The organism is Acetivibrio cellulolyticus CD2, from assembly GCF_000179595.2.
Taxonomy (GTDB): Bacteria; Bacillota; Clostridia; order Acetivibrionales; family Acetivibrionaceae; genus Acetivibrio; species Acetivibrio cellulolyticus.
In genome coordinates this window covers 992609-1050279 of the sequence record NZ_JH556658.1, presented here as the reverse complement: position 1 = coordinate 1050279, position 57671 = coordinate 992609, and the positions used below count along the sequence as shown (strand labels likewise).

The following is a 57671-nucleotide window of genomic DNA, read 5'->3' as shown; positions in this document are numbered from 1 at the left end:
TGGTCAATTATCTGCTGAGAAGATTGGTGAATAAAACTAATTCAGAGTGGAGTAATTCTTAACCTATGTTGAAAAATGTTGAAAATCATAAAATTATCTTTTTTGCTGGATTTATTTGTCGTTCTATGTTAAAATTAAACAATATTATCAAATTACTTTAAGTGTTGACGTAATTTTGTTTTATCTATAGATTTATGCTTTTCTTTTATTAATTAATTATGATGCTGTATTATATAATTCCGTTAATATATTGATTACTTTATAAAATGTGAGGGATATATGGAAAACAATAAGTATGGCATTGACTCTAAAGAGAGCAGTGAAGTAAAGCCCAGTAAAAAAGGGATAAGAATACTGCCTTTGTTTTTTATGAGTGAAAAAATTTGCTGTATTAAATATGCACCGTTAATAATATCACTTATTTATTTGGCTTTCGGCTGTATGTGGATATTCTACTCAGATAATATTATAACCGGATATGCAGCAAATGACGTAAATACATTAAAGAATTTGCAGACATATAAAGGTTGGTTTTATGTATTATTTACTGCTGTTATGCTATATTTTATGATTAAAAGTCTTGTGAAAATTATTCAGATAAAAGAAGAGTCTAGAGAAAGAAGCTATAAAAAGCTGTTAGAGTCAGAAAATAAGCTAAAGAAAAGTATGAAGGAATTAAAGAAGTTTGCATATTATGATTTTTTAACAGGTCTTCCCAACAGAAGGTTTATGCTTGAAAAAATTGAAGATATACTAAAAACATCTAATAATATAAAGTTTTCGTTTCTATTTCTTGATCTGGATAATTTTAAAATGGTAAATGATATTATGGGGCATGATTATGGAGATCAGCTCTTAAAAAACATTGCCTCAGAGCTTAAAAACTGCATGGATGAAAGTGATATTGTCGGACGTCTTGGAGGCGATGAATTTCTAATACTCCTTAGTAATATATATTCTAAAGATACAATCGAAAATAAAGCAAAAAGTATTATGAATTTGTTTTCAAGGCAATGGAACATATGTGGAAAGGAGTTTTTTATAACTGCTAGTATTGGTATGGTCATATATCCTTTTGATGGTACGGATTTGCAAACATTATACAAGAATGCAGATACCGCAATGTATCAGGCCAAGGAGAAGGGTAAAAACTGCTTTTTGTTTTTTTGTCAGGATATGAATGATAAGGTCTCTGAAAAAATGGAAATGGAAAACAAGATAAGGAAAGCAATAAAGAATAGAGAGTTTGTGGTATACTACCAGCCTCAAATTGACATTGAAACAATGGAAATAAAGGGCGTTGAGGCGCTTGTGAGGTGGAACCATCCTACTGAGGGAATAATTCAGCCAGCAAAATTCATTCCAATAGCTGAAGCTTCAGGTCAAATTGTTGAAATCGATGAGTTTGTAATGCGGACAGCATGCAAGCAGTTAAAAGCTTGGATAGCTTCAGGTATTAAGACCATTACCATTTCTGTAAATCTGACAAGTAAAGACTTTTTGCATGAGAATTTTACAGTGGGATTAAATGAAATTATTAAAGATACAGGAATAGAGGCGAATTATCTTGAACTTGAAATAACCGAGAGCCTGGTTATGAAAGATCTGGATGTTGCTTTAGGTATATTGAAGAATTTAAAGGCAATTGGAGTGAAAATGTCCCTTGATGATTTTGGAACGGGATATTCTTCGCTAAATTATCTAAAAAAGCTGCCTATTGATACTATTAAAATTGATAAATCATTTATGAATGAAATTACCGAAGATTCAAAGGAAGAAGCAATAGCCGAGTCAATAATAGCTCTCGCACACAAGATGAATCTAACTGTTATAGCTGAGGGTATTGAAACAAAAAAACAGTTGGAGTTTATAAAGGAACATAAATGTGATAAAGCGCAAGGGTATTATTTCAGTAAGCCAATTCCCGTTGAAGAAATTGAAAAACTACTCTCATTTCCTTCCGTATATAAAAGTTAAATTGACACTAAAACAACAGGCACTGCCTCTAAATCAGCTCCATAATATCATGAATTTGCTAATTATAAAGCCATATCTATACACCTGTTTCACACCAATAAAAAAAATTTTAAAAAAATTATTATATTTCAGTACAAAAAATGAAATAATTTACGAACAATAAATAGAGGAAGATATTTTGCAAAATGAATAGACGATGAAAGTAAAATATTCTTTCCATTTTTGTGCTGATTTTTTTGTAATTTAAAAAGAAGGGCCACAATTATATTAGAAAATATATTTATTCTGAACCTTATTAATAAAAGGTTTGGAAGTAATAATTTAATTTTAAAGGAGGATTTATAATGTTTTGGGAAAAAGGTTTAAAAAAGGGGTTGTGTTTTATCCTGTCGAGCATCATGGTTTTTAGCATTCTGGCTACTGTTAATCTATCGGTATTTGCAGCTAGCGAGAAAGAATTCAAATCGCTTCCTTCTGAGTACAAAGTTACTAGTTCTAAGCAAGGTACTATTGAAAAGCTAAGTTACACTTGGGGTAGTGATACTAAAAACTTCTACGTCTATCTTCCTAACGGATATAACCAGTCGGATACTTCTAAAAAGTATAACGTTGTATATCTGATGCATGGTGGCGGCGAAGATGAGACATTATTATTCGGCGGACCAGGTCAGAACAAGGAATTAAAGGTAATAATCGATAATATGATTGCAAAGGGAGACATTGAACCAGCTATATTTGTTACACCTTCATTTTACAAGGGTAATAATGATGTGGCGACTTTCCATGAAGAATTGAGCAAAACAATTATTCCATTGGTTGAAACCAAATATAATACCTATTTAAAATCAAAAAGCACTGAGGATATGAAGGCTTCCAGAGATCACAGGGCATTTGGAGGATTTTCAATGGGTTCGGTATGTACCTGGTACACATATATTAACTGCCTTGAATATATCAAATATTATATGCCGTATAGCGGTGACTGTTGGGCAGTAACTGGGGGTGCCGGAACTACTGGAGCCTCACAAACAGCATCGTATCTGGCAAGCATTCCAAAGAAATATGGTTATAAAGCGCCACATGACTATAAGTTGTTCTGTGCTACAGGCAGTGAAGATATTGCATATCCCAATATGAAACCTCAGATGGATGAACTGAAAAAATTAACAGATACTTTCATATATTCAAACGATCCAATAGAAGGAAACTTCTATTTTATGGTGGCTAATGGTGGTACACATTGGTGGGGGTATGTTAATCAGTACATTTATAACATATTACCGGATTTATTTAAAGATACAACAACCGATACACCAATCAATACACCAACCAACACTTCAATTACATCTACTGCGACAAATGATCAGAGGTCTGCTTTTACAAAAATAGAAGTAGAGTCATATAACGATATTAATGCTGCAGAAATTGAAGAAATATCTACTGAAACCGGAAAAGGTTTAGGCTATATTTCCAATGGTGATTATTTAGTATATAAAAATGTTGACTTTGGTAGTGGAGCAACTTCATTCAAGGCACTTGTTGCAGATCAACTTACTACCAATATTGAATTAAGATTAAATAGTCCGTCTGGTACCCTTATAGGTACATTACCTGTAGCAGCTACAGGCGGTTGGAATACATATACAGAACAAACCTGTGATATAAGTGGAGTTACAGGGGTAAACGATTTGTATTTGGTGTTTACAGGTCCTGTAAATATTGATTGGTTTACATTTGCTGGAGGAAATAAACCAGTAACTTTAGGGGATTTAAACAGCGATGGAAACATCAATTCATTGGACTTGGCAGCTTTTAGATTACATTTGCTTGGTTTAACCTTACTTACAGGAACAAACCTTTCTAATGCTGATGTTGATGCAAATGGACAAGTAACCTCTATTGACTTTGCATATGAGAGACAATATTTATTAGGTATGATACCTTCTTTTCCTGGACAGGGTACAATACCAACAACAATACCTTCAACACCAACACCGTCAACGCCAACACCTTCAACACCAACGCCTGTTAAAACAACTCCACCAGCACCTCAAGGAACTTCCTTGTATCAATTAGCAGCAGCTAAGGGAATAACATTTGGTACATGTGTTAACAGTCAATGGTTCTATGGTCAAACAGGTTCAACTTATGAAAATATTCTCAAAAATGAATTTGGAATGGTTGTAGCTGAGAATGAAATGAAAGTTGATGCTATAGAGCCTTCACAAAATACTTTCAACTTTAGTAACGGCGATAAATTGGTTAACTTTGCTCAGAGTAACAATATGAAGGTTCGTGGGCATACTCTTCTATGGCATAATCAGCTTCCTAATTGGATGAGAAATTGGAGTGGAAGTCGTGATGGGCTGGTTTCAGCGATGAATAATCACATAACTAAGACTATGGATCATTTCAAAGGAAAAGTTGCAGAATGGGACGTTGTAAACGAAGCTTGTGACGATAGTGGTACTGGACTTAGAAAGAGTGTATGGACAAATATAATCGGAAATGATTTTATAGACATTGCATTCCAGACTGCAAGAAAAGCTGATCCTAATGCTCTTCTTTTCTACAATGATTATAATATAGAAGATATGAGCGCAAAGTCCAATACAGCATATAACATGATTAAAAGCATGAAGGATAGAGGAATTCCAATTGACGGAGTAGGCTTCCAATGCCACTTTATCAATGGAATGAGTTCTTCCCAGTTGTCAGCTATAGAACAGAATATCAAGAGATATGCAGCTATTGGAGTACAGGTATCAATTACAGAGCTTGATATTCGTATGAATGATTCAGAAAATCAAACTTCAGGGTTCAATACCCAGGCAAGCAATTACAAGTCATTAATGGAAATTGCTTTAAGAAACCCTAACGTTAAAACATTTGTGGTTTGGGGCTTTACCGATAAGTATTCATGGATTCCAGGGACTTTCCCGGGAACTGGAAGAGGTTTGATTTATGATAGTAATTTAAGTCCAAAACCAGCTTATACTTCATTAAAGGAAGCATTGATGAAATAATGATATTGTAAGCTATAATTAACTACTTGTATATTAAAAAGATCGCAAAAGAAGGAAAAAATCAGCTTCACTGAAAAGTTGAAGCTGATTTTTGTGTTCTATCGCTTATGATTTTTCGATCATCTCTGAAAGAAGATTAGGCTGGAAAAATGATATAAATTTTAAAGGAAGGTGATGAGTTATGATATTAATAAGTTGTGGTGGGAAGTAGATAATTATGGGATTATTTGATATAATTATATAAAACTAATGATGGAGATAAGTATGAATAAAAAGTTTTCATTTGTTTTAGTTACTATTATTGGAATACTGTATTTGATTTATACTCCGCTACAGAGCGGATTTGTAATGCATTTTGGGGAATTGGATTTTAGATTGGGACTTCTTGATATTTGTATTTCACTTACTAATAAACTTCATATTATTGGATTTGGAATTATGGCTATTTTTATGTTAAAGGCTTTAGATGGCAAGCCCAAAAAGTATTTGCTGACCTTTGTAAGTATAATTTCATTTTCAATTATTATCGAAATTACTCAAATATTTTTTACAGAAGGTCATTTTAGATTAAGGGACCTTATTTCCAATAGTGCAGGTATTTTGATTTCATTTGGTTTATACAGGCTGATTTATGAGAGATTCAAGAGTTTAAAAGGTATAAAACATGCTCTGATAAATTTAGTTCTTGTTATTTTTCAGATAGGGATTGCTTTGATTATTTATTATACTTTTAAGGAAATCAGTGTTTATATAGGAGGCGAAAACCTTAGAAAGTACTTATAATGTTTTTTTCAAATTTATAGTTTGGTGTTTATATCAAGCATAACACAATTTACCTTGAGTTTATTTGGGGAATGGAGGAGCGAATGAGTATGTTGCTTAAAGTGATTTTGATCTTGCTACTGGGTATTGCAGGGGTGTTTTGTTTGGGTGTCTTGTTAATACTAAATTTAGTAAAAATGAAGGCAAAACCTAAAATCGAGAGACTTGATTTATCTCCAATGCCTGAAGTGAGTGCTGATTTTTATAATGAATACAATCAAGTTCTGATATCAGAAGGGTTTGAGTTTGTAGGAGATTATTCATTAATTACGGATCCAGGAAAAGGCACTAAGATGAGAATATTTAGAAACCTGGAAGAAGGTATTGCGGTTAGCTTATATCAGCTTCAGAACGAGAATATGCGTAAGATGATGATTTCATTCGAAACGGAATTTGAAGATGGCTTTATTATGACAACAACTACATATAGGGAACCTTCAATATTTAAACATCAAAATAGAGCGGTTTACAGGCTGCCTGATTTAAATTGGACAGAGTTACTAAAATACCACAGGGAAAATCTGAACAATGAGAAGCAGAAAAGAAAAGTAGCATTGAGAAAGATGGGTGAGCGGGTAGAAGAAAGTACAATTCGATCATATCAGGAGGAATTGGAGGAACAAATAGGATACGGTATATTAAAATATGTAAAAAAGACAGATACTTATTACTTTACCCTCTATGGCGCTGTTAGAAGTATATTAAAAATCCTGGAGTTCTCCTTTTCAAAAGGTAATCAGACTAAAACTGGAAAGACTATGTTCGACACAAAATATAGGGTGAAAAACAAGAAGAAAGAACGGATCAAATCCTTTAATGTAATGGGATTTGTATTGCTGATTATGGGTTTATTTGCTTTCGGCAAAAGATATGAGAGTTCGGCAGCTTTTTATTTCAGGTTGATAACTGTCCTGCTTGGAAGTATAATTGTGGTTATAACCAGCATAATTCTGCGTAGTAAAGAATTTAAAGATGACTGGAAGTAGGTATTAGCTAATACCGGAACTATGGTTATATTTTGTTGAAGTATTATGTGAAGGGATATTTTATATGAAATCAGGAAAAGTTGTTTTAGCTGGAGTAATGTGTATTATTATGTTATTGTCATTTGGATTAATGGATGGACATGCTGCTGATGTGTATGGGCAAAATATTAAATGGAACCCAGGAATAGATGGAGGAATACCTCAAAAATCGATATCGGTTAATGTTAAAGATTTCGGTGCTAAGGGTGACGGTGTGACTGATGATTATGAGGCGTTTAACGAGGCTATAAAATCGGTAACTGCTGGAGAAGCGGTTTTTATACCTGAAGGAAATTACCTTATTAAGACAAAACTATCTTTTGACAAACCGGTTGTGTTGAGAGGTGAAGGGACTGAACGGACACATCTTCTTGTTGATCACAATTCCGATGCTTTTGAAATCATTACATACAAAAGAGGACAGTGGGTTAAAATTGAAGACGGTTTTACTAAGGGATCTACAAAGCTCACTGTTTCAAATCCGGAGCTTATAAAGCCCGGAATGTATATAGAAATACAGCAGGATAATGACCCGGAGGTTATGTACACAATTCCTGACTGGAATACCTCATGGGCATCTGGAGCTGTTGGTCAGATAGCGAAAATAGTTTCTGTTGAAGGAAGCACAGTTACAATAGATGAACCTTTGAGAATTGATTATAGAGCTGAGTTAAATCCGGTTGCCAGAACTCAGGGATTTGCTGAGTATGTGGGTTTTGAGGATTTTTCCGTAAAACGTATCGATACCAGTGACACTAATATGTTTTATTTTAAAAATGCAGCAAACTGTTGGATAAAAAATGTTCATAGTATGTTAGCACGAAAAGCCCATGTCAGTGTTACAACTGGATATCGTATTGAAGTCAGGGATAGTTTTTTTGAAGACGCCACCGACTGGGGCGGGGGAGGGCATGGATACGGAGTGGAGTTGGGATTCCATGTTACAGACTGTCTTGCGGAAAATAATATATTTAAGCATTTAAGACATTCAATGATGACACATATTGGGGCAAACGGAAACGTATTTGGATATAACTATTCAATCGAACCCTATCAGAATGAAGGCGGTACATGGACACCATGTGATATTTCAATTCATGGGCATTACGCTTATGCAAATTTATTTGAAGGAAATATTGTTCAGGAAGTTACGATTGGAGACTACTGGGGCCCAGCAGGACCGGGTAATACGTTTTTAAGAAATAGGATTGAAAAAGAAGGTATTACTGTGGAGGATTCGTCAAATTATCAGAACTTCATCGGAAATGAGCTGGTATCTGGGAATATTTTATGGGACACTGATTCACGCTATCCTCATAGAATAGATTCATCTACCTTTTTAAGACATGGCAATTATATGGAAGGCAACATAGAATGGGACTTAAATATTTCAGATAAAAGTTTCCCTAAGTCTTATTACATGAGTGATAAACCTAAGTTTTACAACTCTTTACATTGGCCATCAACAGGTTCAGATATTTTAGACGGTACAAATCCTGCAAGGGAAAGATATCTTGGGAATACAATACCTGACACTCAAATAACATATGGAGATGTGCACGGAGATGGAGCTGTAAACTCTATTGATTTTGGGGTTATGAGAATGTATCTTTTGGGTATGATAGATAAGTTTACATCCGAAAAATGTTTTGTTCAAGGCGATGTAAATGGAGATGGAAACGTCAATTCAATAGACTTTGGATTTATGAGAATGTTCCTTCTGGGTACGATTGATGAATTTCCTGCTAAAGAAAAATAGTAGTTCTATTATTGAATATGATGAAGATACCACCATAGCAATAAATGAAATGTAGTAGCCGCTGGTGTTAAAGAGGATATCCAATTGAATATTGAATGGAATAGTTTACAACAGACACCTAAATTTAAACCGCTAAAAGAAAGAAGTTTATATTGAAATAAAAGCTAAGGATAATATTTCTAATTAAATGGAAAAATGATATAATGGACAATATAAATTTTAAAGGAAGTGCTGTAATGGAAGATAAGATGTTTGAATTAATGACCAAGATGTATTCTGACATGACAACTAAATTTGATGCAATGGACAATAAAATAGATTCAATATCAACGGAAATTAAAGATATCAAAAGTGACATTAAAGGAATTAAAGGTGATATAGTAAGAATTGAAAATAAACTTGATAGCAATTCAAAAGCTCTATTTGATGGTTATAATCAGGTTTATGATAAAGTTGTAGTTGTAGAAAAAGCAGTAAATGACCTTTCATTAAAAGTAGAAAAGCAAGAAGTTGAGGTAAAAGTAATTAAAGGCAGTAAATAAGAAAAACGAATCTTATATCGTATCATATTCCTGCCCTGTAAGTAATTTTAAGAAACTTTCATAATTTTATTATTGACAGAAGTGTAAAAATTGTTTACCCTATTAAGTAACATAAACTAAAAGTTATGAAAAAGGATAGTATATATTGACTTGATTTCAGAGAGAAGATGGATGGTGCAAATCTTTATGACAGCAATATAGAAGGCGCTTTTGAACTGTGGATTGAAAGGATGTATTCCAAATAGATACCACCGGATATTCCCCCGTTATAAAGGAAACAGCATAAAGACTTTTCTCGTGCTGGTTGAGTGCAGATTCATCTGAATTTAGGTGGTACCACGGACTGTAAATATGAGTTCGCCCTAAGCAAAAAGCTTAGTGCGGACTTTTTATTTTCTATAAAAAAGGAGGTAAATTAATATGAAAACTGTGACTTTAGAAGAAATGGCGGCATATTGCAACCGATATGGATTTATATTTCAAGGAAGCGATATATATGGTGGCTTAGCAAACACTTGGGATTACGGTCCGCTAGGTACGAGGTTAAAAAACAATATAAAAGATGCTTGGAGATATTATTTTATTCAAATAAGAGATAACAGTTTTGAATTGGATTCAGACATTCTGATGAATCCTACTACCTGGGAGGCTAGTGGACATCTGGAAAGTTTCACTGATCCCCTGTTGGATTGTAAAGAATGTAAGACAAGACATCGTGCGGATATACTGATTAATGATTTTGATGAATCAGCAAATGCTGATGCAATGACTGAAGATGAGATGGTAAAATTCATAAAAGATAAAAAAGTACCATGCCCTAAATGTGGAAAATCTAATTTAACAGATATAAGAAAGTTTAATCTAATGTTTTCAACGCAATGCGGTAGTACACAGGAAACATCAAACACTATTTACCTTAGACCGGAAAATGCTCAGGGTGAATATGTTAATTTTTTAAATGTATTGCGTACAATGAGAACAAAGCTGCCCTTTAGCATTGGCCAGATAGGTAAGGCATTTCGTAACGAAATTACAAAAGGAAAATTTACATTTAGAACGATTGAATTTGAACAGATGGAATATCAAACATTTTGCAAGCAGGGTGATGATGAAGCCTTGTATGAGTATTTCAAGGATTATGGAATTAAATTCTTTGAATTCATTGGACTGTCTAAGGAGCATTTACAATTTCGAGATCATAAAAAACTTGCTCATTATGCAAAAGCAGCATGTGATATAGAATATTTGTTTCCATTTGGCTGGGGAGAAATTAATGGAACGCACAATAGGACTGATTTTGATTTGCAAAGACACCAGGAGTTTTCCGGAAAGAATATGGAGTATTTTGATACAGAGACAAATGAGAAGTATATTCCCTATGTAATTGAGTCAACCTATGGCCTGGATCGACTTGTGCTGGCCGTTTTGTTTGAGTCTCTTCTAGAAGAAGAGTTAGAAAACGGAGAAACAAGGCAGGTTTTGAAGATTAAGCCTTCGCTTGCGCCTATAAAGGTAAATGTACTGCCTCTTATCAAAAAACGTCATGCTGAAAAAGCACAGGAAATTTATAATGAATTGAAAAAGTATTTTATGGTTTCTTATGATGATGCTGGAAATATCGGAAAACGTTATCGCAGGGGAGATGCCATTGGAACACCGTATTCGGTTACGATAGATGATACAACACTAGATAACAACACAGTGACTGTACGCGAACGGAATACCATGCATCAGGTAACCATAACAGTTGACAAATTAAAGTGCTATTTACTTGAAAATATAGGCATAAGCCAATATGCTTGATATACTGTATAGGTAGGGGTTACAAAACATTGTAAGAGGCTAGGTGTTTTTTTGATAAACAATAAGAAAATGATTCAATGGATTGAGAGTGGAAAGCAATTTGGTAAAATTTTTTCATTTGAGAAGGATAAAAAAACTATATGGTCTTCTGTCGGCATTCAAAAATGGCAAAACGTGTATAAAGTTTATGTGGATGAAATTGAGGAAGAAAACATGAATGCTGAAAAATATCTAAGAGATGAAATTAAGAGATTTAATACGTTAGCGGACGCCTTACAATATATTGATGAGAATACTCAAATCAATCCTCTCGATTTAAAACCTTGTAAAGGACAAAAAGTATTTAATGCGGATTTTGAATAAATAAAATTACGCAATATATATAAGATTGGGAGGTAAGGTAAATGAAAGCTAATTTAGTTGACCAGATAAGACTGTTGAGAGATCAAGTTCCAGAGGCTTTTGGAAAACCTATTGAGGAAGTAAAAATTGTAGAAGCTGAAAAAACTTTAGGAGTTACCTTACCTGAAGAGTACAAGAGCTTTATAAAAGAGTTCGGATCAGGTGCAGTTGGTGAAGCTATTATTATTGGCCTTAGTGAAGCTAAGTTTGTAGAAACGCCATCATTTGTAGAAGAGAGTTTAAGATTCAGGGAAGAACTACCGGATGAGTATAAAAATATTGTAGTAATAGGTATTGATAATTCAGGGAATCCAGTAGGTTTTTTACCTGAAAGTCCAGTTGTATTTGTGTATGATTATGATTTTGGCGGAAGATATGATTTGGCAAAAGATTTCAACGAATACGTAGAAAAATCATTAAATAGAACATTAGACGTTGGGTTCTGAGTCAAAAAACTAATTTAAGAAGATTTTGATGGCAAAATGCTTCTTAAATTAAATGTGGAAAGGAGGGAATTAGAATGGATTTATAAATAGTAGTGACCCTTTCTAGTTAAAACGGACACTCCACAGTTAGAATATATTTGTTATTCTCAGTTTTTTAACTTTTATATAAAATTTCCGCATTTATTCCACGGTCCTCTTGACAACAAGCCTCTAACGGCATTGCGATGGAGTTTTAGAAGTCGACAGGGTAATTAGGTTTTATATTTATTTTTGATTAACAGGATATTTATTAAATAAATTCAAAATGTCTTTACCTTTATTAAATTGTATTAAATCATTACATTTATAGAGTAAAGCCACTGTTTTTTTACAAGCATTTTCCCAGTTTAATTTAACATTTTGGAATTGTTCTAGCGTATTGGCCTCAGTTATTCCTTTACCCAAAATAGACATTTCCTCAAAACTTTTCAAAGTTTGATAAGTCCCAAATTTACTATTATCACCTTTCCCTTGTTCGTCTGCGTAACTGCATAAAGCAAACATTTCTAAGCGAGAGGCATTATTTGGGTCTATGTCATTAATAGGAATTTTATAAATAGATGTTTTACCCCCATAGTTTGTTTCTATTTGAATAATTGGATTTTGCGAAGTTGAATTTTCAGCATATTTAGCTTTTATGCCCCAAAATATATTTGCGTTAGGGTCTTATATCATTGCCAATCCAATGATATAACTCTACGGAGCGTTTATTGGAAAGTTTGCGAACAAGAGGTACAATTATTTTGTGGAGGGGAAACCATGCAAAACGATAAAGTCGGTAACATTATCCGTAAAACACGTTTAGAACAAAAAATGACGCAAAAACAGCTTGCAGATAAATTAGATATCAGTGATAAAGCTATTTCAAAATGGGAACGTGGATCTGGCAATCCGGACATATCTTTAATTTTAAAGCTTTCAGATATTTTGGGCATTGATGTTCGGGAATTGTTAAAGGCTTATGAAAAACCATGAGCAATTCCTCAAAAACGAGCGCCGATTTAAGTATTATGTAATTCAAATTTAAATTATTTTAGATGGATGGTGAAAAATAAATGGAAAAACTCTCAAAAAAAGCGCTGAAAGAGCAGTATAAAAATAGAACAGTAATTGGTGGGGTGTACTGTATTAAGTGTAATAGTAATCTTTGGATTCGAGCAACAAAAAACATGCAAGGTTCGAAGAATCGTTTTGCATTCTCAGTGTTGAATAATTATTGTCCTGAAACGTGCATGATTGAATCATGGAATCAGTTTGGGGCATCTAATTTTACCTTTGAAATACTTGAGGAATTAGAAAAGAAGGAGACACAAACAGATCGTGAATTTTCAGATGACGTAAATACTTTGTTGGAAATATGGACTGAAAAGTTAAAAAGCTAACGGAAGGGAGAAAAACAAATTTGGGACCCAAAATTGAAATAAGTAGATTTCTTGATGATTCCGGAAAAATCAAGCAGTTATCTCAAAAGAAAACCTTCAGAGTTGCAACGCTCTGCTATTTGGCAGAAAAATTTGAAGCAAACCGCAATTATACTGAAAAAGAGGTAAATGCTATCTGTGAAGAATGGCATACTTTCAAAGATTATTTTATACTCAGGCGAGAACTTGTTGATAATGGATTATTATGCCGTGATGCAAAAGGTTCTTGTTATTGGAGGCCTATACCAAAATAGTACCAGGGGGCATATCACAAGCAAACCTGCTAAGTAAAAAATTTAAAGATGACTAGAAGTAGGTTGAATTAACATATACTCACAACTACAACCTAAAAATTCAATCATTAATATACAGAAATATGACCAAAGTAATGTTTTGCCAAAAAATGTTATTACTTTGGTCATATTTTAATTATCTCATCTAAGGTGTAGAATTGAATGGAGAACCTTGGAAATATTTTGATAAGTAGAAACTTACCGTTTTTACACCCATTCTATGGTAGTGTATTAAGCGAGAAGATTTTAATTTATAACTGTTTTTTGTAAACCTAATAGAATTTTAATATATAAATTAAGTCATACAAATTCGCTGATGCAAGCCGAATCAACACTAGTTCGGTTCCTCGGAGAAACCTTCCCAAATAATTAATTCTACTACCTTCAAAACAAAACGAAACTAATATTAAGCACTATATTTATGTAGAAATTTAGCAACTGTAAGATGATCTTTGTAATTAATATATCAAAAACAAATTCTCCAGGATTATTTTTTATTTTGGGTGTGTGAGTAAAATTCTAAAGAAGGGAGGGATTTAAAGAAAAAACCTGGATGAATTTGAAAATAAACAAAATAATTTAAGGGAGGGTTATTAATGAAAAATTACTTTCGTAAAGCAAAAAAATGTGTCTCATTTTTAGGCGTATCTTTAATGCTCTTTAGCTCTGCTACTTGTGTCAATAGTTTCGCAGCTGTTGGTGATCAACAAGAGATTGGATCAAACCTGGTTTATAGTGAAAAAGGACTGATTGGAGATATTAATGGAGATGGTAGTTTTAACTCAATCGATTTGGCTAATTTAAGGGGATATATGCTCGGATTGCCAATGTATTCACATATAAAAGATATGCTTTGGCAATGTGATGTTGATGGAGACGGATTTATTAATTCATTAGATTATGGATATATGAGAAAAGCACTTTTATATAACGAAAAGCTCCCGAAAGAGAAGTTATTTGCACCTCCAGTAGTTGCCAAATCAAAAACATCTATGCCTTCGGTTAAAGCAACTGAGGGTGTCATCATAACGGACTTTGCCACTGGGTATCATCATACACTGGCTCTAAAAAGTGATGGCACTGTAGTTTCTTGGGGATATGATAGCGTAGGTGAGTGTCAAGTCCCCGCCGGACTAAAAGATGTAATAGATATTTCAGCAGGTTATGCACATTCGTTAGCACTTAAGAAAGATGGTACAGTTGTTGCATGGGGAGACAATAAATTTAACGAGTGCAGTGTGCCGGCAGGGTTATCTAATGTCAAAGCAATCGCAGCAGGACACAATATTTCTGCTGCATTAAAAGAAGATGGTACAGTTGTTATGTGGGGAGAAGACGATTTCAATTTGCAAAATATCCCCTCTAATTTGAAGGATGTTAAATCTATTTCTGCCTGCATGTTAACAATAGTAGCTTTAAAAGAAGACGGAACAATAGTATCATGGGGAGAACAGTTTAATCTTAATGAATTGACGGGTGAAACAGAAATTGAGTATGGCAGCAGTTGGGTTCCTGCACCTGAAGGATTGACAAATGTAACTGAAATTGCGACAGGTAGCATTTGGGCTGCTGCACTTAAGGATGACGGCACGGTTGTATGTTGGGGTGATCAATGGTTCTGCAACAACTATTTAAAAGACTTATCTGGTATAAAGGCTATTTCTGGAGGATTGAATCATTTGAGTGCAATTAAGGAAGATGGTTCAGTTATAACTGTTGGTTTTAATACTAATAAACAATGCGCTGTCCCTGAAGGGTTACCAAAAGTAGCTGCCATTTTTGCAGGAGGTGACCGTACTCTAGCTGTAACAGAAGATGCACAGGTAATCGGATGGGGAGACAATAGTTTTTGGCAGAATCAGCTTTTCCCTGACCTGACAAATGTGAAGGAAGTATCATTAGGCGGTATTGCTGCTGCTCTTAAGAAAGACGGAAGTGTAGTCGCGTGGGGTAACAACCCTGGTGCACCAACAGAATATCTACCTGATGCTTTTGATTCAAATATTAAAAAGATTTCTTCTCAATATGCTAATTTAGCAGCTATAAAAGAAGATGGTTCTGTATTAGTGTGGGGAAGCAACTCCTATGGTCAGTGCGATATTCCTGAAAAAGCCATAAAAGCTACGGACATTGCTATGGGAAGAGAATTTGTACTTGCTATAGATGAGGATGGGACTGTTGTAGCATGGGGTAACAATGAATTTGGTCAATGTGATGTACCTGCTGGATTAAATAGTGTAAAAGCAGTTGCTGCCGGATATGACTTTTCTGTAGCACTAAAATCAGACGGTACTGTTGTTGCCTGGGGAAATGTGGCAGGTCATGAAATATCTGTACCTGAAGGGTTGTCAAATGTAGTTTCAATATCTGCTGGTTTTAATCATATCTTAGCATTGAAAGAAGACGGCACTGTTGTTGCATTTGGCACTAATATGTTTGGATCATGCGATGTTCCAGAAGGATTGACAGATGTGGTATCAGTTTCAGCAGGGTCAGACAATTCTATTGTTTTAAAAAGCGATGGCACTATTGTTGCATGGGGAGATGACTATGGCAATCAATGCACCAATTTACAAGGCTTAAAGGGAGTTAAGACACTATCGTCAAATGGAACATTTACAGGAGTAATAATGAATAACGGTACACTATATATTTATGGATCTACTAATTTAACCTACAGAAATATATGGGCTCAAACAGATACTAAACCTGAAAATTAAGAAGATCTAAATTTGTTTTACATTAAAAGGGGCTGATGCACTATTTACCTAGTGTACCGGCTCCTTTATGTATAATCCGTAAAAAAATTAAGGATAATGTTTCTAAATAAATGGAAAAATGATATAATAGGGGCATGATTTTTTAAAAGGAAGTGTTTTAAATGGAAGAAAAGATGTTTGAATTAATGACCAAAATGTATTCTGAATTTTCTGACAAATTTGATACGATCGACAAAAGATTTATTGAAGTAAGGAACGATATTGTTCGCCTTGAGAATAAGCTGGACAACAATTCAAAAGCTCTCTTTGACGGTTATAAACAAACATATGAGGAAGTCAAGGAAGTTAAAAATATGGTCACAGAACTTTCAGCTAAAGTTGAAAAACAAGAAGTTGAAATAAAAGTAATTAAAGGTGGTAAATGACCTAAACCAAGTTAATATCAACCAAGATCACACAACAACAGAATGCATATATAGCCATCCAAAACGGATGGCTACTATTTTTGAAGTGCATTTAGTAAACTGTGTAATATTGAGAAATATTTAAGAAATCAGGTGTTGTAAGATATGAAGATAAAAATTAACATCAAAAAAATATCAAAAAGAAATAATTTGATACAAAGTATAACATATGATTATCCTATCTGTCCTGATACAGTAGATGTATTGATAGAAGAGACGGTAAAGCTGTGCATAAAGGATTATGAGGAAAGACAGGAAAACTCCGAGATAATAAAGGTTTTGACCATGGATGACATAGAGGATAGTTCCTTGAGTGGAAAAGTATCCTTTGGGAGAAATTACGGGGATAATAAACCTGATTTAGAAAAGGCAGTTACCAACGCAAAACAGAGTTTTCAAGACGGGATAGTTGTAATATTTATAGATGGAGTTCAGATGAAGAACTTAGAGGATAATATAGTGCTTTGTGAGGATAGCGAAATAACTTTTGTTAAAATGACAATGCTAAGCGGTAGAATGTGGTGAGAAAACTTTCTGTTGTTCGCCATCCAAACTTGGATTCTACGCATGCTAAGCGGTAGAATGTGGTGAGAAAACCAAGGGGATAAGGAAAGTGAGGAAAAACATGAAATACGATTATAATACCAGAGGAAAGCTTGTTGATAGTTTTAACGCTTTGTGGGGTAAAAAGCTTACTGTACTCTCTAGTGATATTAAGGTTTTTGCGCAAGATTTAGAAAAGTATTTTCAGCACAGCAATGATAGTAAAGGTAAGGTTGAGGAAGCTTTAAGAGAATTTCAGAGAGGTGGATATGATAATCCCAGCCAGTACATGAAAAAGAATCACCAAGAACTTGTTGACCTGTATGTACCCAAAGAATTTCATGAAGATTTTTATTACATAATCGATAAGTTTAATCAGTTTCCCTATTCCAGAGGAATGGAAAGAAGAACAGTAAGGACTAAGAAATATGGGGTATTTGCTAATGATGTATTCAGACTTTTGTATGATTACAAGGTATTTGATTTCTATGGATGTTCAATGGAAGATTTTCTTCTGAATAAGCTTCCTGATGAGAAGTTGGATTATAAAAATAATCCCTTATATACATTTAATGCATTCCATATTGATGATATGATTGCAGCAAGAATAGATAATAAAGATGAAAAGGCTATAGGCGCAATTAGGGATATAATCTTGAGTGATAACAATACAGCAGTTGTAACTGTTGATATTATATGTGGAATTGTAAAAAGTTCTGATAAGGATTTGCATAAGCTTTTAGGTGATTTTTTGCTTGCAGCAAGGCTTCAGGAAGGTGTGAGGCAAGCTATATGTGAAAATGCGGACTGTGGAACTACTGAAGGGTTTCTGACCATATTTGACGTTATCGTTGATAATAATCTTGTTAGGTTTGCTGCTGTTAAGAGAGCACTTGCTACCTGGACAGGCTTATATGATACTCAGAATATGGATAGAATTACAGACAAGATTTTAAAGAATATGAAGCTTGCACTAAGAGACAGGCAAAAGGCTTATGAGTTTACCGAAAGCAATGATAGTATTGAGATTATAATTGGACTTTGGTCAATTGGATTTTATGATGTGGAAGCAGCAATTAGTGTTATGGAAGGCTATCTAGAGAATGGCACAAGAAATCAACTCCTTACTATGTCATATTACAATAGAGCTCTAGCGTATAAAGATTTTTCCGATAGATCTGCAATAAAGGTAGTAGAGAAGTATAGTGATGATTATGAAATGCTTGCAGCATTTATACCCACGTATCTTGACGGTGTTGAAGACTATGCTTATAAAGTAGTAAACAGGCAGAATAACATAGACAAGGACAATAAAACCTACTTAAAAGTTCCAGTTACGTATTTATATAAGGATGAAGATGAAGCCTACAGGCATTATGAAATCCTTAAGAACATATATGAGAGCATGCAAAAAAAGAAATTGGAGTTTTCACCTTGTATTTTTCCATGGTATAGCGTTTGTATTTCCCAAACACAACTGATTGTCAGGATGTGTTTAACTGCCTATTCACTTGAAGATAATTCTTTAATAGACTATATAGTCCAGCAAATACCCAATATAGAGGTTAATGGTAATTATTCTTCAAACAGGAGTTTATATGTTGAAATATTACTAAATTCACCAAAGACTGATATTCAAAGAGATATGCTTGTGAGATTTGTAGCAGATAAGGAATCTATGACTAGAAACAACGCTTATGAAATTATCAAGAATATCCCACTAGAGGACAGGCATTATATTATGCTGGAGGAGTATCTGAAATATAAGACAAGCGATATGAGGCAGAATGTTATTAATTTGTTGGTAAGACAAGAGGGTGATAAGCTGATTTCTTGTGCAACAAGGCTTGTTCAGTCCGGTAAGGAAGAAATGAGAATGGGAGGACTTACATTAATTAGTGAAGCAAAAAATAAAGAAAGTAAGAAAGAAAATAATAAAAGCTTTGTTGACCTGTTGATTAATGTCGCGTCAAAGATAGAGGACCCTTCTGAGAAGGAACAGATATTGATTGATGAAATTACAGGTAAAGGCTGTGGGGATAAGATATTAAATACTGAAGGATATGGTCTTTATAACCCACATGAGTCTTTTGATATTCCTGATATGAAAGCTAATAAAAATAAGATTGATGAATATTTTAATGTTCCTAAAAAGACCATTGATGACATTCTCAATAAACTTGTAAAATATTTAGATGATAACAGTTTGCTAGAGTATAAAACCGCTTACGGAGACGAACGTCTACTTGGAAATGGTTTAAGCATGACTAATTATGGTGATACACTTCCCTTGGAAGATAAATATCCATTTAAAGAATTGTGGAAAGTTTTTTTTGAGAAAGAAATATCCCATATTAAAATTTTGAATAATATTCGACTGGCCATATGCCATAATGATGAGAAAATAGAAAATCAGGATACTTATAGTAAATACGAAAAGATGATATTTGGAAATAGTATTCCGGATTATGAAATACCCAATAAAAAATATAGTGGGCAAAATAGATATGACAATTTCATTGATACAATATTAATGATTATGCTCAGTATTTATGATAATAATGAGCTTCGTCCGGTTGCAAAAGAGATAATCTTATATATAATTAAGGAATTTCCGGAAGACGCATTATGGTACAAAAAAGTCAGGGATGATAGATATTATTACATTTCTGATCCAGAAGATAAGGCATTTGTTTCATCATGGAAGATGAAGATGATAATAAATGCAATTAGAAAATGTGATAACGAGGAAGAGTTTAAGGAAAAGTTTTTCTTGTTCTATCTGCTGGATAATAAATTCAGGTTTAATGATAAAAACAAACACAATGAATCCTATTATTCAAGTTCTGTTAACAGTGGATTTCTGAGTATTACTGATTATATTAAAGCATATACTATGAAGCTAATTCCTATAGATATTGTATATAAGGCAGCTTTTGAAGATATAGGACTGAGCACTTCGTTGGAACATTTATCAATGTTATTTCAGGATAAGCTGACTTCCTATGCAAAGAATGTATTTCAGGAGTTTATAGTTAATGATGAATTAGACAAGGAGAGTCAGTTTTATATTGCAGGAGTTAAGGTTTATAACAATATAGTTAATAAGGTATTGGATGTTGAATTAAATAGAGGAGATTTGCCCACTGTATTTACAAACAGTATTGGTAAGATTAAGCGTATATATGGATTGGACAGGTTTGTTCAGATACTTAAGGCTCTCGGAAAAGATAAGCTTGACAGGAAATCTTATTATGGATCTTGTGGAACCGGGAAGGTAGAATGCCTGAGTCATCTGCTTCAGGTATGTTATCCCGGTGATGGCGATGATGCATATAAATTGGCAGCGAAGATCAAATCTTCAGGTATAAACGAACATAGATTAATTGAGACTGCTATGTATGCTCCCCAATGGATTGACATTATAGAAAAATATCTTGGATATGAAGGTTTAAAGAGTGGATGCTATTATTTTATGGCACACATGAATGAGCAATTTGATGATAGGAAAAAAGCTGTTATTGCTAAGTTTACCCCATTGTCCCAAGAGGAATTAAACAATGGTGCTTTTGATGTAAATTGGTTTGATGAAGCGTATAAGCTTTTAGGAGAGGATTTATTCAATAAGTTATATGATGGGGCAAAATATATATCCGATGGAAGTAAGCATTCAAGAGCAAGAAAATATGCTGATGCTGCATTAGGAAAAATAGAAGTACAGGATTTGGAAAAGCAGATAAATGACAAACGTAATAAGGATTTGCTTATGAGTTATGGAATTGTTCCAATTACTGATAAAAAAGATATGTTAAGTAGATATGAGTATATTCAGAATTTCTTAAAGGAGAGCAAACAGTTTGGAGGTCAGAGAAGAGCAAGTGAAGCATTAGCAGTAGATATGGCACTTAAGAATCTTGCAACAAAGTCAGGTTTTTCTGATGTTACAAGATTGACATTGGCAATGGAAACAGAACTTGTAAAGGCTTATAGTAAATTTTTTGATGGGTATGAAGTTGAAGGAGTAAATATAAAGCTTAGCATAAGTGAAACAGGTCAGACAGAAATTGTTTTATGCAAGAATGGAAAAGAACTTAAGTCAATTCCCAGTGCATTAAAGAAAAATGAATATGTTGTTAAGATAATGGAAGTGAATAAGAAGCTTAAAGAGCAGTATAGAAGGACAGTGAGGATGTTTGAGCAGGCAATGGAAGACAGGGAAGTATATAGCTTTGAAGAATTAAAGAATCTATGTGAGAATCCTGTGGCTGCTGCTGTTGTCAAAGCTTTGGTTTTTGTAACGGATAGTACTTTTGAAGATAAAATATTTGGATTTGTTAGCAATGGTGGTTTAGCTGATTATGAGGGTAAAGAAAAGACAATACCAGCAGAAACTATGCTTCGTGTTGCACATCCATATGATATGTATAAGGCAAAATGTTGGACTGAATATCAGAAATATATTTATTCAGGGGTTTCAGAAGGAAGAGGAATTAAGCAGCCTTTTAAGCAGGTATTCAGAGAGTTATATGTTAAGCTTGAAGAAGAAAAAGATAAACATTCTTCAAAAATGTTTGCCGGTAACCAGATTCAGCCTAACAAAACAGTTTCGTGTTTGAAAGGCAGGAGATGGATAGCCGATTATGAAGAGGGCCTTCAAAAGATATATTATAATGAAAATATAATTGCAAGAATATATGCACTTGCAGATTGGTTTTCCCCTAGTGAAGCAGAAGCTCCGACCCTTGAATGGGTAGAATTCTCCGATAGAAAAACTTTTAAAACTATTGAAATAGAAAATGTTCCAGACATTATATATTCAGAAGTTATGAGGGATGTTGATCTTGCAGTTAGTGTAGCACATGCCGGGGGTGTTGATCCGGAGACAAGTCATTCTACAGTCCAGATGAGAAAGGTAATAGTAGAATTTAATCTACCTTTGTTTAGAATCGACAATGTTTCTTTTGAAGGTAATCACGCCATTGTAAAAGGTATTAATGGTACTTACAGCATACATCTAGGAAGTGGAGTTATTCATAAACTTGGAGGCCATCAGATTAATGTACTTCCGGTACATTCACAGAGTAGGGGCAAGTTATTCCTGCCATTTATTGATGATGACCCTAAGACAGCAGAGATTATGTCCAAGATTGTACTCTTTGCAAATGATAATAAGATAAAGGATCCTTACATATTGAACCAATTGGTTAAATAGGTGTGCTACTATCCGAATTTCTTATGCCGTGATACACTAAAAAATATGGCACTGGAAACAGTGCCTATATATAAACTGGCACTTTAAACCATCATAAACACACAATAGGAAAATACAAATCGCACTCGCAATATTGCTTGTTACATCGGGCATAATTGATATATTGAAACCAAAAATTCTCCGTTAACCGAAACTCTATCGTTGGCATCCAACTGTTGTGAATGAAGTCTACAAGCTCCTTAAGATTCTTAGATGAAATCTCTTCAGGACGATGCAACCCTATATAAGTAAAAACCCCATATTTATGAGTAGGTATATGTTTTACATTCATCCCGGATGGAATAATACTCGAGGCATCCACTTGTATCGCCGGTTGATAAAAAGTATGCGAATAATCGTTGCTTGAAACTGACATGTATCCATAATATATATCTTTTTCAACAGGATTCAGTACGCTCAATCGACGTTGGTAGAAAAACTCGACGCCTAATTTGTTGGCTGTCTGGTTTAGCATATTGTCTTCGAAATCCAATCCATATGTAATTCCTGTAATCGAAAAAGCAGGTAGCACTGTTACAGACTTCAAAAAAACTAACCCACTGCCAGCATGCTGCATAAAGTCTGCATTGAAGCGGTCGAGTATATTTAGGGCAACAGGATTTCTGCGCCATTTTGCCGGAGTGGTATTAAACTCCTCCTTAAAGACTCTGTTAAAGGTTCGTTCAGAGCCAAAACCGTATTTGTCCGCTATAAAATCAACTGTATTTAGCTGACTTAAAAGATCGGACAGGGAAGTCGCGATACGACGTCTTCTGACATATTCCATAAGACCGGTTCCTGTAGCACCTTTCCAAATGCGCAGCAAGTGGAATTTAGATACGTTAACGTTATCCGATATGGCATCAAGAGTCAACTCGTCACAGAGATGGCATTCAATATATTCTGTAGTATCATTAAGGATTTTTAAAAGATAATGTTCCATATTAAGCCTCTTCAGCAATTTTTGTCCTGTTTGGTAAAACCTAACCTTGTATAATGATTATAACATAGGGTGTTATATTGTATAGGACAAAAATTGCGGTAAAAGGAAGGAGAGCAGTTTATGGATGAAAAGGAACAAGCAGAGCTTAAACTTCGCTATCAGCAAGCGATTGATCAGTTCATAGAAAAGATTAAGGATGATATAAATGTAATTGCTGTCATAGTAGGTGGCAGCGTTGCTTATGATGTCATCTGGGAGAAAAGTGATGTTGATATGACGGTGGTTGTCCGGGATCAAAAACTTTCGAGCGATAACCTTAGTATAACTGAAGAGGGTATTACCTTTAATTTGTATTTGGTACAGAGAAGTTACTTCAAGAGAGGTATGGAAGGTTCTATCGGCGGCTCTTTTTTGCAATCTTTTATGGCAAAAGGCGAAATTGTGTATACAACGGATGAGAGCCTGTATGAGTTTTTTGAAGACATAAAGCAAATCGGGGAAGATGATAGGGCTATATCAGCGTTGCATATTGCTTGCGAGTTGATTTCTAATATGCATAAAGTTGAGAAATGGATGGTTGCAAGGAAGGATTTGATGTATGCTCAGTATTTCTTTTTGAAAGCAGCAGAACAAGTTGCACACATGGAGTTATGCATCAGGGGAATTCCGACTTCCCGAACTGCCATTCAAAAAGCAATTGATTTAAATCCAGAGATCATGAAAATTATTTACCAGGAACCAATGACACATCTAATGACAGAAGCAGAATTGATCAAGGGCTTACAGAAGGTTGACTCATATTTGGAAGATAAAATAGACCTTATAAAGAAGCCGGTTATTGAATACCTCTCAGATCAGGAAATAAAAACAGTGTCAATGATTGCAAAGCGGCTTGGTACAGAAAGTCATTATATTATTAATGTATTGGATTATTTGGCTGAAAAAGAGGTAATCGATAAGGTGACCCAGCTTATAAAGTTAACGCCGAAAAGTCGTTCATCTATTGAAGAAATAGGGTTTTTGAGTATCTAACTCAACTTTTTGGGCAGCATTTATGTAATCTTTGCTGCTAACGTTACTTAATAAAAAAGAAAGGAAGTATGCAAAATGTCAATTCGTACAACTATAGAAGTATCAGGTGCAAAACAAAATAACCTTAAAAATATTTCGGTCGAAATTCCAAGAGACAAGCTGACTGTCATAACCGGAGTTTCAGGTTCGGGTAAGTCTTCTCTGGCATTTGATGTTATTTATGGCGAAGGTCAGCGGCGTTTTTTAGATTCAATCTCAAACTTTGCAAAGAGTAGGATTAGCCAACTCAAAAAAGCCAAGGTGGATTATGTACGCGGACTATCGCCGGTTATTGCTATAGAGCAGAAAAAGAGCAATAATAATCCTCGTTCAACAGTTGGAACTGTCACAGATATCAACGATTACATGCGCCTTTTATTTTCAACGGCAGGTATCGGGCAATGTCCGGAATGCGGGCATAAGTTGAAACAATTGTCGGCTGCACAAATAGCAGAGCATATCATGACTCTTCCTGAGGGAACAAAGATTGAACTTAGAGCCCCAGTATATAAAATATTTGGAGAGGACTATGATTTTACCTTTCACCAATTGCGTGAAAAAGGTTTCAAGAATCTGTTTGTAGACGGTGAAGCATTTTCTTTGGCGCAAAAGCGGGAATTAGATGAGAGCAGGGAATATCATATTGAACTGGTCATTGATCAATTCACTCTAAAAAATGATTCCTATATACAATTAACCAAGTCCATCGAAGCTGCAATGCTGACTTTGGATGAAGACATCATGATCAAAGTGGAAGTATTAGGAGGTGTCGACGAAAAATTTTATGATGGGTTTGCATGCCCTTCTCATCATTATTCATTATGTGAAATGCAGCCTTTTCATTTTTCGTTTAATACACCAGCCAGTAGCTGTCGAACCTGTATGGGTGTAGGTATGTCTTATGTGGTGGAGCCAAGGTTTTTGATTGTGGCACCTGAAAAGAGTATCAACAAAGGCGCATTTAAGAATACAATATATAATCCTTCAGGTAAGGACAGTTACAGAACGGTAATAATGTATAGCTTATCTCAAAAGTATAACTTTAGCCTTGATACACCATTTAATGAGTTGCCTAAGGAAATCGTTGAAATCCTGCTTTACGGAACGAAAGGTGAGGTGGTTGAGATGCTGCAGCCGCCGTTCTCTCAAAAGCGTAATTGGACAGTTGGGCGAAATAGGCCATTTCAAGGCTTTGTACATGAATTTGAAAACTGGTACAAGCAATATATCCGTAAAACAGCAACATCAGAAGCTTTTGAACCTACATTTATAAAGGAGTGCATGATAGAGAAAATCTGCCCTGAATGCCATGGTGCAAGACTTAAACCTCAACGACTTCAAATTACGGTAGGTGGCAAAAATTTTGACGAACTGAGCAGGATGCAGCTTCCGGAATTATTTGAATTTTTGGAAGAACTTCGTTTTGATGCTGATATTGAAGAGGTGGCAAGTACTATCGTCCGTGAGATTAATACTCGCTTGGAGCTTTTGATTGACATCGGTTTGCATTACATAAACTTAGGCCGGAGAAGTGATAGCATTTCCGGTGGTGAAATGCAGAGAATCAAGATGTCAACACAGATTAGCAGCGAATTAATGGGCATGCTCTACGTAATGGATGAACCAAGCATAGGCCTTCATCCAAGAGATTCAAACCGTGTCATAGAAACGATGAAAAAGTTACGTGATAACGGTAATACGGTTATCGTAGTCGAACATGATATTGAGACAATAATGAATGCTGACCATGTGGTTGAAGTTGGGCCAGGTCCAGGAGTACATGGCGGTCAAATTGTTGCACAGGGACAAATTGAGGATATTATGAACTCACCGGATTCTGTTACAGGAAAATTCCTGTCCGGCAAAGCAAAAATTCCGGTACCAAAGAAACGACGCCAGCTTGGGGATTTATTCCTATCCATTCAGGGTGCAAGAGAGAATAACCTTAAAAATGTAGATCTCGATATACCCCTTGGAGTTTTTGTCTGCGTTACTGGTGTTTCCGGTTCGGGAAAGAGTTCCATGATAAATGAAATTCTTTATAAACAATTAAAAATAGATAAAACCGGTGCAAGAATCGTATCCGGCGAGCATGATTTCATGTTTGGCGCGGAATTACTCAATAATGTCATCAATATCGACCAGACGCCTATCGGAAGGAACAGTAAGTCCAATCCGGCAACTTACATTGGTATATACGACAAGATCCGCGAAGTTTTTGCGATGGAGCCGGAGGCGGTAGCCCATGGATACAAGGAGATTGACTTTAGCCTTACCCATGCTAATGGTACACGCTGTGAGCACTGTGCCGGTGATGGTATTATTGTTACAAGCCTTCAGTTTATGGCGGATATCGAAACAATCTGTCCGGTTTGTAAGGGTATGCGTTTTTCTGAAGAGGGACTAGAAATTAAGTATAAGGGCAAGAATATTGCTGAAGTCCTGGAGATGACAGTTGAAGAAGCGCTTGTGTTTTTTAAGGAAAACCGTTATTTAAAACATAAACTGGGCATTATGAATGAACTTGGGCTTGGTTATATGCGTCTTGGACAAAGTTCAACGACTCTGTCAGGCGGGGAAGCGCAAAGGGTAAAGCTGGCTTATGAATTGGCCAAGATCAAGAGGGGTGCGCATAATTTATATATATTGGATGAACCTACAACAGGACTTCATTTATCAGATATTCAAAAGCTGTTGGACTGCCTTGGAAGATTGGTCGATATGGGCCATTCCGTATTTGTAATTGAGCATCACATAGACGTTATAAAATCAGCCGATTACATCATAGATATGGGCCCTGAAGGCGGTAACGGCGGGGGCTATGTTGTTGCTGAAGGAACGCCGGAACAGGTTGCCATGGTAAAAGCGTCACATACGGGAAGATATTTAAAGGAAGTTCTTTAGTAAAGAAAACTGGAAGATTAAAATAAAATTTAAGGAAAAACAAAGACAACAGTAGATTGATTTGAACCTTTATTTTTCTGTATTTACAAGAGGGTTTTTATAATTTGGATTTTTTAGTTTAATTAAACCCTCTTTAAATTCTTTATAACTTTTTTCATCCGTATTCCTTTCTTCAAATGCTAGGTCATAATCCATAAAACCATAATCCTGATACAACTAAAGCAGACGCATTTGCTAAATCTTCTTGAGTTAATCTAAGTTTGGTAAAATTTGCGTGGATTTCAATATTGTCTGAATTGTTTTGCTTTTGTTTGTAATCAGATAAGCTTATTAATGTAAAAAGACGAAAAAATAAACTTTTAGTGCAGGTCTTCGTATTATGAAGAAGTGAGATGTATTTTCAGGATGATTTATTTTATGCTATTATTATTTGGGGGAGGAAGATCAAATGTATGTAATAACTTATTCACTTAGAGGTAATCAGGTTGATTCAGATGAATACTATAATAATGTTGCCATATTTGCAGATCAGGTATTATCTAGGGCAGAGGACTTTTTTGCTCATTCAATAGATCCGATAGTTGAATTTTATAGTAAGGAAGAGGAATTTGCAAAAGAATATGCTATTTTGGATTTGCTAATACTGGGTGTATTGTGGAAAGTCTACAGCGGTGATGCCATGGGGCTTGACGAAATACCTGGGGATATGCTTAGGCTGCTTTCAAATGTGCGCAATAATAATGACAAGCTAAAGCCGGGAATTGACTTTTTGAGGGGGATAATGTCTACAGTTTTTTTGTCTCCTGATCTCTACGATAATATAGCTTCAATTGAACCATGTATGGGAAACTTTGATAAACTGGTTTCGTGGCTTAAGGCTACAGGCGAGTTTAATCAAGAGGTAAAAAGGCTGGAAGGCCTGAAGGAATATATAAAAACCCTCGAGGCAAAGGATGCGGTTGATTTGATTGCATCTGCGATTACATTTGCGCTGTGGTTTGAGAACAGTAGTGAAGAGAATATCGGGGAGTACACGGAAAATGTTGAAAGATATTTGAACGAATTGCGGCCAAAGCGTTATTGGCATGAGGATGTAATTTTTTGTGGCAGAAGACGAGTTGAGTACCATCTGAATATGGTAGGTGCGGAGATTATGAATAGAGCTTTTAAGGGGGCTTTTATAAAAGTAGGTAAAAAGCTTCTTTTGCTGCCTGCATGCATGAGATTACATCCGGCTTCAAAATGTAAGGCGAAAGAGACGGAAGCTGGTATCATGTGTGCGAGGTGTTCTGCTGATTGTCAGGTTAATCAACTGACCAAGTTAGGCAGTGAGTGTAATTTTGGTGTTGTTATTGTTCCTCACGAATCTTCCATTTCTGCGGCTGTGCCAGGTGAAAGCGTATTTGGCAGTGATACTGGAGTTATTGGAGTTGCATGTGTGCTGAATCTTATATCAGGTGGCTTGAAGCTCAAGGAGATGGGTGTTCCGGCTCAATGTGTGTTGCTTGATTATTGCGGCTGTAAGAATCACTGGCATGATGAAGGGATGCCGACTTGTATTAATGTTGGGAAGTTGAAGGAGATTTTAGATATATAAGTTTTGAAAAAATAGGCCGTTTTTTATTTGAATTCATCAAAGGGAATTGTAACACCAAATAGGAGATGCTGGGAAGTATGGAAACGAAAATCTTCACCTCTGGAACATAATGCAGGACATAATGGAACACGTTATTCTCCTTATACATCTTGGACTACTAACCCTAATGTAGCTGAAAATTTTGCACTTTCGCCAATTAAAATTGGTAAAGGTGGTGTGGTTCTTAAAGTTGAAGTTCCTCGGTCTAGAATTATACAAAGCCCAAATACAAAAGAAGTTCTATTGTTTAAAAATGGGGAAATAGTTTCGGAGTCAGAAGTTTTTTTAAAGGGAAAAATACTTGTAAATGAATCAAATATAACGAAGATACTACCATTACAATAAGTGTAAACTAAAACGATTTATAGAGGTGTTATTATGAGTGTGAAATTTCCTGCAATTTCGAATTCGCAATTTGCCCTAGTATTTTGTGAATCAGATACTGGTATTGTTTTATACAAAGATTTACAGAGATTTATTGGACAAGGTGATTATTATTATGTTTTTGATTCTCTTAAAGAAGCAGAAAATTTTGCGTTAGAAATTACAAATGAAAATCCCAATATTGATGGTGTAATCTATAATCATGAAAATTCTAGAGTAAAAACAATAAGTAATGAAAGTTATATTCCTCAAATAAGAAAGTAGATCTGTACGTATAATGGATCCAGTACCTTCAAGAGGTAATTCTCCTGCTTATCCTAATGGGTATATAAAATATGAAAATAGTGGACAACAAGGAGTTGACCCAATTACAGGGAAAACACTTCCTAATAGTCAGTCACATTTTCCATTAAACTAGAGATGAGGGATATATATGGAAAAAACATTTGAAAATGGATTAGTTTCACAAATAATTAGTTTTGAACTTATTGATGATTATTGGCAACTAAAAACTGATGAATATGTAGCCAATATATATAATCCTCTCAAAATAACTGATATGAGTGGTAAAAATCTCGAGCTTAATCACTGTGTTATGGCAGAGATAAAAAATTGCATGATAACTAGTGTTAATTATCAGGCAGGAACTTCAATAGATTATGTTTTGGACGTAGGCAAAAAACTAATTGTATCTTTGAAAGATAATGACTATACTGGACCAGAAGCATTGACAATATACTTTAAGACTGGTGAAATAATAACGGTTGAATAAGTAAAAAAACTATATTATAGAGTATTAGATAACTTTAGATACAAAGCCAAGCAGTTTTTATCCTTATGCCTTAATAGCAAAATAACTAAGCAGAATGAAATGTGCTTACTTAAAGGAGTTCAATCCAATACATATAGTGTATAACAGTCGGGATATATCAACAATCCCGGCTGTTTCCCTATTACCCGAAAATAAATATTCATTCCATCCAAACTCGATTGCAATAGAAAAGCCGGGAGTATCAATGCTCCCGGCAGGTCAAACTCTACAAAATCAGTTGAAAGAAGATATCATACCTAGTAAGTATTGTCTTATCAATGCAAAGTCGATAGCGTTTGCATTGCCGTCCATATTAACGTCGGCATTTAACAAATTATCTCCTGTAAGTGGAGTTGTGCCTAGTAAATGCAGCTTCAATAGTGCAAAATCTATTGAGTTAACATTTCCATCATCATTTAAATCGCCTAAAATTCTTGGTTTTGTTGTAGGGGCAGGGGTAGACGTTGGTATTATATCTGAATTAAATTTCCACGAACTAAAATTAAATAAATAATCACTTGCACCTGTAAATTTAAGAAATAAGTCATGAACACCAGTTGCACCACTGACTGAACATGATTTCGTTGCCCAAGTTTGCCAACCACCTGTTCCTTCTATATTACAAGTTCCAACTAATTTACCGGTTGAGCTGTCAAGCCTGATTTCAATATTTCCGCCGGCTGTATTGCTTGCCACTCTGGCATCAAAACTTGTTGCATTACTGGTACCAAAATCAACTCCTTTGATTTGGATCCAGTCGCCATTCTGTATAAAGGAAACATTACGATCGCCTTCACTACATACTTCAGTTTCAGTGCCGGATTCCTTGCTCATGTTTACAGCAGTGTTTTTGACATAAGGATTGACATATTTAAGTTGTTTCAAACTATCTGAGGTTGGAACTACCTGCTTAATAGTTCCGTCAGAGTTGTAAAACATCTGATCAATAGCTACATTTCTTTGATATGCAGGTTCTACTCCACGTTGTTTAGCTACATTTCTGTTGTGATAGATAGTATACCAATTACCCATAAATTCTATAGTGACATGATGGTTATTATTGCTATAATTGTCAGGTGGCTGTGGTAATAAAACTCCCGTATATGTAAAACCTGTGGTAGGTTTGTCACTCATCATATACTCAATCTTGGATGCACCTTGTGAAAAATCGCTGGCATATGAAAAATAATATTTTCCTTTGTACTTATGCATCCATGAAGCTTCAAAAAAGCGAGGAGCACTCATTGTTGTAGCAGAACCCACTGTGCTTATCATATCATTACCCAGTTTGATAACCCTGATATTGTTTTGTCCGTTTCCTCCAAAATACATGTATGCTTGTCCGTCATCATCAACAAAAACACCAGGGTCAAACAACCACATATTAGTTGCGGGTTGCACTCCAGGGGTATTTCCAGTTATCAAAGCACTTGGAAGAGGATCTTTGAAGGGTCCGGTAGGACTGTCACTCACTGCTACTCCAATCCCGTTTCCTCCATTGCCATAATACAGATAAAATTTATTGTTGCGGTATACAATTGAAGGAGCCCATGAAACTCCTGCCCAACTGGAATCTTTTTTGGCATTAAAAACTTCTCCATGGTCTGTCCAGTTTTTTAAATCATCCGTGGATATACAGGTTATATCGGGGATATTGTAAGTTTTCTGACCGTCTGTAGCATCTGCGTCGTGTGAACAGTAAACATAAAGCCTACCGTTATATACTACTGCAGCTGGGTCTGCAGTATAACGTTGAGAAAAAATTGGATAATCTGCCAATCCTCTTTCGGGAATGAGGAAAATCATAATACTAATAGTAAAGACTATCACCCATACCCTGCTAAATTTTTTAAACACATAAACCACTCCCTTTAATTTATTTTAATTTTTTTACTAGAAAACTGACCAAATCAGCTGCGTGTGTTGTTTGAATCTTCAAGCCCTATTGTAATGACTTTTTTTTAAGTATATACTATTTATATTACTATTTCGTAATACACGCATTTTTTTAGTTGGGAATCTATAAAAAATTCTATTTATTCTATGAATGTACATTTCTTTTTAGCATCGAAAAATCTACCGACGAGGTCTTAACTGTAAGGTTACGACTTTTTTAAGATATAATAAAAATCCCCGCTTAAAATAAGTATTTACTTCGAATATGTAATATAGAATGTATCTGTTACTCTTAAAATTAAGAGTTACAGACCTATATAAAATTATTATTTAGTTTGAGGAGGAAAATGTATGAGTGTATCAAAAACAAAAAAGGTCTTATCTGTTGTTTTATGTGCAGCTATGCTTTTTTGCACGTTAATGCAGGCTGGAACTGCAGAGGCTGCGATGGCTACAGGTAAGGAAAAATGGGTTGGAAACATATGGGCCGATGGAAATGCACCTACTCGTTTTGCAGACTATTGGAATCAGTTGACACCTGAAAATTCCACAAAATGGGGACCTAGCGAGCCCCAACAGGGCGTGTACAATTTCAGTGCAGCTAAATCAATGTATAATTACTGTAAAACAAATAAAATTCCTTTTAAATTCCATACTCTAGTATGGGGATCACAGTATCCAAGTTGGTTAAGCAATATTTCCGGCACTGCTAGAAAAGCAGCAGTTGAAAACTGGATAAAAGCTGCTGCACAAAATTTCCCTGATGCAGAGTATGTTGATGTTGTAAACGAAGCTATGCCAGGACATGCTCCTTTCCCATTTAAAAATGATATTGGTGGTGACAATGGCCTGTATGGTACTGGCTGGGACTGGATAGTGTGGTCATTTGAGATGGCGCGCAAGTATTTTCCGAATTCCAAGCTGTTGATCAATGACTATAATGTTCTGAATGAATGGTCTTGTCTTGATAACTATATCAAAGTAGTTAATATACTAAAAGATAGAAAATTGATTGATGGTGTTGGATGTCAATCCCATGGACTTGAAAAAACAAGTGCTGCAAATCTAAAGTCAAGACTGGATAGACTTGCAGCAACAGGAGTACCGATATATATTTCCGAATTGGATTTAGATATTGCAGATGATAATACACAGAAAAGCAAGATGCAGGAGCTATTTCCTGTAATGTATGAACATTCAGCAGTAAAAGGTATTACGCTATGGGGGTATGTACAAGGTCGTACTTGGATTCCTAATTCTCATCTGTTGCTCAGCAACGGTTCTGAAAGGCCTGCACTTACATGGTTAAAACAATATATGGCTAGTGTTAACCCGGGAACACCTACTCCTACTACAACAGCTGTTTCTACTGCCACGCCTATATCTACTGCCACACCTGTTCCTACTGCTACACCTGGTCCGAGATCTGCTTTTACACAGATAGAAGCAGAAGAGTATAACAATGTTAATTCTTCAACTATTGAAAAAGTAGGGACAGCAAACGGTGGAAGCGGTTTGGGATATATTAATAATGGCGATTATACAGTATATAGCAAGGTAGACTTCGGAAGCGGGGCAACATCATTCAAAGCGCTTGTTGCAGATGCGGGTACTGCTAATATTGAATTGAGGTTAAATAGTCCAACAGGCACCATTATAGGTACTTTATCGGTAGCGGAAACAGGCGGCTGGAATACATATAAGGAGCAAACGTGCAGTATTAGCAAAACTTCGGGAGTCAATGACTTGTATCTTGTATTTTCAGGTGGAGTAAATATTGACTGGTTCACGTTTGGTGCGGGAAGTGAGCCGGGAACTAAAGGTGATTTGAATGGTGATCTAAAAGCCAATTCGATAGACTTTGGATTATTGAGACTGCATTTGCTTGGAGGGACTCAGCTTACAGGAAATAATCTTTTAAATGCGGATGTTAATGGAGACGGACAGGTGAACTCTATCGACCTTGCATTGATGAGACAGTATTTACTTGGTATTATATCTTCCTTCAATTAATTTAAATATACATTTGAACATGACCTAAACCAGTGGTTTAGGTCATGTTTCAAATCTGGGTGACGCAATATAAACTCTATTGACTTTGCATTAATGAGGCAATATTTCTGGGTAAGATATATTCATTTACATAAAAGTTTATTATCAAAAATGCAATATAATAAATTTACACTAACAGTCTTTTAAGGGAGGTCAAAACATGACAAAAAAAGTTTTATCAGCTTTATCCATTGGTCTGGCCTTGATAACATCCTTTGTTTTTACAGCAAGCACTTCGACTGCGGCCATACAACCAACTATACCGCCATCAGGATACGACCAAGTCAGAAACAATATTTCACATGGTCAGGTCTTAAATATCTCTTATTATTCCAATGCAACAAAGAGCCAGCGACCAGCAAGAGTATATCTGCCTTCAGGGTATTCAAGCAGCAATAAATACAGCGTAATGTATTTATTGCACGGAATTGGAGGAAGTGAGAATGACTGGACTTTAGGTGGAGGCAGTGCTAATGTTATAGCCGATAATCTCATAGCTGATGGGAAAATCAAACCCTCAATAATAGTAATGCCCCAATGTAACGCTGAGTTGCCTGGAGATGCTACGAACTATGGTTATGAACGTTTTACAGATGATTTGATTTACAGCCTTGTACCTTACATCGAATCAAAATATTCTGTTGATACTGATCCGCTCCATAGGTCAATATCTGGACTCTCAATGGGCGGGGGGCAATCTTTTAATATCGGGTTACCACATGTGGATATGTTCCCTTATGTTGGAGCCTATTCCGCAGCACCCAACACCTATTCGAGTGACAAACTGTTTCCGGATGGCGGGACTAAAGCGAAGCAAAATCTGAAACTTTTGTTTATTTGCTGCGGAACCAGTGACGGCCTTATTAGTTTTGGGCGAAATGTACACACCTTTTGCGATTCTAAAAGTATTCCCAACACCTATTGGGAACTTGAGGGAAGACCTCACGACTGGAGTGTTTGGAAACCGGGTCTGTGGAATTATCTCCAAATGCTAGAGGACGTTGGGTATACATCTCAGACCACATCAACTCCACCCCCAGAAGCAAGTCCAAGGCCTGCTTTTACAAAGATCGAAGCAGAAGACTTCAACAACCTATCGGGAATAGAGACCGAAAGCTGTACCGAAGGTGGTCTGAGTGTAGGGTATATTGAGAACGGTGATTATGTTGTGTACAACAAAATTGATTTCGGTAATGGAGCAGAAAGTTTTCAGGCTAGAGTAGCAAGCAGCGCCAGTGGAGGAAATATAGAGATCAGGCTTGATAGTATTACCGGTCCTTTAGTAGGGACTTGCCCGGTTAAGGGAACTGGCGGTTGGCAGGACTGGGTTGATGCAACATGTGATGTCAGCGGTGCAGAAGGTATTCACGATCTTTACTTAAAATTTACGGGCGGAAGCGGTTACCTGTTTAATATCAACTGGTGGAAGTTCAGTGGTGCGCAGCCATCTCCTACTCCTACTTCTTCCGTAATTAAAGGCGATTTAAATGGTGATGGAAATATTAATTCAATAGACTTTGCATTATTTAGACAGCATTTACTCGGTACGACTCTACTTACAGAAAAGTACATTTCCAATGCTGATGTTAATGCAGACGAACAGGTAAATTCTATTGACTTTGCGTTGATGAGACAATATTTACTGGGCATTATAAAGGTTTTCTCGTGAACAAAATCTGATAACAACACCTACGCATAAAAGTAACCCACTTTAGTATAAAACCTCGTGAACTTAGCTTTCACGAGGTTTTTTTGAGGAATTTGCCAGGTTAGGATCCCAAAAAGAGTCATTATACTACTTCCATTACTATTTTACTGCTTGTATAGGTGGTTTAATAAAAATGTGGAAATGAAGTACTTGACATGATAGAATATGGCTAAGATGGTTGATATAAGATAAAAATAAAATACTATATAAAATAAAAATAATATTTAAGGGGATGATTGTATGAAGAGAAAGTTTTTGGCGATGCTACTTGTTTTGACATGTATTTTTTCGTGTTGTAGAGTTGCATATGGTATTGCCCCCCCACCTAGAATCGAAGGTTATATCAGTTTGCCGGAAGGAAAAGTGGCACCACCTGGTGGAATTAAGCTGAAGGTAATTGCAGAAAATTCACAATCAGCCGAAACACGTGAAATTACAATAAATGAAGGAAAAAGAGTTGCATATTATGGCTTTACAGTATATTCTATGGCTGGCGGGCTAGAGATTAGGTGTGAATTGATAACACCTGTTGAAGGCTATTATGATGTCAGTTACTACACAGGAAGTAGTCAGAAACCCTTTAAAAGTGATGCTGTTAAGCTCACAGATATAGGTAGTAGAAACGATATTAATATTACTTTAGTAGAAAGCAAAAAGGTAACAGGTGAAATAATACTTCCTGATGAAGTGTCTTTACAAAGAGATTCTTCTGTTACTGTAAGCTTTGTTGCACAAAGTGAACCTGATCTTGTAGTTGATTCAGATCAAATACCAGATATATATTTTTCGAAGGATGTAAATGCGGTTATAAAAAAAGGGGAAAAAAGCGGAGCATTTGAAGTTGATCTTCCTGTTTATTCCGGTGGTTATTACTCTAATTACAAATTAATCGACTATATTTCCGGAATTAGGCCCGATTCGAACAAATTTGAAGATGGTAATAAACTGCTGGAAGATTCGAATATTAGTATGGTTCTTGGTAAAGGTAATGTAATAAGCGGTGTAGTAAGGCTCCCGGAAGGTGAAGTTGCTGGAGAAGGAGGTTTTCCTGTAAAAATTGCCGCGTTATACTTTAAGTCACCTATAACTGATAATGAATCAACCAATATTCCAAGTTATACTGACAGGGAGGTAATAATACCTGAAGGTGAAAACTCCATTGGTTATGAAATCACTGTTTACCCGGAATACTCAGAATATTATATACGGTATAGTTTAAATACAAATAGTTATGTAAATACAGGATATTATAGTCCAACAGGCACTGTAGCCAAACTTGACAAGGATAATTGCGCAGTCAATGTAACTGAAAATATTAAGGATATAGATCTTTCCGTCATGAGTGGAGTGAAGCTCTCCGGAAAGCTTATGTGTCCTGGGGGAGAAGAAGCAACTGAAGATTTAACCGGCATATTGACGTTATACAATAATTATTATTTTGCAGATTATAAATATGTTATTGAAAAAGGTAGCAATTTTACAACATTTGAGTTAAATATTCCAGCGGATTTGGAAGATTTTATTTTAAGATATGAAACAGCTGCTCCTAAATATGCCAGTATGGGTTTTTACAATGATGATGGGACTACAATCGATAATACAAAAGCCCAATTGCTTAATGCAAAAGACAGTTCAATTGAAAATATTCAATTCTATCTTTGGGAGAATAAAAAAATAAGCGGCGAAATAAGGCTTCCTGAGGATATGGAGAGTATTGGTACACCCCAAAAATATGAGATTGAAGCATTGGTTAAAGCTAAATATAAACCCTATAATATAGTTGCAAATGCAATTTGTACTATTGAACCTTTCGGACGAATTGCTTCGTTTGAACTATATGTGCCTGAGGGATATGCTGAAGTAATTCTATCCTGTTCACTTATCAATGATCTTCCATTAGTATTGGATAGCTATCTTGGTGAAAATGGAATGGTACTTGATAGTGAGAATGCAAAAGTTATTAATCCTGGTCAACCGGGTTCTTCTGATCTCGAGTTGGTGCCAATTAAGGGAGAAAGGATCTCAGGAGTAATAACAGTGGATGAAGAGTATCAATATGTGAAATATAGCGGAATAATTAATCTTGCATATGTTTTTGATGTAGCAGGATATTATTCATATGGTGATGTTAGAGTTAAATGGGAAGATGATACATCTGATTCTCAAAAATTCTTTATAAATATACCCCCAAGATATATGGGAGAAAAATTCAAAATTATGTTATATCCATATAATTATTATTCAGACCCGTTTTGCCTGGGAGAGAATGGTGTAATAACGCTAGATCCGGATAAGGCAAAAGTATTTACATATGATGGAGTAGACATCGAAAATCTGGAAATATCATTTGGAAAATCGCCTTCTGCATTGTATGGAGATGTTGATAATGATGGCAATATTAATTCTATAGACTTGGCAAAGTTAAGAGGTTATCTATTGGGAATGATTGGTCAGGATGAAATTAATCTCAAGAATTCCGATGTATTTGTGGACGGAAATGTAAATTCATTTGATTTAGCAATGTTAAGAAAGTATTTGCTGAGAATAATTTACAAACTGCCAGCAGTTTTATAGGGTGATTGGCAAATAAAAACTTCGTTTCAAAGAAGCTGAATCTTGAAAAAGAGCTGTTGAACTAAAATTAGTTTGACAGCTCTTTAAAGTTCTCAAAAATTTAACGAAATTTATAATGTTCTAATGCCTTTTGCCTGCCAGTCACAACTGCGACTTTATACACTTCCAAATAGATTTGTATTATTTTATTAATGATTTTTGCCGAAAAATTTATAAACAGGGCTTTTATTTTTGGTTCAATCATGCAAAATCAAGTGCATTCATAATCAACAGTGGTACTTGCTAAATTTTTATGCCTAATTGATTTAAAATACATGTGATTTCTTAATAAAAACAAAAGGAAGGAAAACCTTAAATGCATGATTCTATGGATTATAATAATTTAATAACAGATGAAGATGATGTTATCTTTATAGAAGATGATGTTATAAGTATTGAAGACGATGAATATCAGCCTAAAGACGATGCAGAAAACGCATGGAAGGTTTTAGTGGTTGATGATGATAAATCGGTACATGATATTACAAAAAGAGTACTCGATGGTTTTGTCTTGGATGGAAAGAGCTTGAGAATTTATAACGCATATAATGCTGACGAAACTAAAAAGATATTAAATGAACACCCGGACATAGCATTGATTTTATTAGATGTTGTTATGGAGGAATATGATACCGGGCTTCAGTTGGTTAAGTATGTAAGGGATGAACTAAAAAACAAAATGGTCAGGATAATTTTAAGGACAGGACAACCTGGCTATTCGCCCGAAAAAGAAGTTGTAATTAATTATCATATTAACGATTATAAATTAAAAACAGATTTAACCAGCGAAAAGATGATTGTTTCTGTTGTAACAGCATTGAGGTCATATAAAGATTTGGTTTCACTCGATTTAGATAGAATGGGTCTTAGAAAGATTATACAATCCACACCTAATTTATATAAAAACAAATCTTTCAGGTATTTTATAAATGGAATTTTAGAACAATTAACATCAATACTTCATCTTGATATGGATGCTATATATTGTAGAAGTTCCGGACTGGCTTTATCTGTAAACCAAAATAGATTTATAATTGAAGCTGCTACCGGCGATTATAAGGAGTATATAAATAAAGATATAAACGAAGTGTTAGCGGATAATATTTTAGAATTATGCAAAGCTGCGATAACATTAAAGAAAACTATATTTACAGAAGATGGTTTTGCATCATATTTTAATAGTTCATGGGGGACAGAAAACGTAATTTATATTAAATCCAATACAATTTTAAAAGAATGGGATATTGATCTTATTAATATTGCATGTTCGAATATCTCAATAGCATTTGACAATATGTACTTGAGTATGGAGATGGATGTGTCACATAAAGAAATTATTTATACTATCGGAGAAATTGCTGAATTTAGATCTAATGAGACAGGCTTTCATATTAAGAGAGTTGCTGAATATGCATATTTGTTGGCTTTGGAAATAGGCATATCTGAACCTGAAGCTGAATGTTTAAAGATTGCTTCAACTATGCATGATGTAGGAAAGTTAGGCATACCAGATGCCATATTAAATAAGCCTGCAAAGCTTACGCCGGAGGAATTTGAAATAATAAAGAGTCATTCCAGTATAGGATATGAAATGCTTAAGAGGTCAAACGTCAAGCTAATGAAGGATGCTGCAATTATAGCATATCAGCATCATGAGAAATACAATGGAAAAGGATACCCTCAGGGATTGAAAGGCGAAGATATTGATTTATATGCAAGGATTGTATGTATAGTTGATGTAATAGATGCATTGTTAAGTAAAAGGGTATATAAAAATTCATGGAGTGTGGAAGAAGTTATTAAATACCTGCAAGATGAAAAAGGCGAACATTTTGACCCCGTTTTGGTGGAAATTGCATTAAAGAACTTTGATAAGATGTTGAAAATTCAGTCTGAATTCAAAGATGAATAAAGAGGGAGTGGGCATATATAATGAAATTAAATATTGTTCTTATCTTGATGCTTTGTTTGGCTTTAGTTTCATGCGCTGGTCCAAAAGCTGCTGAATCAAAAGAAGTTTCCAATACTCCTAAAACTTCAAAAAAGTTAATTGTCGGTTATGCGCAAATAGGTGCAGAATCTGAGTGGAGATTAGCCAATACTCGTTCAATTCAAGAAGCAGCGAAAGCAGAAAACATCGAACTTTTATTTACAGATTGCATGCAAAAACAGGAAAACCAGATCGTGGCAATCAAATCTTTTATTGCTCAAAAAGTTGATTATATCGCTTTTTCACCCGTTATAGAATCAGGTTGGAATGATGTATTAACAGCGGCCCAAAAAGCAAATATTCCGGTAATAATTGTTGACAGGAAAGCAAATGTTGATGAAAATCTTTATAAAACCTTTATAGGCTCAGATTTTTATGAAGAAGGAAGAAAAGCTGCAATTGAAATGGCTGAGTTGTTAAATAAAAAAGGTAATATATGTGAAATACAGGGTACACTTGGTTCAGATGCGGCTACAAAAAGAAAAATGGGGTTTGAAGATGAACTGAAAAAAAATTATCCGAATATGAAAATAGTTCGCTCGGAAGTCGGTGATTTTTACCGTGAAAAAGGTAATGAAATTATGAAATCTTTTTTGAAAGCAGAGGCTAAAAATATAGATGGTTTATTCGCTCATAATGATGAAATGGCACTTGGGGCAATTGAAGAAATTGAAGCATATGGAATTAAACCTGGGGTAGATATAAAAGTTATATCTGTAGATGCCGTGTCAAAGGAGATTCTTGAAACAATAAAAACCGGTAAAATCAATGCAAGTGCGGAGTGTAATCCTTATCTAGGGCCATTATTATTTGAAACAATAAGAAAGATTGAAAGAGGAGAAAAGGTCCAAAAAAATATATATTCAGATGAAAGTATTGTAACAACAAAAAATGTTGATGAATATCTTCGAAAAATAAGCTACTGATTTAGGGATAATGAAAAATAACTTTCTGTTTTCTTAACGTGACAATACCATTTAATCTAATTTTTCATTATCCAAAGCAGGAACTTATATTTTAGTCATTCCTTAATATACTGTGTAATTTTTCAGATTAATGTGTGGGAGGAGAAATCTTTGATAAAGAGTATTCTAGGCCAACTAAAAATTAAGTGGAAAAGTTTAAAGGTTACAATAAAAACTAAAATAATTGTAACATTCATGATTTCAATACTTTTATTTGGAACCTTTAATATATGGGTTATTTTAGCAACTTCGAATACTGTGGAAAGACAAAATCAAATATTATATAATTTGACAACTGCAAATAATGTTGTTGTGCTAACAACAAGTGAACTCGATCAGGAAATCAGAGAAATATGTTTTGGAAGAAAAACATTTGGTCAGGTAAAACCATATGAGATAATGGATAAACTTAATAACTATCTTATAGATGTTTCAAATTGCGTGCAATCTGACGATAGTATTGTAAAAATCGAAATCGCAAAGAACCTTAGCACTTCAATTGCAGATACTATTAAAAAGCTTGAAAATCAAATTACTTCACAAGAATCATTTTCGAATAAGACAGAAACTTTAAATGACTTTACAATAGCAACGTCAGCCCTTTGCGATAATATGCAGAAAATAATTTTTTTTGAACTTCAAAAAAGCGAAAAAATATCAGATAAGATTCAGCATGATTTTAAACATTTAATGATTGTTGATTTTGTATTAATTTTTTGTGTGCTTATTCTTCTGATATTTATAGGTTTAGTCCTATCAAACAATATATCAAGTCCAATCAGAAAACTATGTGATGTTACATCAAGTGTTGCCGAAGGTAATTTTGATGTAGACAAAATACGTATTTCCTCGAATGATGAAGTTAATGAGTTAGCGAATTCATTTAATATTATGATAGACAATTTAAAAGATAGAACGGCAAGATTAATGGAAACGCAAACACAACTTATTGAATCTGAAAAAATGGTGCTTTTAGGAAAGCTGGTAGCAGGAATAGCTCATGAAATAAATACCCCCATTGGTGTTAGTGTAATGTCTGCATCATTTATTGATGAAAAGTCAAAGGAGTTGTATAAAAAATGTACTTCAAATCAAATAAAACGCTCAGAATTGACAAGTATTTTAGAAAATATTAATGAAACAAATAATATTTTGAGTTTGAATTTACAAAGAGCGTCTGACCTTATTAAAAGCTTCAAACAAGTTGCTGTTGATCAGAGCAATGAGGAAAAAAGAAATTTTAATATCTTTGAATATCTTAATCAAAATATATTGAGTTTGACTCCGGAATTAAAAAAGAGAAAAATTAAAATAGCCATTGATGGAGATGAAAGCTTAGAGATTTGTGGTTATCCGGGTGAGTTTTCACAAGTATTTACAAACCTTGTTATGAATTCACTTAACCATGGATATGATTTAAATGATGAAGGTCTAATCTCTATAAATTTTTTTGTGGAGAACAAAATGTTCTATTTAATATATAAAGATGATGGAAAGGGCATAAAACCTGAGGTGCTGGAAAATATTTTTGAACCTTTTTTTACGACAAGAAGAAATTCTGGAGGAACAGGTTTAGGTCTTAGTGTAGTAAGAAATATTGTTAACATGAAATTTAATGGTAAAATTACGTGTGAGAGTGAATTTGGTAAATATACAATTTTTAAGATTATAATTCCATTGTAGATGAGATTGTCTCGAAGTCACAGGACAGAATATCTTTATAGGGGGAGAAAGTAATAAAATTAGGTGAATCATCAAATGAAATAGGCAAAATCGTTCATTTACCGACGAATTTTGTTATTTCTTGAATTGTTACAAATATGATTGAATTGTTGAAAATAAATTTTTGTGGAATCAATTGCCGGAATTAATAGTTCTGGCTTTTTTGCTGTTATGCATATCAAAAACATTACCAATTGTCAATTGACAAGTATCTTAATTTGTTGTATAGTTAATTACATAAGTAATGAACACAGTAACAAATGGAGGTGATAGGTTTGAACTTGGATTTTAACAGTGAGATTCCGATATATCTTCAATTGGCCCAGGCAGTTGAGGATAACATTATAAAAGGTGTATTTCAAGAGGAATCGCAGATACCATCTACTACAGAAGTATCTATTAACTATAAAATTAATCCTGCTACGGTAGCAAAGGGATTTAATATACTTGTAGATGGTGAAATAATTTATAAAAAGCGAGGAATAGGCATGTTTGTGTGTAAAGGAGCTAAGGAAAAGCTTTTGGAGAAACGCAGGAAAAACTTTTATGATAACTACGTGGAAAGCCTTATAGCAGAAGCAAAAAAGCTTGATATAGGAATAGATGAAATAAATAAAATGTTGGAGAGGAGTAAACAATAATGGGTGCAATTAAGGTAAAAAATATTACAAAGTATTATGGAAGGGTTTGCGCTTTAGACAATATATCAATCAAAATAGAACCTGATAAAATATATGGTTTGCTTGGCAGAAACGGTGCAGGAAAAAGCACTCTTCTAAACCTTATGACAAACCGCCTGTTTCCTACTGAAGGAGAAATAACTGTTGACGGGAAAAGTGTAGTAGAGAATGATAAAGCCATAGAGCAAATATATTATATGACGGAGCAAGACCTTTATCCCGGAAATATGAAGGTGAAAGACATTTTCTACTGGACAAAAGAGTTTTATCCGACTTTTGATATAGAGTATGCAACAGTTCTATGTAAAAAGTTTGAACTTGCTCCGGATAAAAAATTGAGGGAGCTCTCAACCGGCTATAAATCTATAGCTAAGTTGATTACTGCTATGGCATCAAACTCAAGGATTATAATATTTGATGAACCGGTTTTAGGACTTGATGCAAATCATAGAGATTTATTCTACAAAGAATTGCTGTCAAATTACATGGAAGACCCAAAAACAATCATACTCTCTACTCACATTATTGAGGAAATTTCGAATATATTGGAGAGGGTAATAATTATAAACGACAGAAAAATTGCAATTGATGACAGTACTGAAAACTTGCTGAAATCTGCCTATTGCGTGTCTGGAGCCTCAGCGGAAATTGATAAATACATTGCAGAGAAAAACTGTATAAATATTGATAACATGGCTTCATTTAAATCAGCAACTATACTTGGAAAAATGACGGACAACGATAAGGAAAATGTCAAAAAATTAAATCTTGAGATTACTAAAGTGGAATTACAGAAACTGTTTATACATTTAACAGGTGCAGGGGGGAAAAAGTAATGAAAGAATTAAAAGTTGCCAAATACCAAATATTTAATACAATAAATTCAATTATGATATTCTATGCAATATTCATAACTGTAATAGTATTTTTAGGAGTATTAACCAGAACTATTGAGGGAAGTTCAAGTTCCGGCCTTGAAGTTTCAACAATAATATTTTTGCTGGTCGCCGGGCTCAATTCTTTTAAAAGTAATTTTAAATTAATGCAGGCAAACAACGTTTCAAGAAAAGTTTTTGTTAAGGGTTTGTTAATTGGAGTTTTCCCGATTACTTTGGCCATGTCACTCATAGATTTGATAATAAATAGGGTATATAATATCTTTATAAATTGTCCAACTATTTTTGATATGATATATGGAAACTTTAGAGGATTGAGAGAAGGTTGGATGCAATCAAATAATATCCAAACTTTGTTCGGAACAGTTATTTGGCAGTTTGCAGTTTACAGTGCAGTGTTCATATTTGGAATTTTAGTATCGCTGTGTTACTACAGAAGCAATAAAAAGTTAAAGGTTTTAATCTCAATAGTACCAGCAATGCTTGTAGTATTCTCAGCTAATATTAATCAGATACTGTTAGCTGCACTTAATATCAACATTGGTGAGATCTTCGCAAGTGCTCTTGGTTTGCAAAGTCAAAATCCATATTTAGCTGTATTTAGTTTTGCAGTTTTAGGCATATTATTTTCCATAGCTATTTACTTACTTACAAGAAAAGCAATAATAAAGGAGTAAAATGAAAGGTGTAAAAGCTTCCTGGGAATTTTCCAGGAAGCTTTATCAATATTATTTTTCAGAATTAAGATTCAATGCAGTGGTTTAATACTCTAATCATTTATAAAAATTATATTCCAAATTTTGAAATAACATAAGAAGCAAAATATTTTACAGGATATGAACAAGTATCGTAGTACTTTGGTGCTACAGATTCATAGACAACATATGCGTAAGTCGAACCCATTACAACACCTTCTGACAATGGGGGAAGGATTGTAGTGCTCTTCAGTGTTTTTGTCTTTGAAGTCTGATTCCAAGTGTATGAATACAACTTAGAATCATTATTTCTTCCATATGATGATGAAATCATCATTCTATTTCCTCTAACTGAAATTCCCTGTGTTTTCAGAGGAACTGAAATCTCAAACTGATATGGCAGTGTTGGAGTACTTGTTGTCTTATCATTTACAGCATAGCAACGTGCAAACGATTTTGAAGAGTCATTTTCAGAAAATTGCGCGATCCAAAGATAATTGTTCACAGCATCATAACACATAGTTGAGGCAGTATAGCTCAAATTTGCCACTCTATTATATGAAACACTTAAAACTTTGCCTTTACAATCTGCAAGTTTAGAATATTTAAAACATCCAACAGAATTTCCATTTGAAACCCAGACGTTACCACTTCTGTCACAGTCATAAGCAATACCGCCTACATGTTCAGTACCAGGTAATTTGATTGTTCCATAATAAGATTTATCACTTTCTTTAAATACATATATAACTGAATTATGTGGAACGTCATCTCCACAATACGCAGAAATCAAAAGGTAATCACCTGCAAAAGTAATACCTTGTGGAATCATTTTAGAACATCCGCCAGATGCAGATGAGTTACGTACCAGATTGTAGATGTTATATGTAGCTGATGTTGATGGATATGATGCTGCAGAGACAAAAAAACTTAAATTACACATTACCACAAATAAAAATACAATAGCTAATGCTCTTTTTGTTACATTTTTCATACAAAGACTCTCCTCGTTTTTTATTACATAAAATATGTTTGTACTATAAAAGCCAAAATGACATTTTAAAGTATTCGCTTAAAAAATAATATCACATAAAATGCAAAAAGTCTGCAAAAATGAGATAGAAATTTGTTTACATAAAAATAGTGATGCCTTAAATATAAAAAAGGCATCCAATTTTGGAGACCAGATGTTGCGATTTAGAATAAACTAAATTTCTGTATACCGTTTGAGTTTTATAGTGGAAAAATCTTAGGTTTACTGTAAAAAATATAGATTGTGACAGTTAAGACTTGGATTTTCATAAGAATCACCTTTTGTTAGTTATATAAATCACCTGGAGTATTCAAGATGCGGAAAAACAGCTTACAAAAAAAGGTGATATCGAATTTTGTGATTTATCCGATAAAGTTGGTATAAATGAATATAAAAATTAAGGGGTTGAGATTTTGAGGAAAAAAGTTATAATTGTTGGGGCTGGCCCTGGTGGACTAACTGCAGGAATGTTACTTTCAAATAATGGGTTTGATGTTCAAATATTTGAGAAGAATAGCTATATTGGTGGAAGAAACGGCAGTATAAAAATGGGGGATTATACCTTTGATATTGGACCGACTTTTTTAATGCTTCCAGAAGTTTTACGGGATGTATTTCGTTTTACCGGAAGAAAACTTGAAGATTATGTTGAGATAAAAGAGATTGATCCTTTTTACAGATTGAGGTTTAAAGGAAAAGTTGATTTTTATCCTACCAAGGATAGAGATTCGATGAGAGAACAGATTGAAAAACTGTTTCCAGGGGATGCAAAGGGGTATGACTCTTTCATTGAAAAGGAAAAGTACAAGTTTGACAGACTTTTTAATTGCTTGAAGATTCCATATGACAGTATACTTCATCTGGCAAGACCTACTTTTATAAAAGCCATACCAAAGTTTGACCTGGGCAACACTTTATATGGAAAACTTTCAAGCTATTTTAAACATAAGGATTTAAGAATTGCCCTGACATTTCAGTCTAAATACCTTGGAATGTCACCGTGGGAATGTCCTGCTGCTTTTACCATTCTTTCATATATCGAACACAGCCGTGGGATATTTCATACTATCGGTGGTTTGAACAAAATTTCCGAAGCCATGGGGCATATTGTTCAGGAAGATGGCGGAAGTATTCATTTATCAACTCCTGTCAAGGAAGTAATAGTGGAAAACGGAACGGCTAAAGGTGTGATCCTTGAAAACGGCGAAAAGGTTATGTCGGACTATGTAATTATAAATGCAGACTTTGCCCACGCAATGACAAGTATTGTTAAAGGAGAGCACCGAAAAAAGTATACAGATCAAGATTTAGCGTCTCGCGATTATTCCTGTTCTACCTTCATGCTTTATCTTGGAGTCAATAAAAAATATGATATACCACATCATAATATTATATTTGCAGATGATTATGAAATTAATGTAAAAGAAATTGCAAATAAAAAGATTATTTCCGTTGATCATTCATTGTACATTCAAAATGCGTCAGCTATTGATCCTACGCTTGCACCGGAAGGGAAATCGGCAATATATGTTTTGGTACCTGTGCCAAACAACTCCAGCAAAATAGATTGGGAAGCGGAAAAGGACAAATTTAGGAGAATGGTACTTGATAAAATTAAGGAGAAGACTGAACTTAAAGATATCGAAGAGCACATAGAGGTAGAAAAGATCATCACTCCATTGGATTGGGAGAAGGATTACGGAGTTTATAGGGGTGCTACCTTTAATTTGAGCCATAAGTTAAGTCAGATGCTTTGTTTCAGACCTCATAATAAATTTGAGGAATTTAAAAACTGCTACCTGGTTGGAGGGGGTACACATCCTGGAAGTGGACTACCAACTATTTATGAATCCGGTCGTATATCAGCTAATATGATAATCCAAGATGGAAAGCTTGGTTTGGGTTACAATTATAAAGACATATTTGAAGAAAAGTATGGTAAGAGTTGACTAAAATAGTATAACTGTAGGTCGCAATATTCCGGATAGGATTTTTGCGACCTACAAGATAAAGGTGAACATATGTGCTTTGATAAATCTTTTAATACGCAGCCAAGTTATTTGTTAGCATTTTCAATATAATACATCTTTAAATCTCCGTCCTTATTTCTAGCTATTTTATATGACCATAAATAATCCTTAGCTTTAAAGGCACCACCATTCGTTGAAATACCAATGTTTTCACTTACAGTAACTTTAATCTGATTATTTTCATCATATATGATCTCTTCGATTTTGAACGTATTAAGCTTTTCCTTTATGCCCTTCTTATTTAATTCAGGAATGAGGGCCTTTTGTGATTCATACAAACTGCTGTTTGGTATAAGAACATCTTTTAATACATCAAAATTATTACTATTTACTGCTTCGACAAACTTATTTTCATATTTAGTTATCAAGTTCGTGACCTCTTCTTGGTTAATTCCATCGTCAACCAAAATACTGTCTGTGTTCTTGTCAAAGCTGTTCCACAAAACGCTATTTGTATCTATAAAGCTCATAATCTTACTATAAGGAATTTTATATATATCATTATAAGAATAATTGAAATTTGGAAATGCAAGCTCCAAATAGTCCTTATTTAATTTAAAACTAGAGGTTTTATCAAAGTCCTCAAACGAAAACCTACCTTCTTCAAAACCTGTCCTCTTTGACAAATAACCAGAAACGAATTCTTCAAAGCCGGAGTCCTTTTTCAATAAATCATCTAAAGTAAATATATACCCTGTCTTTAAATTTATATGTATATACTCAGTTGCACCATAACCATGTGCGCCGCCGCTATATATATATGTATCTTTTCCAATAACAAGGATATTATTATTCAGAATTGATGTGTCATCTGTTATTGACACATCTGTGGTTTCCCAATATGTTTCTCCGTCAAACTCACCAGTGTTTACCAAATTTTCTGTGGGGAACATTTCTTTCAGCTTGGAATTTATTTTTTCCTCCACCTTTTTGTCACTAATTCCTTCTATAACAGGGTTACTACTTAAATATGACCAATCATTTACACCATAAGTTCTTACTTTGTAATGAAGTTTTATTCCATTTCCAAGATTCAAAATTGATTCCGGACGAGTCCAAATTGCACTTCCGTCCTTTTTAAAATAACCTGCAACTTTATTTGTAGATACTTTTAAAATATCCCCATTGATCCAGGCATTGCCCATTCCTTCAAAAGTAGGCAATGTGTTAATTTTGCTCATATTACTATCTATAAAGTATGTTTTATCCATTTCTGAAACGCATATAATATTTTCATTCAGTTTCTCAACATCAAAAATAGGGGAGGGAAAACTTTTTCCGGTTTTTGCATCTATAATACTCTTTTCTATTCTACCACTTGTAAACAATCCATTGCCTAAATTGGTATAATAATCGTATCCATCGCATTCAAAAACTACATTGCCTTTTTTATTTATGATTATGCCTTTTTCAGAATATTGGCCGGTTTCAACTGTCGCATAAGCAAAGCCATCAATAAAGCTATCTGCAGATGTAAATTGGGGTTTAATTACTATTTCACCGGAAGTGTTTTTATACCCATATAATTTTGTTTTGGGATCCTGATAATTTGCCATTCCATCGGAATAATCCAGTTCGTATGAATTTGAGCTGGTTTTCGGAGCAGGAATGATATCCCCATATCTGTTAAAATAAGTTTCGACATTTCCGTTTTCATATCCGGAGCTGCCATAATAAACTCCATTTTCAGTGGAACTAACATAACTGTATTTGGCACTGACAATAATATTTCCATTGAAATCTATAAACCCATATAAGTATTCATCTTCAATAAAATCACTAAATGAAATTAGTTTGTCATATATACTTTGTATGTTCATTTTCGTTTCAAGAATCAGGTTTCCATCCGGGCTATAAACATAATTTATATTATTGCTGCCATTAATAATAAAGTTATTTCCATTAGCTACGTCGTAAAACACACCATAATAATATGAATTATTGGATAATACCGGCTTTGCCAATAGGTTTCCCTTTGAATCAATAAAGGAAATCCCATCATCTGTTTTTACTGCTGCAATTCCATATAAATTAAACTCAGATATTTCATTATATTCAGGGGTTATTATAAATGCTCCCGTGCTGTCAATAAAACCCCATTTAACTCCATCAGAATCGTTACTACAAGCTGGGTAAAGACCTGTAAAAGGTTTTACAATCTCTACCTTGGAAGTTGGATTTTGCTTATCTGCTGGCTTCCAATTAACAACGAATCCTGTATTTTCTGAAAAGTCTCTTAGTGGTAAATAAGTCCGACCATTTATGATTTCCGGTGAAACAAGGAGCTCCTTCGATTCGCCATTTATTTTAAAATTTTTCTTACCGGGGTAAAAAAGAAGTTCCTTATTATTAATATTAATTTGTGTACAGTTGTCATTAGAATTCCAGGAAACATTACCACCAAATGTTTCAACAATTGAACGAAGCGGCAGTAAGGTTCTTCCGTCCTTTATAAGCGGAACAATTTTTGGAGAACTATCTATATCTTTAAATTCAGGTGTTTTCTCACACAATTTAAATACAGACATTTTTGAGCTTCCAATTTCTAAGACTACTTTATTAATATTTTCAAAAGATTCCTGCGAAGAAGGTGTTGTAGATAACGTCGGAGTTATAGTTTCTCCGAAACTTAAACAAGCATTAAAAGCCAATGTGCTAATAATTAAACTTGCGGTAAATAGCGATTGTTTCAACTGTTTTTTAGACTTTCTCTTCATAATTTTCATCCCCTCAATTAACTTTGTTTTGGCTGTGATATAAATTAGCAACAAAAGTTTAACTATTTCTTTTTATTTATTTTATAAATATACACTAATTTTACCATTTATACAACTAAATCAGAATTGGATATGTTAAATGAATACTGAAATTCTGCAATAGAAAAACTCCGGTGCATTAACAGCTACCGGAGCTTTTTCAAACTACGTTTCGGTATTAATTACGTTGATATCGATATAAAGCAGTTATCTTTGTATAATATACAGATGGATTGTATGTGTCATCTCCTTCATAACAAAGGTTTATATAAACGTCCATGTACCCATTAAATGGCCAATCTTCAGGCATAGTTTGGCTAAATGAAAAAACTGCAACACCATTTGAATCGGTAACAGCAGAATCTACTATACGAGTAAGAGCTGCTATATATCCATGATCTACCCATTTTACTGTCTTTCCTGCAATTGGTTCTCCATTATCGTTAACAAGCTTTACAGAAAACGTAGATGTTTGTGTAAAGCTACCAAATGAAGCTTTTTCATCTTGAGAAACATTAATGTTTGTATTCGATTTATCAGGATCTAGGGTAGGTGAGGGTAATGGTTTGGGCTGACCACTAGGTAAACCGTTGTTTGAAACTATCACCAATTTTTGATAAACTGAAGCATTATACTCCTCATCTCCATCAAAATAAAGATTTATAAATCTTTTCCACCATTTATAATCGATATTCTCATCAAAATTTTGAGTTATTGTAAAAACTGCAGCTCCGCTTGAATCAGTCACAGCACTTTCTTTCTTTTCAGGTTCCTCACCCAAATTTGGGTCCCAATTCCAACTGACGGTTTTCCCAGCTAATGGATTATTCGAACTGTCAAAAAGGAATACTTTAAATGATACTGAAGTATTTAAATAAGATGTTTCTAAATTATTAACGTCACTATAAACTTTCGTTCCCAATTTATCAGGATGTTGTGAAGGTTCTGGCAATATGTAATTTGGTGTTGGTGCTGGAGTTTTGACTGGTGTATATGTTTGAGCTGGTGGTGTATATGTTTGAGCTGATGTAGGTGTTGCTGGTGGAGGGGATGTAGGTGTCCCTATCGGTGGTTTAGGTGTTCTTGTTTGTGTAGGTGTTACTATTGGTGTTTGTGTCTGATCTGGCAAATTAGTTGCTTTGGGTAATTTGGTGATATTACCCAAAAGAAGTTGCCTAATATAAGCTAAATCTATAGAGTTAATTGAATCATCTCCATTAACATCAGCTTCATATTTTCGCTCACCAATCAATGAAAAACCTTCCATACCTATCAAATACCCTCTTAAGGTTGCCATATCGATAGAGTTTACTTTATTATCCTGATTTACATCTCCAATTTCAAAATTCTCAGCCCAAATAGGTGTGGTTATAACCGAAGTTGTAATTAGGGCAGAAATCAAAACCCCAATAATTTTTCTTCCGGTATTAAAAAATGTATTGCGCTTTTTCATACGTTTCACTCTCCCTTTTTTATAACAAAATACTTCTAGACAACTTACTTTCTACAAATCGCAGTACTTAGTTGATTTGTATCACCTCCTAATGATAACTGATAACCTAATTATATAATAAATTCATATAATCATCTCAACGCTTAAATATTTTTTTAAATAACCAAGCGGTATGGTTTCAATTATCTATACCGCTCGATTTATAATCTATTTTGTTTTAATTACAGACTTTGCTATTTTAGCTGCTTCCTCTATACTGTTAAAACTGCCATCTAATACTTCCATTAAATAGTCCGCTCCTTCAGCCCTCCATCCAATAACATTGTATTTTCTTGACAATCCTTTAGTATCTGTATGTTCATCGTTTTACTAAACTTCCGAAAAATAATTGGTACTATTTACAGTTTATTCTGTTTCTACTTGTGAAAAATGCTATAATTCTTTTTAGAGACAATTAAAGGGGGAATTCATATGAAGAAATTTATTGCAGGTTTACTGATAGGGTGTATTATATCATTTGGTATTGCTTATGCAGAGGATATAATAAACGTTCAGAAGGCATCGTTTGCTGTTTGGATAAATGGAAAACAATTTGAAACCGATAAACCTATTATAACTGTTGACAATACAGCTTATGTTCCTGTCAAAGACTTTACGGATTATATTGATGCTAAAACAACTTGGAATTCTGAAAGTAAAAGAGTTGAGATATTGCAGGTGCCATATTTTAGCGAAAACTCGGTATTAACAGACAAAATTGAAATCCAAATTGTTCCTGGCAATCGTTCGTGTAAAAGTTTGGAGGCCAATAAAGATTTGGTGAGATTTGGTTTAAAATTTAAAAATGTTGACTCTACACCGATTAGTATAGATTTTTCGAAGGACTTTAAATTAAGGGATAGCCAATATAAAATTGTTAACTGCATTTCTAATGAAACACTGACTATTGAACCTGGTCAAACAAAGTTTATTGAGGTGTCATTTGAAGTTGAAATTAAGGATATAAGTGACTACCTCAATTTTATTTATAAGCCTTCAATAAGGGAATATTCTATTCCAGTTTGTTTTGAGGCAGATAGTGTACCGTAAAATTAATATTGTGCATTAGATAATATTTCCATGGGAGTGCATATCACCCTGGTGCAGCTCATGTTGAGGTTATTGTCAAGGGAGCATTAATGTGCAGTTATCATGCAGCTTGTACTTTGTTCAACTTTATGGCAAAATATGATAGGATTATTGAAACATTAATTTTAATTGACATGAATGTTGAAGTTTGAATTAATTGTATAAGAATAGTTAATTGTTCTATATACGGGTATTTTAAGGAGATACATAATGATTTTTAAGGAATTTGGAAATAAAAATATGCCAACCATTGTTTTTATACATGGGGGCGGCTTGTCATGGTGGTCATGGAAACGACACATTGAGGCATTGAAAAATGATTACTTTATAGTCGCACCAATTATTGATGGGCATGGAGAGGCTGGAGATACTACTTTTATAAGTATACAAAAATCGGCAGAACAAGTTATTGAATATATAAAAAAGAGTTGTAATGGAAAAGTTTTTTTACTTGCTGGTCTTTCTATTGGTGCACAAATTGTTGTAGAAGTATTATCAAGGGAATTTTCTATTGCTGAGAATGCTGTCATTGAAAGTGCATTAGTCTATCCAATTAAATCTACAACAGCCTTAACTGTGCCAATGTTTAATTTATGCTATGGACTAATAAAAAGAAGATGGTTTGCAAAGTTACAGGCCAAATCGCTCAAAATACCAGATGATTTGTTTGATGAGTATTTTAAGGATAGCCTAAAAATATCCAAGGAATCGTTAATTAACATAAGCTTAAGTAATGGAAACTATTCAATCCCTTCAACTGCATGCAATATAAAATCTAAAACATTAATAATAGTTGGAGAAAAAGAGTTGTCTATAATGAAAAAATCTGCTTCTTTACTTCATGATACTATAAAGGGCAGTAGTTTGAAAGTGATTGAAAAAGCTGGACATGGTGAGTTTAGCTTGGTTCAGACAGATAAATACATTAGTTTGCTGCGGCAATTTTGATGGAGGAGAGGATAATATGGAAAAGGATATTTGGCAGGAATTGTACGATAAAGCAAGGGAAGTTCTCAATCCAAGAACTATTTCACCATTTATTATGGCGGGTGGAGTTGCAAGTGCTATTCTTAGCAGGAATGGAAATATTTATGTGGGAGTTTGCATTGATACAGCTTCAACATTAGGAATGTGTGCCGAACGAAATGCCATTGCCAATATGATAACACATGGTGAAAGTCAGATAGACAAAGTAGTGGCTGTTATGGAAGACGGAAGTGTAGGGTCTCCATGCGGAGCATGCAGAGAATATATGATGCAATTGGATAAAGACAGTTCTGAAATAGAAATTCTTGTTGATCTCAGAGAGAGGAAAACAGTCAAGCTGAAAGAATTAATTCCCGATTGGTGGGGAAAATCTCAATTCTAAAGGGAGCTAGTTTGAAATTTAATCGTATATATATCAATTGGAGTAAATTGAATGTTAAAGAAAAAAAGCATAATTATAATTACTATAATAGTCGGATTTATTGTGTTTTGCATTGTCCAAAACAACTTAATAGGGGTTTCAAATTTTGAAATTGAGTCATCGAAAATCTCGAGACAGGTTAGAATAGTTCATTTGTCTGATTTACATGATAAACAATTTGGAAAAGGTAATAAAATATTAATTGATAAAGTAAAGCAGCAAGAGCCTGATATCATAGTGTTTACTGGAGACTTGGTCAACTGGAATACTAAGGATTTTACAGCAAGTGTTAACACGTTAAGTGAATTGAATAAATTTGCACAGGTTTATTTTATTCCTGGAAATCATGAATATAGATCTGGAAAATCTGAGTCAATATTTAAGATGTTAAGAAAGGTAGACATTGAAGTTTTAAATTGTGCTACTAAATACATAATAGCTAACGGTGAGAAAATTGATATAATTGGATTGGATAAATCAATTGCCCGTGTTAAAACTGCAGAAAAGAAGCTAATAGAGTTTGAAAAGAGCAGTAATTTTAAGATTGTTCTCTCTCATTTTCCTGAAGATTTCTCGAGATATTATTGTAACTATAACGTTGACTTGGTTTTGTCCGGTCATGCACATGGCGGTCAATTCGATATTCCTTTTATAGGCGGTGTATATGCGCCTGGTCAGGGGTTTTTCCCTAAATATTATAAAGGTGTTTATTCAGAAAATGGCGTTAAATTAGTTGTGAGCAGAGGTTTGGGGAATAGTAAGATTCCGCTGAGAATATTTAATAATCCCGAAATAGTTGTCATAGATATAAAACCTTCCAAATGAGCTAATAACTAGGCAAATTAAGTGATTACCTATTTAAACAATTTTATAAATTTTATAAAAAAGGTAAGTTGTAAAATAAAGTGACGGAAGAAGCAAAAAATTGAGACTCATGGTAAAATCCATTGTATAATGTTTAGCAACCACGAAAAACAAACAAAGGAGAAAACCATGAGCCAGATTAATAATACCGCAAAAACAAAAAAATATAAACACCTAAAAGCAAGAGAAAGATATAGTATTGAAATATTGTTAAAAGAGGGATTAAAACCTTATGAAATAGCACAGCGCATGCAAAGAGGTATCAGAACAATAGAAAGAGAAATATCGAGGGGAAAGATAAAGCTTGTGAACTCTGATTTGACTTACAGAGAAGAATATTGTGCAGATGTAGGGCAACGAATATATTATGAGAATGCAAGGAACAAAGGACCTGGATTAAAGATAGGTAAAGACCACAAATTAGTCAAACACATAGAAAAAAAGATTGTAAAAGAAAAGTATTCCCCAGATGCAGTGATAGGAGAGATAGAAGCGAAAGGCTTAGAGTTTGAGACCCAAATATGTACAAAGACAGTATATAACTATATAGATCGAGGAGATGTGTTCTTAAACCTTACAAATATAGATCTTCCAGTGAAAAAAGCTGGCAAAAAGAGAGACTATAAGAAAATAAAGATACCGCATAAAAATCTTAAAGGAACAAGCATTGAAGAAAGGCCTACAGAGATTGATAAGCGCGAGGAATATGGACATTGGGAAATGGACTGTGTTGTTGGGAAACGTGAAGGGAAAGGTGCAGTATTACTGGGTTTTAAGTGAGAGAAGTATACGCGAGGAAATAATAATCAAAATGCCATCAAAGACACAAGAATCAGTAGTAGCAGCACTAGATTGTTTGGAGAAGAAATATGGTAAATCATTTAAGGATAAATTCAAAACAATAACAGTGGATAATGGTAGTGAATTTCTTGATTATGAAGGCATAGAACGGTCTGTGAGGGCTGGAAAAGATAAAAGGGTGAAACTATATTATGCACATCCATATAGCTCCTGGGAAAGAGGCACAAACGAAAATACAAACAAGCTAATACGCCGATTTATACCAAAAGGAACAGATATAGGGAGAATAAGTAAAAAGACGATAAAATGGATAGAAACATGGATAAATAACTATCCAAGACGAATATTAGCATATAAGTCTGCAATTGATATGGCTGCAAGTTAAAACCTTGGGACTCTGTCCCAAGCCCTGTCCTCGCCAGAAGGCAGCCGGTCTGTCATAACAGACCGGGAACAAAAGGATGATAGTGCAATGGATGTAAAGGGTCTCCGGCTTTGCCCTTGACATCCCGAACAATAGTGCCAATAGTTTGCATTATACAAGTTTACCAAAATTTTACCGTCACTTTAACTTGCAATTTATATTCAGTAAGATATTTATAAAATTGATTTGACATATTGAGCATCCCCACTATCACTTTTTTTCTCAAGTATATTTAGTTTTTCATAGATTTCAATTATTTTATATTTCGAATCCCT

Annotated in this window: 46 protein-coding genes, 1 pseudogene and 1 other annotated feature (1 of these 48 cut by a window edge); of the genes and pseudogenes, 38 read left to right on the top strand and 9 right to left on the bottom strand. The window is 34.4% G+C overall.

Annotated elements, in window-relative coordinates; genetic code table 11:
• The 10 genes from ACECE_RS0220000 to ACECE_RS0219955 form a co-directional block, all read left to right on the top strand.
• Nucleotides 1–34: the 3' portion of a hypothetical protein gene (locus ACECE_RS0220000; protein WP_010250455.1), read on the top strand. Its footprint begins 1124 nt before the window's first position; only the last 34 of its 1158 coding nucleotides appear in the window; its start codon lies off the left edge, out of view; its stop codon occupies nt 32–34.
• Nucleotides 35–279: 245 nt separating this feature from the next.
• Nucleotides 280–1977, top strand: a complete 1698-nt coding sequence (locus ACECE_RS28340) for a putative bifunctional diguanylate cyclase/phosphodiesterase (protein WP_010250453.1) — start codon at nt 280–282, stop codon at nt 1975–1977.
• Between the two features lie 344 nt (nt 1978–2321).
• Nucleotides 2322–5003, top strand: coding sequence for an endo-1,4-beta-xylanase (locus tag ACECE_RS30355; protein WP_010250451.1), 2682 nt, complete (start codon nt 2322–2324; stop codon nt 5001–5003).
• 264 nt (nt 5004–5267) lie between these two features.
• Nucleotides 5268–5786 (top strand): VanZ family protein, encoded by a 519-nt coding sequence (locus ACECE_RS0219985; protein WP_010250449.1) that lies wholly within the window; start codon nt 5268–5270, stop codon nt 5784–5786.
• An 83-nt stretch (nt 5787–5869) separates the two neighbouring features.
• On the top strand, nt 5870–6811 hold the full coding sequence (locus tag ACECE_RS0219980) for a hypothetical protein (protein WP_026073930.1): 942 nt from the start codon (nt 5870–5872) through the stop codon (nt 6809–6811).
• A 64-nt stretch (nt 6812–6875) separates the two neighbouring features.
• On the top strand, nt 6876–8609 hold the full coding sequence (locus ACECE_RS0219975) for a dockerin type I domain-containing protein (RefSeq protein ID WP_010250445.1): 1734 nt from the start codon (nt 6876–6878) through the stop codon (nt 8607–8609).
• A gap of 203 nt (nt 8610–8812) precedes the next feature.
• Complete coding sequence (locus tag ACECE_RS0219970; RefSeq protein WP_010250443.1) at nt 8813–9151, top strand: hypothetical protein; 339 nt, start codon at nt 8813–8815, stop codon at nt 9149–9151.
• A gap of 116 nt (nt 9152–9267) precedes the next feature.
• Nucleotides 9268–9519: a binding site (T-box leader), on the top strand.
• 52 nt (nt 9520–9571) lie between these two features.
• Nucleotides 9572–10954, top strand: a complete 1383-nt coding sequence (locus ACECE_RS0219965) for a glycine--tRNA ligase (RefSeq protein WP_010250441.1) — start codon at nt 9572–9574, stop codon at nt 10952–10954.
• Between the two features lie 69 nt (nt 10955–11023).
• Complete coding sequence (locus ACECE_RS0219960; RefSeq protein ID WP_205410205.1) at nt 11024–11317, top strand: hypothetical protein; 294 nt, start codon at nt 11024–11026, stop codon at nt 11315–11317.
• Between the two features lie 41 nt (nt 11318–11358).
• On the top strand, nt 11359–11802 hold the full coding sequence (locus tag ACECE_RS0219955) for an SMI1/KNR4 family protein (RefSeq protein WP_010250437.1): 444 nt from the start codon (nt 11359–11361) through the stop codon (nt 11800–11802).
• A gap of 264 nt (nt 11803–12066) precedes the next feature.
• On the opposite strand, the gene ACECE_RS0219950 is transcribed toward ACECE_RS0219955, so the two are convergent.
• Nucleotides 12067–12345 (bottom strand): hypothetical protein, encoded by a 279-nt coding sequence (locus ACECE_RS0219950; RefSeq protein ID WP_010250434.1) that lies wholly within the window; start codon nt 12343–12345, stop codon nt 12067–12069.
• A 255-nt stretch (nt 12346–12600) separates the two neighbouring features.
• Between ACECE_RS0219950 and ACECE_RS0219945 the strand changes: the two genes are divergently transcribed.
• The 7 genes from ACECE_RS0219945 to ACECE_RS0219915 all read left to right on the top strand — a co-directional run bounded on the left by ACECE_RS0219945 (nt 12601) and on the right by ACECE_RS0219915 (nt 22494).
• Entirely contained in the window at nt 12601–12816 is a 216-nt protein-coding gene (locus ACECE_RS0219945) for a helix-turn-helix domain-containing protein (protein ID WP_010250432.1), read from the top strand.
• Nucleotides 12817–12896: 80 nt separating this feature from the next.
• Nucleotides 12897–13223, top strand: a complete 327-nt coding sequence (locus ACECE_RS0219940; protein ID WP_010250430.1) for a GIY-YIG nuclease family protein — start codon at nt 12897–12899, stop codon at nt 13221–13223.
• 20 nt (nt 13224–13243) lie between these two features.
• Nucleotides 13244–13516 (top strand): DUF2087 domain-containing protein, encoded by a 273-nt coding sequence (locus ACECE_RS0219935; RefSeq protein WP_010250428.1) that lies wholly within the window; start codon nt 13244–13246, stop codon nt 13514–13516.
• Between the two features lie 635 nt (nt 13517–14151).
• The gene (locus ACECE_RS29695; RefSeq protein ID WP_010250427.1) at nt 14152–16275 is read left to right on the top strand and encodes a dockerin type I domain-containing protein; all 2124 of its coding nucleotides are present in this window, start codon (nt 14152–14154) and stop codon (nt 16273–16275) included.
• Nucleotides 16276–16436: 161 nt separating this feature from the next.
• Nucleotides 16437–16700, top strand: coding sequence for a hypothetical protein (locus ACECE_RS0219925; RefSeq protein WP_010250425.1), 264 nt, complete (start codon nt 16437–16439; stop codon nt 16698–16700).
• Nucleotides 16701–16844: 144 nt separating this feature from the next.
• Nucleotides 16845–17264, top strand: a complete 420-nt coding sequence (locus tag ACECE_RS0219920) for a hypothetical protein (RefSeq protein ID WP_010250423.1) — start codon at nt 16845–16847, stop codon at nt 17262–17264.
• 88 nt (nt 17265–17352) lie between these two features.
• A complete protein-coding gene (locus ACECE_RS0219915; RefSeq protein ID WP_010250421.1) occupies nt 17353–22494 on the top strand; it encodes a DUF4132 domain-containing protein in 5142 nt (1713 codons plus the stop codon).
• A gap of 91 nt (nt 22495–22585) precedes the next feature.
• On the opposite strand, the gene ACECE_RS0219910 is transcribed toward ACECE_RS0219915, so the two are convergent.
• A complete protein-coding gene (locus ACECE_RS0219910) occupies nt 22586–23494 on the bottom strand; it encodes a helix-turn-helix domain-containing protein (protein WP_235715976.1) in 909 nt (302 codons plus the stop codon).
• A 102-nt stretch (nt 23495–23596) separates the two neighbouring features.
• Here ACECE_RS0219910 and ACECE_RS0219905 point away from each other — a divergent pair, with 102 nt between their 5' ends.
• Together ACECE_RS0219905 and uvrA are read left to right on the top strand one after the other, a co-directional pair.
• Nucleotides 23597–24508, top strand: coding sequence for a hypothetical protein (locus ACECE_RS0219905; protein WP_010250417.1), 912 nt, complete (start codon nt 23597–23599; stop codon nt 24506–24508).
• A gap of 75 nt (nt 24509–24583) precedes the next feature.
• The gene (gene uvrA / locus ACECE_RS0219900) at nt 24584–27451 is read left to right on the top strand and encodes an excinuclease ABC subunit UvrA (RefSeq protein WP_010250415.1); all 2868 of its coding nucleotides are present in this window, start codon (nt 24584–24586) and stop codon (nt 27449–27451) included.
• A 69-nt stretch (nt 27452–27520) separates the two neighbouring features.
• On the opposite strand, the gene ACECE_RS32125 is transcribed toward uvrA, so the two are convergent.
• Nucleotides 27521–27646 (bottom strand): hypothetical protein, encoded by a 126-nt coding sequence (locus ACECE_RS32125; protein ID WP_268871027.1) that lies wholly within the window; start codon nt 27644–27646, stop codon nt 27521–27523.
• Nucleotides 27647–27899: 253 nt separating this feature from the next.
• Here ACECE_RS32125 and ACECE_RS0219890 point away from each other — a divergent pair, with 253 nt between their 5' ends.
• From ACECE_RS0219890 to ACECE_RS0219875, 4 genes are all read left to right on the top strand, one after another.
• Nucleotides 27900–29048 (top strand): DUF116 domain-containing protein, encoded by a 1149-nt coding sequence (locus ACECE_RS0219890; RefSeq protein ID WP_010250413.1) that lies wholly within the window; start codon nt 27900–27902, stop codon nt 29046–29048.
• 27 nt (nt 29049–29075) lie between these two features.
• Entirely contained in the window at nt 29076–29432 is a 357-nt protein-coding gene (locus ACECE_RS0219885) for a hypothetical protein (protein ID WP_010250411.1), read from the top strand.
• A gap of 33 nt (nt 29433–29465) precedes the next feature.
• Nucleotides 29466–29735 (top strand): hypothetical protein, encoded by a 270-nt coding sequence (locus tag ACECE_RS0219880; RefSeq protein ID WP_010250409.1) that lies wholly within the window; start codon nt 29466–29468, stop codon nt 29733–29735.
• 169 nt (nt 29736–29904) lie between these two features.
• Nucleotides 29905–30243 (top strand): hypothetical protein, encoded by a 339-nt coding sequence (locus tag ACECE_RS0219875; RefSeq protein ID WP_010250407.1) that lies wholly within the window; start codon nt 29905–29907, stop codon nt 30241–30243.
• Between the two features lie 273 nt (nt 30244–30516).
• Here ACECE_RS0219875 and ACECE_RS0219870 read toward each other — a convergent pair whose 3' ends face one another.
• Nucleotides 30517–32088 (bottom strand): family 43 glycosylhydrolase, encoded by a 1572-nt coding sequence (locus ACECE_RS0219870; RefSeq protein WP_051033589.1) that lies wholly within the window; start codon nt 32086–32088, stop codon nt 30517–30519.
• 441 nt (nt 32089–32529) lie between these two features.
• On the opposite strand from ACECE_RS0219870, the gene ACECE_RS0219865 reads away from it, so the two are divergent.
• The 9 genes from ACECE_RS0219865 to ACECE_RS0219825 all read left to right on the top strand — a co-directional run bounded on the left by ACECE_RS0219865 (nt 32530) and on the right by ACECE_RS0219825 (nt 45481).
• Nucleotides 32530–34191, top strand: coding sequence for an endo-1,4-beta-xylanase (locus ACECE_RS0219865; RefSeq protein ID WP_010250403.1), 1662 nt, complete (start codon nt 32530–32532; stop codon nt 34189–34191).
• Between the two features lie 199 nt (nt 34192–34390).
• Nucleotides 34391–35899, top strand: coding sequence for a carbohydrate-binding protein (locus ACECE_RS0219860; RefSeq protein ID WP_010250401.1), 1509 nt, complete (start codon nt 34391–34393; stop codon nt 35897–35899).
• 279 nt (nt 35900–36178) lie between these two features.
• Nucleotides 36179–38512, top strand: a complete 2334-nt coding sequence (locus ACECE_RS0219855; RefSeq protein WP_010250399.1) for a dockerin type I repeat-containing protein — start codon at nt 36179–36181, stop codon at nt 38510–38512.
• 367 nt (nt 38513–38879) lie between these two features.
• Nucleotides 38880–40463 (top strand): DUF3369 domain-containing protein, encoded by a 1584-nt coding sequence (locus ACECE_RS0219850; protein WP_040428786.1) that lies wholly within the window; start codon nt 38880–38882, stop codon nt 40461–40463.
• Nucleotides 40464–40483: 20 nt separating this feature from the next.
• Nucleotides 40484–41467 (top strand): ABC transporter substrate-binding protein, encoded by a 984-nt coding sequence (locus ACECE_RS0219845; RefSeq protein WP_010250395.1) that lies wholly within the window; start codon nt 40484–40486, stop codon nt 41465–41467.
• 150 nt (nt 41468–41617) lie between these two features.
• Complete coding sequence (locus ACECE_RS29690) at nt 41618–43189, top strand: sensor histidine kinase (protein ID WP_010250393.1); 1572 nt, start codon at nt 41618–41620, stop codon at nt 43187–43189.
• A 314-nt stretch (nt 43190–43503) separates the two neighbouring features.
• A complete protein-coding gene (locus ACECE_RS0219835) occupies nt 43504–43869 on the top strand; it encodes a GntR family transcriptional regulator (protein WP_010250391.1) in 366 nt (121 codons plus the stop codon).
• A complete protein-coding gene (locus ACECE_RS0219830; RefSeq protein ID WP_010250389.1) occupies nt 43869–44744 on the top strand; it encodes an ABC transporter ATP-binding protein in 876 nt (291 codons plus the stop codon). The genes ACECE_RS0219835 and ACECE_RS0219830 overlap by 1 nt, the downstream gene beginning before the upstream one ends.
• On the top strand, nt 44744–45481 hold the full coding sequence (locus ACECE_RS0219825; protein ID WP_010250388.1) for a hypothetical protein: 738 nt from the start codon (nt 44744–44746) through the stop codon (nt 45479–45481). Before ACECE_RS0219830 ends, ACECE_RS0219825 begins: the two co-directional genes overlap by 1 nt.
• Before the next feature lie 109 nt (nt 45482–45590).
• On the opposite strand, the gene ACECE_RS0219820 is transcribed toward ACECE_RS0219825, so the two are convergent.
• Nucleotides 45591–46493: a hypothetical protein gene (locus tag ACECE_RS0219820; RefSeq protein ID WP_010250387.1), complete on the bottom strand. Its 903-nt coding sequence runs from the start codon at nt 46491–46493 to the stop codon at nt 45591–45593.
• Nucleotides 46494–46945: 452 nt separating this feature from the next.
• Here ACECE_RS0219820 and ACECE_RS0219815 point away from each other — a divergent pair, with 452 nt between their 5' ends.
• Entirely contained in the window at nt 46946–48481 is a 1536-nt protein-coding gene (locus tag ACECE_RS0219815; protein ID WP_010250386.1) for a phytoene desaturase family protein, read from the top strand.
• 107 nt (nt 48482–48588) lie between these two features.
• Here the strand turns inward: ACECE_RS0219815 and ACECE_RS0219810 are convergent, their stop codons facing one another.
• The 3 genes from ACECE_RS0219810 to ACECE_RS32120 form a co-directional block, all read right to left on the bottom strand.
• The gene (locus ACECE_RS0219810; protein WP_010250385.1) at nt 48589–51279 is read right to left on the bottom strand and encodes a WG repeat-containing protein; all 2691 of its coding nucleotides are present in this window, start codon (nt 51277–51279) and stop codon (nt 48589–48591) included.
• Nucleotides 51280–51496: 217 nt separating this feature from the next.
• Entirely contained in the window at nt 51497–52771 is a 1275-nt protein-coding gene (locus ACECE_RS29685) for a dockerin type I domain-containing protein (protein ID WP_010250384.1), read from the bottom strand.
• Nucleotides 52772–52978: 207 nt separating this feature from the next.
• On the bottom strand, nt 52979–53110 hold the full coding sequence (locus ACECE_RS32120) for a hypothetical protein (protein ID WP_268871026.1): 132 nt from the start codon (nt 53108–53110) through the stop codon (nt 52979–52981).
• 132 nt (nt 53111–53242) lie between these two features.
• Here ACECE_RS32120 and ACECE_RS0219795 point away from each other — a divergent pair, with 132 nt between their 5' ends.
• The 5 genes and pseudogenes from ACECE_RS0219795 (at nt 53243) to ACECE_RS28310 (ending at nt 57357) form a co-directional block, all read left to right on the top strand.
• A complete protein-coding gene (locus ACECE_RS0219795) occupies nt 53243–53860 on the top strand; it encodes a stalk domain-containing protein (RefSeq protein ID WP_010250383.1) in 618 nt (205 codons plus the stop codon).
• Between the two features lie 249 nt (nt 53861–54109).
• Complete coding sequence (locus ACECE_RS0219785; RefSeq protein ID WP_010250382.1) at nt 54110–54847, top strand: alpha/beta fold hydrolase; 738 nt, start codon at nt 54110–54112, stop codon at nt 54845–54847.
• Between the two features lie 16 nt (nt 54848–54863).
• Nucleotides 54864–55268, top strand: coding sequence for a cytidine deaminase family protein (locus ACECE_RS0219780; protein WP_010250381.1), 405 nt, complete (start codon nt 54864–54866; stop codon nt 55266–55268).
• 51 nt (nt 55269–55319) lie between these two features.
• Entirely contained in the window at nt 55320–56132 is an 813-nt protein-coding gene (locus ACECE_RS0219775) for a metallophosphoesterase (RefSeq protein ID WP_010250380.1), read from the top strand.
• Nucleotides 56133–56300: 168 nt separating this feature from the next.
• Nucleotides 56301–57357: pseudogene (locus ACECE_RS28310) on the top strand (IS30 family transposase).
• Between the two features lie 212 nt (nt 57358–57569).
• Here ACECE_RS28310 and dptG read toward each other — a convergent pair.
• The coding region (dptG, locus tag ACECE_RS32430; protein WP_010250378.1) for a DNA phosphorothioation-dependent restriction protein DptG at nt 57570–57671 on the bottom strand (102 nt) is incomplete at its 5' end.

What these genes read in the sequence shown, in the direction of transcription:
- ACECE_RS0219830 (WP_010250389.1), top strand. Translation starts at nt 43,869, where the DNA reads ATGGGTGCAATTAAGGTAAAAAATATTACAAAGTATTATGGAAGGGTT.
- ACECE_RS0219985 (WP_010250449.1), top strand. Translation starts at nt 5,268, where the DNA reads ATGAATAAAAAGTTTTCATTTGTTTTAGTTACTATTATTGGAATACTG.
- ACECE_RS32125 (WP_268871027.1), bottom strand. Translation starts at nt 27,646, where the DNA reads ATGGATTATGACCTAGCATTTGAAGAAAGGAATACGGATGAAAAAAGT.
- ACECE_RS0219780 (WP_010250381.1), top strand. Translation starts at nt 54,864, where the DNA reads ATGGAAAAGGATATTTGGCAGGAATTGTACGATAAAGCAAGGGAAGTT.
- ACECE_RS28340 (WP_010250453.1), top strand. Translation starts at nt 280, where the DNA reads ATGGAAAACAATAAGTATGGCATTGACTCTAAAGAGAGCAGTGAAGTA.
- ACECE_RS0219975 (WP_010250445.1), top strand. Translation starts at nt 6,876, where the DNA reads ATGAAATCAGGAAAAGTTGTTTTAGCTGGAGTAATGTGTATTATTATG.
- ACECE_RS0219845 (WP_010250395.1), top strand. Translation starts at nt 40,484, where the DNA reads ATGAAATTAAATATTGTTCTTATCTTGATGCTTTGTTTGGCTTTAGTT.
- ACECE_RS0219955 (WP_010250437.1), top strand. Translation starts at nt 11,359, where the DNA reads ATGAAAGCTAATTTAGTTGACCAGATAAGACTGTTGAGAGATCAAGTT.
- ACECE_RS0219860 (WP_010250401.1), top strand. Translation starts at nt 34,391, where the DNA reads ATGACAAAAAAAGTTTTATCAGCTTTATCCATTGGTCTGGCCTTGATA.
- ACECE_RS0219940 (WP_010250430.1), top strand. Translation starts at nt 12,897, where the DNA reads ATGGAAAAACTCTCAAAAAAAGCGCTGAAAGAGCAGTATAAAAATAGA.
- ACECE_RS0219960 (WP_205410205.1), top strand. Translation starts at nt 11,024, where the DNA reads ATGATTCAATGGATTGAGAGTGGAAAGCAATTTGGTAAAATTTTTTCA.
- ACECE_RS0219875 (WP_010250407.1), top strand. Translation starts at nt 29,905, where the DNA reads ATGGAAAAAACATTTGAAAATGGATTAGTTTCACAAATAATTAGTTTT.
- ACECE_RS0219880 (WP_010250409.1), top strand. Translation starts at nt 29,466, where the DNA reads ATGAGTGTGAAATTTCCTGCAATTTCGAATTCGCAATTTGCCCTAGTA.
- ACECE_RS0219905 (WP_010250417.1), top strand. Translation starts at nt 23,597, where the DNA reads ATGGATGAAAAGGAACAAGCAGAGCTTAAACTTCGCTATCAGCAAGCG.
- uvrA (WP_010250415.1), top strand. Translation starts at nt 24,584, where the DNA reads ATGTCAATTCGTACAACTATAGAAGTATCAGGTGCAAAACAAAATAAC.
- ACECE_RS0219820 (WP_010250387.1), bottom strand. Translation starts at nt 46,493, where the DNA reads ATGAAAAATGTAACAAAAAGAGCATTAGCTATTGTATTTTTATTTGTG.
- ACECE_RS0219925 (WP_010250425.1), top strand. Translation starts at nt 16,437, where the DNA reads ATGGAAGAAAAGATGTTTGAATTAATGACCAAAATGTATTCTGAATTT.
- ACECE_RS0219855 (WP_010250399.1), top strand. Translation starts at nt 36,179, where the DNA reads ATGAAGAGAAAGTTTTTGGCGATGCTACTTGTTTTGACATGTATTTTT.
- ACECE_RS30355 (WP_010250451.1), top strand. Translation starts at nt 2,322, where the DNA reads ATGTTTTGGGAAAAAGGTTTAAAAAAGGGGTTGTGTTTTATCCTGTCG.
- ACECE_RS29685 (WP_010250384.1), bottom strand. Translation starts at nt 52,771, where the DNA reads ATGAAAAAGCGCAATACATTTTTTAATACCGGAAGAAAAATTATTGGG.
- ACECE_RS0219795 (WP_010250383.1), top strand. Translation starts at nt 53,243, where the DNA reads ATGAAGAAATTTATTGCAGGTTTACTGATAGGGTGTATTATATCATTT.
- ACECE_RS0219870 (WP_051033589.1), bottom strand. Translation starts at nt 32,088, where the DNA reads ATGATTTTCCTCATTCCCGAAAGAGGATTGGCAGATTATCCAATTTTT.
- ACECE_RS0219865 (WP_010250403.1), top strand. Translation starts at nt 32,530, where the DNA reads ATGAGTGTATCAAAAACAAAAAAGGTCTTATCTGTTGTTTTATGTGCA.
- ACECE_RS0219890 (WP_010250413.1), top strand. Translation starts at nt 27,900, where the DNA reads ATGTATGTAATAACTTATTCACTTAGAGGTAATCAGGTTGATTCAGAT.
- ACECE_RS0219945 (WP_010250432.1), top strand. Translation starts at nt 12,601, where the DNA reads ATGCAAAACGATAAAGTCGGTAACATTATCCGTAAAACACGTTTAGAA.
- ACECE_RS0219980 (WP_026073930.1), top strand. Translation starts at nt 5,870, where the DNA reads ATGAGTATGTTGCTTAAAGTGATTTTGATCTTGCTACTGGGTATTGCA.
- ACECE_RS0219965 (WP_010250441.1), top strand. Translation starts at nt 9,572, where the DNA reads ATGAAAACTGTGACTTTAGAAGAAATGGCGGCATATTGCAACCGATAT.
- ACECE_RS0219810 (WP_010250385.1), bottom strand. Translation starts at nt 51,279, where the DNA reads ATGAAGAGAAAGTCTAAAAAACAGTTGAAACAATCGCTATTTACCGCA.
- ACECE_RS0219825 (WP_010250388.1), top strand. Translation starts at nt 44,744, where the DNA reads ATGAAAGAATTAAAAGTTGCCAAATACCAAATATTTAATACAATAAAT.
- ACECE_RS0219850 (WP_040428786.1), top strand. Translation starts at nt 38,880, where the DNA reads ATGGATTATAATAATTTAATAACAGATGAAGATGATGTTATCTTTATA.
- ACECE_RS0219950 (WP_010250434.1), bottom strand. Translation starts at nt 12,345, where the DNA reads ATGTTTGCTTTATGCAGTTACGCAGACGAACAAGGGAAAGGTGATAAT.
- ACECE_RS0219970 (WP_010250443.1), top strand. Translation starts at nt 8,813, where the DNA reads ATGGACAATATAAATTTTAAAGGAAGTGCTGTAATGGAAGATAAGATG.
- ACECE_RS0219775 (WP_010250380.1), top strand. Translation starts at nt 55,320, where the DNA reads ATGTTAAAGAAAAAAAGCATAATTATAATTACTATAATAGTCGGATTT.
- ACECE_RS0219785 (WP_010250382.1), top strand. Translation starts at nt 54,110, where the DNA reads ATGATTTTTAAGGAATTTGGAAATAAAAATATGCCAACCATTGTTTTT.
- ACECE_RS29695 (WP_010250427.1), top strand. Translation starts at nt 14,152, where the DNA reads ATGAAAAATTACTTTCGTAAAGCAAAAAAATGTGTCTCATTTTTAGGC.
- ACECE_RS0219920 (WP_010250423.1), top strand. Translation starts at nt 16,845, where the DNA reads ATGAAGATAAAAATTAACATCAAAAAAATATCAAAAAGAAATAATTTG.